Source organism: Pseudomonas sp. TYF_14 (genome assembly GCF_043105275.1).
GTDB classification, from domain to species: Bacteria; Pseudomonadota; Gammaproteobacteria; order Pseudomonadales; family Pseudomonadaceae; genus Aquipseudomonas; species Aquipseudomonas alloputida.
In genome coordinates, this window is record NZ_JBICLK010000007.1 from 1 (window position 1) to 57,095 (window position 57,095).

At 62.3% G+C, this 57,095-nt stretch carries 53 protein-coding genes and 1 pseudogene (1 of these 54 running past the window's edge); 32 read left to right on the forward strand and 22 right to left on the reverse strand.

Features of this window, described 5'->3' with window-relative positions:
* Positions 1-329 precede the first annotated feature (329 nt).
* The 7 genes from ACF8O8_RS02465 (at position 330) to ACF8O8_RS02495 (ending at position 5,240) form a co-directional block, all read left to right on the forward strand.
* Positions 330-1,709 carry a nucleobase:cation symporter-2 family protein gene (locus ACF8O8_RS02465; RefSeq protein WP_392509190.1) on the forward strand — a complete coding sequence of 460 codons (1,380 nt, stop codon included), beginning with the start codon at positions 330-332 and terminating at the stop codon, positions 1,707-1,709.
* A gap of 97 nt (positions 1,710-1,806) precedes the next feature.
* Positions 1,807-2,199, forward strand: a complete 393-nt coding sequence (tusD, locus tag ACF8O8_RS02470; RefSeq protein ID WP_003251188.1) for a sulfurtransferase complex subunit TusD — start codon at positions 1,807-1,809, stop codon at positions 2,197-2,199.
* Between the two features lies 1 nt (position 2,200).
* Positions 2,201-2,560, forward strand: a complete 360-nt coding sequence (gene tusC / locus ACF8O8_RS02475) for a sulfurtransferase complex subunit TusC (protein WP_010954803.1) — start codon at positions 2,201-2,203, stop codon at positions 2,558-2,560.
* Positions 2,560-2,856: a sulfurtransferase complex subunit TusB gene (gene tusB / locus ACF8O8_RS02480; RefSeq protein WP_003251193.1), complete on the forward strand. Its 297-nt coding sequence runs from the start codon at positions 2,560-2,562 to the stop codon at positions 2,854-2,856. Before tusC ends, tusB begins: the two co-directional genes overlap by 1 nt.
* A complete protein-coding gene (locus ACF8O8_RS02485; RefSeq protein WP_010954804.1) occupies positions 2,853-3,188 on the forward strand; it encodes a TusE/DsrC/DsvC family sulfur relay protein in 336 nt (111 codons plus the stop codon). Before tusB ends, ACF8O8_RS02485 begins: the two co-directional genes overlap by 4 nt.
* Positions 3,185-4,186: a glycosyl transferase family protein gene (locus ACF8O8_RS02490; protein WP_010954805.1), complete on the forward strand. Its 1,002-nt coding sequence runs from the start codon at positions 3,185-3,187 to the stop codon at positions 4,184-4,186. The genes ACF8O8_RS02485 and ACF8O8_RS02490 overlap by 4 nt, the downstream gene beginning before the upstream one ends.
* Before the next feature lie 94 nt (positions 4,187-4,280).
* Complete coding sequence (locus ACF8O8_RS02495) at positions 4,281-5,240, forward strand: glutathione S-transferase family protein (protein WP_049587789.1); 960 nt, start codon at positions 4,281-4,283, stop codon at positions 5,238-5,240.
* Positions 5,241-5,346: 106 nt separating this feature from the next.
* On the opposite strand, the gene cysG is transcribed toward ACF8O8_RS02495, so the two are convergent.
* From cysG to ACF8O8_RS02525, 6 genes are all read right to left on the reverse strand, one after another.
* Entirely contained in the window at positions 5,347-6,738 is a 1,392-nt protein-coding gene (gene cysG / locus ACF8O8_RS02500; protein ID WP_392509191.1) for a siroheme synthase CysG, read from the reverse strand.
* Positions 6,739-8,019, reverse strand: a complete 1,281-nt coding sequence (serS, locus tag ACF8O8_RS02505; RefSeq protein ID WP_010954808.1) for a serine--tRNA ligase — start codon at positions 8,017-8,019, stop codon at positions 6,739-6,741.
* A 30-nt stretch (positions 8,020-8,049) separates the two neighbouring features.
* Positions 8,050-8,424, reverse strand: a complete 375-nt coding sequence (crcB, locus tag ACF8O8_RS02510; RefSeq protein ID WP_003251205.1) for a fluoride efflux transporter CrcB — start codon at positions 8,422-8,424, stop codon at positions 8,050-8,052.
* Positions 8,421-9,746: a replication-associated recombination protein A gene (locus ACF8O8_RS02515; RefSeq protein WP_010954809.1), complete on the reverse strand. Its 1,326-nt coding sequence runs from the start codon at positions 9,744-9,746 to the stop codon at positions 8,421-8,423. The genes crcB and ACF8O8_RS02515 overlap by 4 nt, the downstream gene beginning before the upstream one ends.
* Before the next feature lie 12 nt (positions 9,747-9,758).
* Positions 9,759-10,382 carry an outer membrane lipoprotein chaperone LolA gene (lolA, locus tag ACF8O8_RS02520; RefSeq protein WP_003251209.1) on the reverse strand — a complete coding sequence of 208 codons (624 nt, stop codon included), beginning with the start codon at positions 10,380-10,382 and terminating at the stop codon, positions 9,759-9,761.
* A gap of 62 nt (positions 10,383-10,444) precedes the next feature.
* Positions 10,445-12,949, reverse strand: a complete 2,505-nt coding sequence (locus ACF8O8_RS02525) for a DNA translocase FtsK (protein WP_014590374.1) — start codon at positions 12,947-12,949, stop codon at positions 10,445-10,447.
* Between the two features lie 407 nt (positions 12,950-13,356).
* Between ACF8O8_RS02525 and aat the strand changes: the two genes are divergently transcribed.
* The 3 genes from aat to infA all read left to right on the forward strand — a co-directional run bounded on the left by aat (position 13,357) and on the right by infA (position 15,121).
* Entirely contained in the window at positions 13,357-14,037 is a 681-nt protein-coding gene (aat, locus tag ACF8O8_RS02530) for a leucyl/phenylalanyl-tRNA--protein transferase (protein ID WP_003251213.1), read from the forward strand.
* 56 nt (positions 14,038-14,093) lie between these two features.
* Positions 14,094-14,801 (forward strand): arginyltransferase, encoded by a 708-nt coding sequence (locus tag ACF8O8_RS02535; RefSeq protein ID WP_003251215.1) that lies wholly within the window; start codon positions 14,094-14,096, stop codon positions 14,799-14,801.
* Between the two features lie 101 nt (positions 14,802-14,902).
* Positions 14,903-15,121 carry a translation initiation factor IF-1 gene (gene infA / locus ACF8O8_RS02540; RefSeq protein ID WP_002553999.1) on the forward strand — a complete coding sequence of 73 codons (219 nt, stop codon included), beginning with the start codon at positions 14,903-14,905 and terminating at the stop codon, positions 15,119-15,121.
* An 85-nt stretch (positions 15,122-15,206) separates the two neighbouring features.
* Here the strand turns inward: infA and clpA are convergent, their stop codons facing one another.
* Positions 15,207-17,477, reverse strand: a complete 2,271-nt coding sequence (gene clpA / locus ACF8O8_RS02545; RefSeq protein WP_010954812.1) for an ATP-dependent Clp protease ATP-binding subunit ClpA — start codon at positions 17,475-17,477, stop codon at positions 15,207-15,209.
* Positions 17,478-17,507: 30 nt separating this feature from the next.
* Positions 17,508-17,870 (reverse strand): ATP-dependent Clp protease adapter ClpS, encoded by a 363-nt coding sequence (clpS, locus tag ACF8O8_RS02550; RefSeq protein ID WP_003251220.1) that lies wholly within the window; start codon positions 17,868-17,870, stop codon positions 17,508-17,510.
* 230 nt (positions 17,871-18,100) lie between these two features.
* On the opposite strand from clpS, the gene cspD reads away from it, so the two are divergent.
* A complete protein-coding gene (cspD, locus tag ACF8O8_RS02555) occupies positions 18,101-18,367 on the forward strand; it encodes a cold shock domain-containing protein CspD (protein WP_010954813.1) in 267 nt (88 codons plus the stop codon).
* A gap of 71 nt (positions 18,368-18,438) precedes the next feature.
* Here the strand turns inward: cspD and icd are convergent, their stop codons facing one another.
* Entirely contained in the window at positions 18,439-19,695 is a 1,257-nt protein-coding gene (gene icd, locus ACF8O8_RS02560) for an NADP-dependent isocitrate dehydrogenase (RefSeq protein WP_010954814.1), read from the reverse strand.
* Positions 19,696-20,109: 414 nt separating this feature from the next.
* Here icd and ACF8O8_RS02565 point away from each other — a divergent pair, with 414 nt between their 5' ends.
* The 14 genes and pseudogenes from ACF8O8_RS02565 to ACF8O8_RS02630 all read left to right on the forward strand — a co-directional run.
* Entirely contained in the window at positions 20,110-22,335 is a 2,226-nt protein-coding gene (locus ACF8O8_RS02565; RefSeq protein ID WP_010954815.1) for an NADP-dependent isocitrate dehydrogenase, read from the forward strand.
* Between the two features lie 192 nt (positions 22,336-22,527).
* A complete protein-coding gene (locus ACF8O8_RS02570; RefSeq protein ID WP_010954816.1) occupies positions 22,528-22,968 on the forward strand; it encodes an NUDIX hydrolase in 441 nt (146 codons plus the stop codon).
* A 59-nt stretch (positions 22,969-23,027) separates the two neighbouring features.
* On the forward strand, positions 23,028-24,152 hold the full coding sequence (gene mnmA, locus ACF8O8_RS02575) for a tRNA 2-thiouridine(34) synthase MnmA (protein WP_010954817.1): 1,125 nt from the start codon (positions 23,028-23,030) through the stop codon (positions 24,150-24,152).
* Positions 24,149-24,775 (forward strand): high frequency lysogenization protein HflD, encoded by a 627-nt coding sequence (hflD, locus tag ACF8O8_RS02580; RefSeq protein WP_010954818.1) that lies wholly within the window; start codon positions 24,149-24,151, stop codon positions 24,773-24,775. Before mnmA ends, hflD begins: the two co-directional genes overlap by 4 nt.
* Positions 24,776-24,912: 137 nt before the next feature.
* Positions 24,913-26,283 carry an adenylosuccinate lyase gene (purB, locus tag ACF8O8_RS02585; RefSeq protein ID WP_010954819.1) on the forward strand — a complete coding sequence of 457 codons (1,371 nt, stop codon included), beginning with the start codon at positions 24,913-24,915 and terminating at the stop codon, positions 26,281-26,283.
* 81 nt (positions 26,284-26,364) lie between these two features.
* Complete coding sequence (locus ACF8O8_RS02590) at positions 26,365-27,531, forward strand: cupin domain-containing protein (protein ID WP_350298077.1); 1,167 nt, start codon at positions 26,365-26,367, stop codon at positions 27,529-27,531.
* Complete coding sequence (locus ACF8O8_RS02595) at positions 27,524-27,952, forward strand: GNAT family N-acetyltransferase (RefSeq protein WP_003251237.1); 429 nt, start codon at positions 27,524-27,526, stop codon at positions 27,950-27,952. Before ACF8O8_RS02590 ends, ACF8O8_RS02595 begins: the two co-directional genes overlap by 8 nt.
* A 167-nt stretch (positions 27,953-28,119) precedes the next feature.
* The gene (locus tag ACF8O8_RS02600; protein ID WP_392509216.1) at positions 28,120-30,081 is read left to right on the forward strand and encodes a DNA topoisomerase III; all 1,962 of its coding nucleotides are present in this window, start codon (positions 28,120-28,122) and stop codon (positions 30,079-30,081) included.
* Positions 30,082-30,226: 145 nt separating this feature from the next.
* Positions 30,227-31,516: an FAD-binding oxidoreductase gene (locus tag ACF8O8_RS02605; RefSeq protein WP_010954822.1), complete on the forward strand. Its 1,290-nt coding sequence runs from the start codon at positions 30,227-30,229 to the stop codon at positions 31,514-31,516.
* 173 nt (positions 31,517-31,689) lie between these two features.
* Positions 31,690-32,520, forward strand: coding sequence for an alpha/beta fold hydrolase (locus ACF8O8_RS02610; protein ID WP_010954823.1), 831 nt, complete (start codon positions 31,690-31,692; stop codon positions 32,518-32,520).
* A 179-nt stretch (positions 32,521-32,699) separates the two neighbouring features.
* Entirely contained in the window at positions 32,700-33,431 is a 732-nt protein-coding gene (locus tag ACF8O8_RS02615) for an RHS repeat-associated core domain-containing protein (RefSeq protein ID WP_079732589.1), read from the forward strand.
* A 105-nt stretch (positions 33,432-33,536) separates the two neighbouring features.
* Complete coding sequence (locus ACF8O8_RS02620; RefSeq protein ID WP_060489072.1) at positions 33,537-34,316, forward strand: TSUP family transporter; 780 nt, start codon at positions 33,537-33,539, stop codon at positions 34,314-34,316.
* A gap of 110 nt (positions 34,317-34,426) precedes the next feature.
* Positions 34,427-35,200, forward strand: coding sequence for an RHS repeat-associated core domain-containing protein (locus ACF8O8_RS02625; RefSeq protein WP_010954825.1), 774 nt, complete (start codon positions 34,427-34,429; stop codon positions 35,198-35,200).
* A gap of 3 nt (positions 35,201-35,203) precedes the next feature.
* Positions 35,204-35,335, forward strand: a pseudogene (locus tag ACF8O8_RS02630) (hypothetical protein); the annotation flags it as partial.
* Between the two features lie 27 nt (positions 35,336-35,362).
* Here ACF8O8_RS02630 and nudC read toward each other — a convergent pair.
* Positions 35,363-36,193, reverse strand: a complete 831-nt coding sequence (gene nudC / locus ACF8O8_RS02635; RefSeq protein WP_392509192.1) for an NAD(+) diphosphatase — start codon at positions 36,191-36,193, stop codon at positions 35,363-35,365.
* Positions 36,194-36,229: 36 nt separating this feature from the next.
* The gene (locus tag ACF8O8_RS02640) at positions 36,230-37,042 is read right to left on the reverse strand and encodes a crotonase/enoyl-CoA hydratase family protein (protein ID WP_392509193.1); all 813 of its coding nucleotides are present in this window, start codon (positions 37,040-37,042) and stop codon (positions 36,230-36,232) included.
* Between the two features lie 150 nt (positions 37,043-37,192).
* Between ACF8O8_RS02640 and nhaB the strand changes: the two genes are divergently transcribed.
* The 3 genes from nhaB to ACF8O8_RS02655 all read left to right on the forward strand — a co-directional run bounded on the left by nhaB (position 37,193) and on the right by ACF8O8_RS02655 (position 40,710).
* A complete protein-coding gene (gene nhaB, locus ACF8O8_RS02645; RefSeq protein WP_003251254.1) occupies positions 37,193-38,695 on the forward strand; it encodes a sodium/proton antiporter NhaB in 1,503 nt (500 codons plus the stop codon).
* Between the two features lie 422 nt (positions 38,696-39,117).
* Positions 39,118-39,663: a lipocalin family protein gene (locus tag ACF8O8_RS02650; protein ID WP_010954830.1), complete on the forward strand. Its 546-nt coding sequence runs from the start codon at positions 39,118-39,120 to the stop codon at positions 39,661-39,663.
* 87 nt (positions 39,664-39,750) lie between these two features.
* The gene (locus tag ACF8O8_RS02655) at positions 39,751-40,710 is read left to right on the forward strand and encodes a ribonuclease Z (RefSeq protein ID WP_392509194.1); all 960 of its coding nucleotides are present in this window, start codon (positions 39,751-39,753) and stop codon (positions 40,708-40,710) included.
* On the opposite strand, the gene ACF8O8_RS02660 is transcribed toward ACF8O8_RS02655, so the two are convergent.
* Complete coding sequence (locus tag ACF8O8_RS02660) at positions 40,707-41,990, reverse strand: Zn-dependent hydrolase (RefSeq protein ID WP_392509195.1); 1,284 nt, start codon at positions 41,988-41,990, stop codon at positions 40,707-40,709. The two genes, ACF8O8_RS02655 and ACF8O8_RS02660, sit on opposite strands and share 4 nt — an antisense overlap.
* A gap of 49 nt (positions 41,991-42,039) precedes the next feature.
* Positions 42,040-43,530 carry an NCS1 family nucleobase:cation symporter-1 gene (locus ACF8O8_RS02665; protein WP_010954833.1) on the reverse strand — a complete coding sequence of 497 codons (1,491 nt, stop codon included), beginning with the start codon at positions 43,528-43,530 and terminating at the stop codon, positions 42,040-42,042.
* A gap of 343 nt (positions 43,531-43,873) precedes the next feature.
* On the opposite strand from ACF8O8_RS02665, the gene hydA reads away from it, so the two are divergent.
* The 3 genes from hydA to preA all read left to right on the forward strand — a co-directional run bounded on the left by hydA (position 43,874) and on the right by preA (position 48,091).
* Positions 43,874-45,313 carry a dihydropyrimidinase gene (hydA, locus tag ACF8O8_RS02670; RefSeq protein WP_049588266.1) on the forward strand — a complete coding sequence of 480 codons (1,440 nt, stop codon included), beginning with the start codon at positions 43,874-43,876 and terminating at the stop codon, positions 45,311-45,313.
* A 135-nt stretch (positions 45,314-45,448) separates the two neighbouring features.
* Complete coding sequence (locus ACF8O8_RS02675; RefSeq protein ID WP_010954834.1) at positions 45,449-46,816, forward strand: NAD(P)-dependent oxidoreductase; 1,368 nt, start codon at positions 45,449-45,451, stop codon at positions 46,814-46,816.
* Positions 46,817-48,091: an NAD-dependent dihydropyrimidine dehydrogenase subunit PreA gene (preA, locus tag ACF8O8_RS02680; protein ID WP_100774388.1), complete on the forward strand. Its 1,275-nt coding sequence runs from the start codon at positions 46,817-46,819 to the stop codon at positions 48,089-48,091.
* A 132-nt stretch (positions 48,092-48,223) separates the two neighbouring features.
* On the opposite strand, the gene ACF8O8_RS02685 is transcribed toward preA, so the two are convergent.
* The 5 genes from ACF8O8_RS02685 to gnd form a co-directional block, all read right to left on the reverse strand.
* Positions 48,224-48,844, reverse strand: a complete 621-nt coding sequence (locus tag ACF8O8_RS02685; RefSeq protein ID WP_274146539.1) for a TetR/AcrR family transcriptional regulator — start codon at positions 48,842-48,844, stop codon at positions 48,224-48,226.
* On the reverse strand, positions 48,844-49,200 hold the full coding sequence (locus tag ACF8O8_RS02690; protein WP_003251273.1) for a VOC family protein: 357 nt from the start codon (positions 49,198-49,200) through the stop codon (positions 48,844-48,846). Before ACF8O8_RS02690 ends, ACF8O8_RS02685 begins: the two co-directional genes overlap by 1 nt.
* 66 nt (positions 49,201-49,266) lie before the next feature.
* The gene (locus ACF8O8_RS02695) at positions 49,267-51,063 is read right to left on the reverse strand and encodes a glycoside hydrolase family 15 protein (RefSeq protein ID WP_392509196.1); all 1,797 of its coding nucleotides are present in this window, start codon (positions 51,061-51,063) and stop codon (positions 49,267-49,269) included.
* Between the two features lie 65 nt (positions 51,064-51,128).
* Complete coding sequence (gene zwf, locus ACF8O8_RS02700; protein ID WP_350298081.1) at positions 51,129-52,634, reverse strand: glucose-6-phosphate dehydrogenase; 1,506 nt, start codon at positions 52,632-52,634, stop codon at positions 51,129-51,131.
* A complete protein-coding gene (gnd, locus tag ACF8O8_RS02705; RefSeq protein WP_010954838.1) occupies positions 52,631-53,614 on the reverse strand; it encodes a phosphogluconate dehydrogenase (NAD(+)-dependent, decarboxylating) in 984 nt (327 codons plus the stop codon). Before gnd ends, zwf begins: the two co-directional genes overlap by 4 nt.
* A 202-nt stretch (positions 53,615-53,816) precedes the next feature.
* Here gnd and ACF8O8_RS02710 point away from each other — a divergent pair, with 202 nt between their 5' ends.
* Entirely contained in the window at positions 53,817-53,984 is a 168-nt protein-coding gene (locus ACF8O8_RS02710) for a DUF6026 family protein (protein WP_392509197.1), read from the forward strand.
* A 42-nt stretch (positions 53,985-54,026) separates the two neighbouring features.
* Here the strand turns inward: ACF8O8_RS02710 and ACF8O8_RS02715 are convergent, their stop codons facing one another.
* The 4 genes in view from ACF8O8_RS02715 to ACF8O8_RS02730 are tightly spaced (at most 54 nt apart) and all read right to left on the reverse strand, a layout consistent with a single transcriptional unit that may run on beyond the window.
* Positions 54,027-54,284, reverse strand: a complete 258-nt coding sequence (locus ACF8O8_RS02715) for a PAAR domain-containing protein (protein WP_049588262.1) — start codon at positions 54,282-54,284, stop codon at positions 54,027-54,029.
* A gap of 54 nt (positions 54,285-54,338) precedes the next feature.
* The gene (locus tag ACF8O8_RS02720) at positions 54,339-55,301 is read right to left on the reverse strand and encodes a PoNe immunity protein domain-containing protein (protein ID WP_392509198.1); all 963 of its coding nucleotides are present in this window, start codon (positions 55,299-55,301) and stop codon (positions 54,339-54,341) included.
* A gap of 15 nt (positions 55,302-55,316) precedes the next feature.
* Positions 55,317-56,273 carry a PoNi-like cognate immunity protein gene (locus tag ACF8O8_RS02725; protein WP_392509199.1) on the reverse strand — a complete coding sequence of 319 codons (957 nt, stop codon included), beginning with the start codon at positions 56,271-56,273 and terminating at the stop codon, positions 55,317-55,319.
* 9 nt (positions 56,274-56,282) lie between these two features.
* A protein-coding gene (locus tag ACF8O8_RS02730; protein WP_051122585.1) for a hypothetical protein crosses the window boundary here: on the reverse strand, positions 56,283-57,095 show its 3' portion. 591 nt of this gene lie beyond the right edge of the window; the window shows 813 of its 1,404 coding nt (coding positions 592-1,404); the start codon falls outside the window, past its right edge; its stop codon occupies positions 56,283-56,285.

Here is a 57,095-nt window from a genome sequence, read left to right on the forward strand (position 1 = left end):
AATAATTGGCCCGAAACAAATGTAGGAGCGAGCTTGCTCGCGATGCGCCGCGCGGGCGGCGCTCGATCTACGCAACACCACAAAAACCAAGGCAGGCGCCTTGCCGCCCTGACACAAACAAGCGTAGAACACCTCAGAAAAGCTTGACCGCCAACAGCGGACCTACATCAGTTTCAAGCCAATTATGCCTGTAACCGCAATAACTGACCAAAAAGTCAGATAATCAGGCAAATGGTCGCCGATCATGCTGACATCCTGCTTTTCTCTACCGCTATCCATCATCACCCCGTAGAATGCGCTCCTTTTTTCTTCCGGGGCGGCTTTCAGCAATGAGCTCACACGAACACAGCCCAGGCGCAGCGGCGCCTGCCAACGAACTGGTGCTTGGTCTGGAGGACAAGCCACGGCTGTTGATCGGCCTGCTGGCAGCCCTGCAGCACTTGCTGGCGATCATCGTACCTATCGTCACCCCTGGCCTGCTGATCTGCCAGGCGCTGGGCGTATCTGCACGTGATACCAATTTGATCGTTTCGATGTCGCTGGTGATCTCGGGTATCGCCACCTTCGTCCAGTGCAAACGCTTCGGCCCATTTGGCGCGGGGCTGCTGATCGTTCAGGGCACCAGCTTCAACTTCGTCGGCCCGCTGATTGCCGGCGGTGCGCTGATGGTCAAGCAAGGCACGCCGGTTGAAGGCGTAATGGCAGCCATTTTTGGCGTAGTAATCGCAGGCTCGTTCGTCGAGATGGGCGTGTCGCGCATCCTGCCCTTCGTCAAACGCCTGATCACCCCGCTGGTGACTGGCATCGTGGTGTTGATGATCGGCCTGACGCTGATCAAGGTCGGCTTGATCAGCATGGGCGGTGGCTTTGGTGCCATGGCCAATGGCACCTTTGCCAATGGCGAAAACCTGCTGATGTCGGGCGTGGTACTGGCGATCATCGTCGTTCTCAACCGTATCCCGGTGGTGTGGATGCGCAGCTGCGCGATCGTCATCGCCCTGGCGGTCGGCTATGCGCTGGCCGGATACCTGGGCCGCCTGGACTTTACCGGCATGCACGAGGCCGCGCTGTTCCAGGTGCCGACACCGCTGCACTTTGGCCTGGGCTTCTCGTGGGCGCTGTTCATTCCGATGCTGGTGATCTACCTGGTCACTTCGCTGGAAGCCATCGGTGACGTTACCGCCACCAGCAAGGTGTCGCGCCAGCCGGTCGAAGGGCCGATGTGGATGCAGCGGATCAAGGGGGGCGTGCTGGTCAACGGCGCCAACTCGCTGCTGGCCGGTCTGTTCAACACCTTCCCTAGCTCGATTTTTGCCCAGAACAACGGGGTGATTCAGCTGACCGGTATTGCCAGCCGTCATATCGGTATGTGGATTGCCGTGATGCTGGTGTTGCTGGGTCTGTTCCCGAGTGTTGCCGGGGTGATTCAGGCCGTGCCGGAGCCGGTGCTGGGCGGCGCGGCGATGGTCATGTTTGGTGCGGTTGCGGCGTCGGGGATCAATATTCTGGCCAGCACCCGGCTGGACCGTCGGGCGCTGCTGATTATTGCCGTGTCGTTGGCACTGGGCCTGGGTGTGGCGCAGGTGCCGGAGTTCCTGGCGCACATGCCGGCGGCGATTCGCAATGTGCTGGAGTCGGGTGTGGCTACCGGAGGGATTTGTGCGCTGGTGCTGAACTGGTTCTTGCCGGAGGGCAAGGAGCAGGCTTGAACCTTGAGACTGAATGAGAGTAGCCCGCGCCCGCTTGCACAAGCGGGCGCGGGCTTTTTTGCTTTATCATGGCACCATTCCTTTGCATGAGTTAGCCATGAAATTCGCTATCGCGGTGTTCTCCCCGGCCCATGCGCCCTCTTCGCGACGCGCCCTGCGCTTCGCCGAGGCGGTGCTGGCCGGCGGGCATGAGATTGCCCGACTGTTCTTCTATCAGGACGGGGTGCACAGTGCCTCGGCCAACGTCGTCGCCCCTCAGGACGAACTGGACGTGGCTGGCCAGTGGCGCACCTTCATACAGACCCATCAGCTGGACGCCGTGGTGTGTATCGCCGCCGCCCTGCGCCGTGGCGTGCTCGACGAAGCCGAGGCCAACCGCTACCAGCGCCCGGCCGTGAACCTGCCCAAGCCCTGGGAACTGTCGGGGCTGGGCCAACTGCACGAGGCCGCGCAAGTGGCCGACCGCCTTGTCTGCTTCGGAGGCGACTGATATGGCCAAGTCCTTGTTGATCATCAGCCGTCAGGCACCGTGGAATGGCCCCTCTGCCCGCGAGGCGCTGGACATCGCCCTGGCTGGCGGCGCGTTCGACCTGCCGTTGGGCATGCTGTTCCTCGACGATGGGGTGTTCCAGCTCGCGCCAGACCAGCAACCCGCCGCCGTGCAACAGAAGAACCTGGCCGCCAACCTGCAGGCGTTGCCGATGTTCGGTGTCGAAGAACTGTTCGCCTGCAACCACAGCCTGGCCCGCCGTGGCCTGGCAGCCGAAACCCTGGCGCTGCCGGTGCAAGTGCTCGATGACGCAGCGCTGACCGCCCTGATAGCCCGTTTCGACCAGGTGATAACGCTCTGATGAAGACCCTGCATGTAATTGCCCATTCCCCGTTTGGCGACGAGCGCCTGGCCAGTTGCCTGCGCCTGCTCGGTGCCGAAGATGCCCTGCTGCTGTGCGGCGATGCCGTGTATGCCCTGCGCAGCGGCAGCGAGCCGCATGGCCATCTGCAAGCCGCCGGCCTGGCCCAGCGCCTGTTCGCCCTGGACGAGGATGTACAGGCCCGCGCGGTCGGCAACGACCTGGCAAAGGCCGTGGACTACGCCGGGTTCGTCGAACTGTCGCTGCAATACGATAAGGTCAACAGCTGGCTATGAATACGCTCACCGTTGGCGATCAGGTGATCGCCCTGGACAAGGATGGCTTCCTGGTCGACCTGCAAGATTGGTCCCACGACGCCGCCGAGGCTTTGGCCAAGCGCGAGGGTATCCCGTTGACGGCGGACCATTGGGAAATCCTCGAACTGCTCCGTCAGTTCTACCAGGAATACCAGCTGTCTCCGGCCACCCGCCCGCTGATCAAGTACACGGCCCTCAAGCTGGGCCCTGAAAAGGGCAACAGCCCGCACCTTAACCGCCTGTTCAACGGCACCCCCGCCAAACTTGCCGCCAAGCTGGCGGGCCTGCCCAAGCCGACCAACTGCATATGACCGAACCTCGTCCGCTCACTCTGGAAACCCCCGCCGAACACCCGTTCGCCGAATTCGTGCGCATTCTCGGCAAAGGCAAGCGCGGCGCGCGTGGCCTGACCCGCGAGGAGGCCCGTGCAGCCATGACCTTGCTGCTGGAAGGCAAGGTCGAAGACACCCAGCTCGGTGCCTTCCTCATGCTGCTGCGGCACAAGGAAGAAAGCGCCGAAGAGCTGGCCGGCTTCACCGAGGCCTTGCGCGCCCACCTGCAGGCGCCACGCATCGCCGTTGACCTGGACTGGCCCACGTACGCCGGCAAGAAGCGTCACCTGCCCTGGTACCTGCTGGCCGCCAAGTGCCTGGCCAACAATGGCGTGCGCATTCTGATGCACGGCGGCGGCGCACACACTGCCGGGCGTATGTATACAGAGCAACTCCTCGACCTGCTGCAGATTCCGCTGTGCCGCGACTGGGCCGCCGTCGGCAACGCGCTGGACCAGCACCAGCTGGCATTCTTCCCGCTGCACGACTGGGCGCCGCAGCTGCAACGCATGATCGACCTGCGCAACACCCTGGGCCTGCGCTCGCCCATCCACTCGCTGGCTCGAGTACTCAACCCGCTGGGCGCTCGCTGTGGATTGCAGAGCATCTTTCACCCCGGTTACCAGGCCGTGCACCGCGAGGCCAGCCGCTTGCTGGGCGACCATGCCGTGGTGATCAAGGGTGATGGCGGCGAAATCGAGGTCAATCCCGATGTCATCAGCCATCTCTACGGCACCACGGCAGGTGAGGCGTGGGATGAAGAGTGGCCAGCGCTGAGCGAACGACGCCATGTCAAGCCGCCCAGCCTGCAGGCAGAGCACTTGCTGGCGTTCTGGCGTGGCGAAGTGGAAGACAGTTATGGCGAGAAGGCCCTGATTGCGACCATGGCGCTGGCCCTGCGTGGTTTGGGACAGCACCGCGAGCAGGCGTTCGTCACAGCGCAAGGCTACTGGGACACTCGAAATAGATCGATTTAGCCGATAATAGAACCCCGATCTTTGCGCTATTTCTTCGAACGATTTGGCCTAGACTGGGCTCCAACGACAAACAACTTTGTTTCAGGAGCTCACAATGGGCCTATTGATCGACGGCCGCTGGCACGACCAGTGGTATGAAAACGGCAAGGACGGCACGTTCAAGCGGGAGAATGCCCAGCGCCGTAATCAGCTGCCCGCCCCCGAGGCCGGCCGCTACCACCTGTATGTGTCGCTGGCCTGCCCATGGGCCCACCGCACCCTGATCTTTCGCGCGCTGAAAGGCCTGGAGCCGTTGATCGACGTGTCGGTGGTCAGCTGGCTGATGCAGGACCATGGCTGGACCTTCGATCAGCAGCAAGGCTCCAGCGGGGACCACCTCGACGCCCTGCAGTACCTGCACCAGCGCTACACCCAGGATGACCCGCACTACACTGGGCGCGTGACGGTGCCTGTGCTGTGGGACAAGAAAGAGAAGCGCATCGTCAACAATGAGTCGGCAGAAATCATCCGCATATTCAACAGCGCGTTCAACGAGCTGACCGGCAATACCCTGGACCTTTACCCCGCATCGCTGCGCCCGACCATCGAAGCACTGAACGAGCGCATCTACCCGGCGGTGAACAACGGTGTGTACCGCGCAGGCTTTGCTACCACGCAAGACGCTTACGAGGCTGCCTTTGAGGATGTGTTCAACGAGCTGGATTACCTGGAAGCCTTGCTAGGCCGCAATCGCTACCTGGCGGGTGAGTACCTGACCGAGGCTGATGTACGCCTGTTCACTACACTGGTGCGCTTCGATGCCGTGTACCACGGGCACTTCAAGTGCAACCTGCGCCGCCTGAGCGACTACCACAACCTGTCGAACTGGCTGCGTGAGCTGTACCAGTGGCCTGGGGTGGCGGGTACGGTGAACATGGAGCATATCCAGAAGCACTATTACATGAGCCACAAGACCATCAACCCGAACGGGATCGTGCCTAAAGGGCCTTTGCAGGACTTTGGCTTGCCGCATGATCGAGAGCGGTTGGCGGGCAAAGGGATTTGGCAGGCTTGAGAAAGCCGGGGCTGCTTTGCAGCCCATCGCAACACAAGGCCGCTCTTACAAGGACCTTGCAATGCCTGGGGCATATGCGATGGGCCGCAAAGCGGCCCCAACGATTTCAGCTGTTCTGCGAACCTTCGAACCAGGCCAGCTTGTCACGCAACTGCACCACTTCCCCCACAATCACCAGGGTCGGCGCATGCACCTCATGCTGGGCCACCAGGTCTGGCAAGTCCGCCAAGGTGCCGGTGAACACGCGCTGATTACGCGTGGTCCCCTGCTGCACCAACGCCGCCGGGGTACTCGCGGCGCGCCCGTGGCGAATCAGCTCGGCACAGATGGTCGGCAAGCCCACCAAGCCCATGTAGAACACCAAGGTCTGCGCCGGCGCCACCAGGTCATTCCAAGGCAGGTTGCTGGTGCCGTCCTTGAGGTGCCCGGTGACGAAGCGCACCGACTGGGCATAGTCGCGGTGAGTCAGCGGAATGCCGCCATACGCGGAGCAGCCGCTGGCCGCCGTAATGCCTGGCACCACCTGGAACGGAATGCAATGCTCGGCCAGCTCTTCGATCTCTTCGCCGCCCCGGCCGAAGATGAACGGGTCGCCACCCTTCAGGCGCAGCACCCGCTTACCCTGCCGAGCCAGATCGACCAACAGGCGGTTGATCTGGTCCTGCGGCACTGAATGGTCAGCACGCCGCTTGCCTACGTAGATACGCTCGGCATCACGGCGACACATATCGATGATGGCGGGTGCGACCAGGCGGTCGTACAGCACCACGTCGGCCTGCTGCATCAGGCGCAAGGCACGGAAGGTCAGCAAGTCCGGATCACCCGGGCCTGCACCAACCAAGTACACCTCACCACCCTGCTGCACCGGTGCGCCGTCCACCATCGCCTGCAACAGACGTTCGGCTTCAGCCCCCTGCCCGGCCAGCTGACGCTCGGCGATCGGCCCCTGGAACACGGTTTCCCAGAAGCCGCGACGCTGGTTGACGTCCGGGTACAGGGATTTGACCTTGTGCCGGAAGCGTGCAGCCAGCCCGGCCAGCTCACCATAGGCCGAAGGGATCCACGCCTCGAGCTTGGCTCGAATCAGGCGTGCCAGTACCGGGGCGTCACCGCCGCTGGAAACAGCGATTACCAGCGGCGAACGGTCCACGATCGCCGGGAAGATCACCGTACACAGGGCCGGCGCATCCACCACATTGACCGGCAGGCTAAGGGCCTGCGCATCGGCCGACACCTGGGCATTCAGCCCAGGGTCGTCAGTCGCCGCGATCACCAGCCGGCAACCGACCAGGTCGGCTGCCTGATAGCCACGCACCAGCACCTCACCGCCACCTTCCCGGGCCAACGCGGCCAACTGGCCGTCGACGTCCGGCGCCACCACGCGCAGCACGCCGCCGGCATCGGCCAGCAGGCGCGCCTTGCGCAAGGCGATCTCACCGCCACCGACGACCAGCACGCGGCCGCCCTGCAGCTTGTGGAACAGCGGCAGGTAATCCATTTAGCGGATGACCTCGACGCCGCCCATGTAAGGCTTCAGCACTTCCGGCACTAGGATCGAACCGTCGGCCTGCTGGTAGTTTTCCAGCACAGCAACCAGGGTACGGCCTACGGCCAGACCGGAGCCGTTGAGCGTGTGCACCAGCTCTGGCTTGCCGGTTTCCGGGTTGCGCCAGCGAGCCTGCATGCGGCGCGCCTGGAAGTCACCACAGTTGGAGCACGAGCTGATTTCGCGGTACTTGTCCTGGCTCGGCACCCACACTTCCAGATCGTAGGTTTTCACCGCACCAAAGCCCATGTCGCCAGTGCACAGGGCCAGCACGCGGTATGGCAGCTCCAGCAGCTGCAGCACGCGCTCGGCATTGGCAGTCAGGCCTTCCAGGGCTTCCATCGACTTGGACGGCTCTACCACCTGCACCATCTCGACTTTGTCGAATTGGTGCTGGCGGATCATGCCGCGGGTGTCACGGCCAGAAGCGCCGGCTTCGCTGCGGAAGCAAGGGGTGTGGGCAACCAGTTTGAGCGGCAGCTGCTTGGCGTCGAGGATTTCACCCGCCACCAGGTTGGTCAGCGACACTTCGGCGGTCGGGATCAGGTAGAAGTCAGCCTCGCCTTCGCGGGTGATCTTGAACAGGTCTTCCTCGAACTTCGGCAACTGGCCAGTGCCCTGCAGCGCGGGCGCCTGCACCATGTACGGGGTGTAGTGTTCCTCGTAGCCATGTTCGCCGGTGTGCAGGTTGATCATGAACTGCGCCAGGGCGCGGTGCAGACGGGCAACCGGACCACGCAGCACAGCAAAACGGGCACCGGACAGCTTGGCAGCCGCTTCGAAGTCCAGGCCACCGCTGATTTCACCGAGGGCCACATGGTCCTTGATTTCGAAGTCGAACGCCTTCGGCGTGCCCCAACGGCGCACTTCGACGTTGTCGTCTTCACTGGCGCCGACCGGCACGCTGGCGTCCGGCAGGTTGGGAATGGTCAGCAGGATGCCATCCAGCTCGGCCTGAATGGCGTCCAGCTCAGCCTTGCCGGCAGCCAGTTCGTTGGCCATGCGCTCGACGTCAGCCATCAGCGGGGCGATGTCTTCGCCCTTGGCCTTGGCCTGGCCGATGGACTTGGAACGGGCGTTACGCTCAGCCTGCAGTTGTTCGGTGCGGGTCTGCACCGCCTTGCGGCGCTCTTCCAGTGATTCGATGCGCGCGACATCCAGGCTGAAGCCACGGGAGGCCAGGCGGTCCGCCACTTCCTGAAGTTGGCCGCGTAACAGTTTGGAATCGAGCATATCGTTCTCTCGTTATATGTAGGTGTTGGTTCAGAATCGGGTCAGGGACAGGCCAGCCCAGGTTGCGAGCAGCCCGCCCACCACGCTGATACTGGTATAGCCCAAGGCAAGGGGCACTTGCCCGCTTTCCATCAGGCGCACGGTATCGAGCGAGAAGGAGGAAAAGGTCGTCAGGCCACCGAGAAAGCCGACAATCAGGCCGGCGCGCAATTCGACCGGCGCCAGCGGCTTGTGCAAGAACAAGCCATAGAGCAAGCCGATCAGCAGGCAGCCAACCAGGTTGACCGCCAGCGTACCGGCATAGAAGTGCCGTGGCCAGTGAGCCGCCACCCAGTTGGTGGTAGCAAAGCGCAACAAGGTACCAGCAATACCACCGGCGCTGACCGCGGCGATGAGTGCAATCATGGTTTTCTCCGCTGGCGGGGGCTGTTGCGGTCGAGGTCAGCCAGGTGGCGCAGCTTCTCGCCAATTTTCAGTTCCAGGCCACGGGGCACCGGCTGATAGTACTGGCGCGGCTCCAGTTCGTCGGGGAAGTAATCCTCACCGGCGGCGTAGGCGTCGGGTTCATCATGGGCATAACGGTACTCGTCGCCATAGCCCAACTGCTTCATCAGCTTGGTCGGGGCATTGCGCAGGTGCAACGGCACCTCCAGCGAACCGTGCTCGGCCGCTTCACGCAGGGCGGTCTTGAAACCCACGTACACCGCGTTGCTCTTGGGTGCGCAGGCCAGGTAGGTGATGGCCTGGGCCACCGCCAACTCGCCCTCGGGGCTGCCAAGGCGCTCCTGCACATCCCAGGCAGCCAGGCACAGGCTAAGCGCACGCGGGTCGGCATTGCCGATGTCCTCGCTGGCCATGCGCACCACGCGGCGGGCGATGTACAGCGGGTCACAGCCGCCGTCGAGCATCCGTGCAAACCAGTACAGGGCGCCATCGGGATTGGAGCCACGCACCGACTTGTGCAGCGCGGATATCTGGTCGTAGAACGCCTCGCCGCCTTTGTCGAAGCGGCGGCGACTGTCACCCAGCAGGCTCTGTAGCATCTCGACGTCGATCTCGCTGCCGTCTTCAGCCAGGTCCGAGGCGTTCTCGAGGAAGTTGAGCATGCGCCGGCCATCGCCGTCGGCTGCGGCCATCAGCATCTTGAAGGCGTCGTCGCCCACCCGCAGGTTGCGCTTGCCCAGGCCACGCTCTTCCGTCAGCGCACGGTTGACCAGCTTGCGCAGGGCGGCTTCGTCCAGGCTCTTGAGCACATACACCCGCGCCCGTGACAGCAGCGCGTTGTTCAGCTCGAACGACGGGTTTTCGGTGGTGGCACCGATGAACAGCAGGGTGCCGTCCTCGACATAGGGCAAAAAGGCGTCCTGCTGCGACTTGTTGAAGCGGTGCACCTCGTCAACGAACAGGATGGTGCGACGGCCATATTGGCCAGCCTGCTGTTTGGCCACCTCCACGGCCTGGCGGATCTCTTTCACCCCGGCCAGCACCGCCGACACCGTTTCGAAGTGCGCATCGCAGAACTGCGCCAGCAACCGCGCCAGCGTGGTCTTGCCGACCCCGGGCGGCCCCCAGAAGATCATCGAGTGCAGCGCACCTTGTTCCAGCGCTTCGCGCAGCGGTTTACCGCGCGCCAGCAGGTGCTCCTGGCCGACGTACTCATCCAGGCTGGACGGGCGCAGACGGGCGGCCAGGGGCTGGGCGACGGGTTCGCTTCGAAACAGGTCCATGGCGAGCTCTGGTTACTCCTTGATCACGTCCGCGCCCTTGGGGATGTCGAACTTGAACTTGCTGTCCGGCACCGCCTGGTTGGCCTTGACGCCATTGAACAGGATGTTGGTGCGCTGGCCGACGCTGTCGATCAGCTGCATGTCATTGATCAGGCCTTTGCGGAACGACACGCGCAGCGAGTCGAACAGGGTGTCCTTGGTCTTTGGCTTGAGGGTGAAGTCCATTACTTCGCCCTGCTCCTTGGACGCAATATCAAAGCTCTGGCTGATCTTCGACACGTCACCGGACAGCAACAAGGCCGGGGTCTGGTTCAGGCGCACGTCGAGCTTCTTGATGGTGGCCTGTTCCAGGTCCGGGTCCCACAGGGTGACGTTCTTGCCGTCCGACACCACCACCTGCTCCTGCGGTGCATCGGTGTGCCAGTAGAACAGGCCCGGGCGCTTGACCGTCATCTTGCCCGAGGTTTCCTGCAGGCTGGTGCCATCGGCGCCCAGGGTCAGCTGGGAGAAGTTGGCCTCGATGGTCTGCGACTTTTCCAGCAACTGGGTCAGGCGTTGTACGTCTTGCTCACCGGCATAAGCAGTAACCGAGCCCAGGGTCAGGGCAGAAACCAACAGCATGCGAATCGCGCGCATGGGAATCCTCATTGAGCGTTGAAAAGGCCTGGCGCCACCGTTGGCGCCAGGCAGGGTGTTCATCAGTCGCGCGGGCCGCCCGGGGCTATCACTTCCCGCGAGCCGTTGCTGTTCATCGGGGTGACAACGCCGGCCATCTCCATCGACTCGATCATGCGCGCGGCACGGTTGTAGCCGATCTTCAGCTTGCGTTGCACGGCAGAAATGGAGGCGCGACGGCTCTCGAGCACGAATTGCACCGCCTCATCATACAGGGCGTCGGTTTCGGCATCGTCACCCTCGCCACCGCCGCCGCCGCCGTCAAAGCCGCTACCGGCCTCTTCGACGCCGTTGAGGATGTCGTCGTTGTAGTCCGGGGCGCCACGCAGCTTCCACGCCTCGACCGTGCGGTGCACTTCGTCGTCGGACACGAATGCGCCGTGCACCCGGATCGGCAGGCTGGTGCCCGGCGGCATGTACAGCATGTCGCCATGGCCCAGCAGCTGTTCGGCACCGCCCTGGTCGATGATGGTACGCGAGTCGATCTTGCTCGACACCTGGAACGCCATACGAGTCGGGATGTTGGCCTTGATCAGGCCGGTGATCACGTCCACCGACGGGCGCTGGGTGGCGAGGATCAGGTGAATACCGGCCGCCCGTGCCTTCTGCGCGATACGGGCGATCAGCTCTTCGACCTTCTTGCCGACGATCATCATCATGTCGGCGAATTCGTCCACCACCACCACGATGGTCGGCAGGGTTTTCAGCGCAGGCGGCTCATCGTCCATGCTCTCACGGCGATACAGCGGGTCATGGATAATTTCGCCGGCTTCCTGGGCGTCCTTGATCTTGCGGTTGAAACCAGCCAGGTTACGCACGCCCATGGCCGCCATCAGTTTGTAGCGCCGCTCCATTTCGGCCACGCTCCAGCGCAGGGCATTGGCGGCGTCCTTCATGTCGGTGACCACCGGGCACAGCAGGTGCGGGATGCCTTCGTAGATCGACAGTTCAAGCATTTTCGGGTCGATCATGATCAGCCGCGCGTCTTCCGGGCTGGACTTGAACAGGATCGACAAAATCATCGCGTTCACACCCACCGACTTACCGGAGCCGGTAGTACCGGCCACCAACAGGTGCGGCATCTTGGCCAGGTCGGTGATCACCGGCTTGCCGCCAATGTCGTGGCCCAGCGCCAGCGTGACGGGCGATTTCTGCTCGTCGTACTGCGGCGTGGCCAGCACTTCGGAGAAGCGCACCATCTGGCGGTTTTCGTTGGGTATCTCGATACCTACCGTGGTCTTGCCAGGGATGACCTCGACCACTCGCACACTGGTCACGGCCAGCGAACGCGCCAGGTCCTTGGCCAGGTTGGCGATGCGGCTGACCTTCACACCGGCGGCCGGCTGGATTTCGTAACGGGTAATCACCGGGCCGGGGTGGATCGAATCCACCGCCACTTCCACACCGAACTCCTTGAGCTTGATTTCCAGCAGCTGGCCGACGCCGGCCAGGGATTCTGGCGAATACTCGATCTTCTTCTGTTCGGCCGGGTCGAGGATGGAAATCGAGGGCAAGGTGCCTTCCACGGCGCTGTCGACGAACAGCGGCGCCTGCTTTTCCTTCATCGCCCGCTTGCTCGGCTCCGGCGCTCTGCTGGCGGCTGACGGCGGCACAATGGTGGGCGCTGCGTGCTGCTGGCGGGGCACCACGGTTTCACGCGGCGCCAATGCCTCAGGCGCCGTTTCACGTGGCGGCACAATCGGTTCGCGCGCAAGGGTTGGCTCACGTGGCTCGACCGGCTGAGCGGGTGGCTCTTCACGCTTGAGGATGCGCTCGCGCAGTGACGGCTTGGCCGGCTCGCGCTTCTCGGCAGCCATCGGCGCGGCCTTGAACACCGGTTCGTCCTCGCGCAGCTGTGCCTCAAGGCGCTTGCGCTCGTTGCGCGCTTCCCACCAGCGGGTGGCAGCCCCTTGCACCAGTTCGAACAGGTCGAGGGTGATCTTGCCGGTCAGGTCCATCACCTTGAACCACGACAGGTCGGTGAAGACGGTCAGGCCGAACAGGAACAGGGCAATGAACATCAGCGTGCTGCCCTGCACGTTCAGCAGGTTGCGCGCCAGGTCGCCCAGGCTTTCGCCCAGTGCTCCACCGGCGGAGAACGGCAGGCTGGCGGGCGGGTGGAAGTGGATATGCGCCAGTGCCGCCCCCGACAACACCAGGAACACCAGGCCAATCAGCCGCCAGGAGAACAGCCAGCCGCTCCAGTCCCATGGCTGGTGGCGTTCGCGGAAAATCTGCCAGGTCTTGACCGCCAGCAGCAGCGGGAAAATATAGGCGAAGTAACCCAGCACCATGAACAGGATGTCGGCGAAGTAGGCACCGGCACGCCCGGCCGCATTCTGCACCTGGTCGACGTTGCTGGTGTGGCTGAAGCCCGGGTCCGACGTATCGTAGGTCAGCAGCGCCATCCACAGGTACAGGCACAGAGCGCCGACAGCGATCAACGCACCTTCCTTGAGGCGATAATGCAGCTGCTGCCGCCACAGTGGCACAGGCAATGGAGCTGGAGTTGCGGTGGATTTCTTCAAAACGCGTCTATTCCTGCGCGTGGTGCGCGTCCAATAGTGATCGGCCGCTGCGCGACCAACGAACCACTACTTTTAACATTACTGCCCGCCAGCCGCCATGGCGGCACGCCGTATGGGGGTTTGGCCGGGGGCGAATTCATATAGCTGCAATTTGAGCATGCATTTTCTTTCGTGACAAAGGCTTATGCTGTGTTTTTGCACAGGTGTGACAGCAAATGTAGCGGATGGTGCCTGCGGTTTGATGAATGTGTAGGAAATTGCCCTGAATTGCCGCAAAACTGCCTCACTTCCCTGTAGGGATAGCCTTGTGCAGGTTACCGCGCTGGCTTTGAAACCCCCAAAGAGATTGACCCCGCTTTTCACCCAAGCCATGCTGCCCTCTCCCCTCCCCCACCGCACGATAGACCATGCTCACCTGGCTGACCCGCGACTCGCTGACCTTCCCGCCCCTGGAAAAGGCGCTGCACGACCCCAACGGCCTACTGGCCGCCGGCGGCGACCTGAGCCCCGAGCGCCTGGTGCAGGCGTATCGCCATGGCTGCTTTCCGTGGTACCAGGACGGCCAACCGATCCTGTGGTGGTCACCCGACCCGCGCACGGTGTTGTTGCCTGACCAGTTGCATGTGTCACGCTCGCTGGCCAAGCTGATGCGCCAAGGCCGCTACCAGGTCAGCTTCGACACCGACTTCCCGGCCGTGATCGCCGCCTGCGCCGCGCCTCGCGACTACGCTGACGGCACCTGGATCACCGACACCATGCGCAACGCCTACTGCGAACTGCACCGCCGTGGCATCGCCCATTCGGTCGAAGTTCGCCAGGACGGCGAACTGGTCGGGGGCCTGTACGGTCTGGCCATGGGCCAGCTGTTCTTTGGCGAATCGATGTTCAGCCGCGCCGACAACGCCTCCAAGGTCGGTTTCGTGACCTTGGTCAACCACCTGCGAGACGCCGGCTTCGTGCTTATCGACTGCCAGATGCCGACCAACCACCTGCACAGCCTGGGCGCCCACGCCATCAGCCGTGCCGAGTTCGCCAGCTACCTGGCACGCCACCTTGACCAGCCCAACAGCGCTTCATGGGTTGCCTAGGCGAGTTCCCGTAGCTGGCTTACACTTAAAACAAAGTCTCACCGAAGGGGTTGATCATGACAGAGTTGGCGCGGTTGAAGTTCTATGCCACTCAGCCCCACTCCTGCAGCTACCTGCCGGAGGAGCAGGCGACCACGCTGTTCCTCGACCCCAGCCAGCCGATGGACGTGCACGTGTACGCCGATTTGTCGGAAATGGGCTTTCGCCGCAGTGGCGACCACCTGTACCGCCCACACTGCCAGAACTGCAACGCCTGCGTGCCGGCGCGCATCCCGGCGGCGCGCTTCATCCCCAACCGCCAGCAGCGTCGCATACTCAAACGTAACGCCGACCTGACCGTAACCGCAGCGCGCCCGGCGTTCAAGGAAGAGTACTTCGAGCTGTACCGGCGCTATATCGAAACGCGCCACGCCGATGGCGACATGTACCCGCCCAGCCGCGATCAGTTTTCCACCTTCCTGGTACGCGACCTGCCGTTCTGCTGGTTCTACGAGTTTCGCCTGGAAGGCCGGTTGATGGCGGTGGCAGTGTGCGACCTGCTGCCCAATGGCCTGTCGGCGGTGTACACCTTCTACGAACCGGACGAGGAGCGCCGCAGCCTTGGCCGTTTCGCCATTCTCTGGCAGATCACCGAAGCGCTGCGCCAGAACCTGGAGGCGGTTTACCTGGGCTACTGGATCAAGAACTGCAAGAAGATGAACTACAAGACGCAGTACCGACCTATCGAGCTGCTGATAAACCAGCGCTGGGTCACCCTCAACTGAAAGCATTGGCTTGACACGCAGTTTTCCGGCATAATCCACGCCACTTTTTTGCCCGGTGCGGATATGCGTCGGGCTAACATTGGATCCGAGGGCTCAACTGCATGTCGAAAGAAGACAGCTTCGAAATGGAAGGTACTGTCGTCGACACCCTGCCCAACACCATGTTCCGCGTGGAGTTGGAAAACGGGCACGTCGTAACCGCGCACATCTCCGGAAAGATGCGCAAGAACTACATCCGCATTCTCACTGGCGACAAGGTCCGCGTCGAACTGACGCCGTACGACCTGAGCAAGGGCCGCATCACCTACCGTGCGCGCTAAGCTCAAGCCATGAAAAAGCCCGGCCAGGTGCCGGGCTTTTTTGTGCCTCAAGAAATTGCAGGGGCTGCAAGGCAGCCCCTGCACATCACGCGACCTCAGCCGTGGTTTCGAAGTCGAACACCAGTTCGCCATCGCGCAGGTCGACATGCACCACGCCACCATGCTCGGCCAGCTCGCCAAACAGGATCTCCTCGGCCAGCGGCCGCTTGATCTTGTCCTGGATCAGCCGCGCCATTGGCCGCGCGCCCATCTGCACGTCATAGCCCGAAACCGCCAGCCAACCGCGTGCTTCATCGCTGACTTCCAGCAGCACACGCTTGTCTTCCAGCTGCGCCTGCAATTCGATAAGGAACTTGTCGACGATGCTTTTGATGGTCTCCGTGCTCAGGCGGCCAAACTGGATGATGGTATCCAGACGGTTGCGGAACTCTGGCGTGAAGCTCTTGCGGATCACTTCCATGGCATCGGACGCGTGGTCCTGATGAGTAAAGCCGATCGACGCCCGCGCCGCAGTTTCTGCACCGGCGTTGGTGGTCATGATCAGGATCACGTTACGGAAGTCGGCCTTGCGCCCGTTGTTGTCGGTCAGGGTACCGTGGTCCATCACCTGCAGCAGCAGATTGAAGACTTCCGGGTGGGCCTTCTCGATTTCGTCGAGCAACAATACGCAGTGCGGCTGTTTGGTGATTGCCTCGGTCAACAAGCCACCCTGGTCGAAACCGACATAACCCGGCGGCGCACCAATCAAACGCGACACGGTGTGGCGCTCCATGTACTCAGACATGTCGAAACGCACCAACTCCACACCCAGCGCCTTGGCCAATTGCCGCGCCGCTTCGGTCTTGCCGACGCCGGTAGGGCCGGCGAACAGGAACGAACCCACCGGCTTGTCTGGCGACTTGAGGCCGGCACGGGACAACTTGATCGCGGTGGCCAGCGAGTCGATTGCCTGGTCCTGGCCAAACACGGTCAGTTTCAGGTCGCGCTCAAGGTTGCGCAGCAGCTCCTTGTCGGAACTGGTGACGTGCTTCGGCGGAATTCGCGCAATCTTGGCGACGATGTCCTCTACTTGCGGCACATCGATGCGCTTGACGCGACTGGCCTCTGGCTGCAGGCGCTGGTAGGCGCCAGCCTCGTCGATCACATCGATGGCCTTGTCAGGCATGTGCCGGTCATTGATGTAGCGCGAAGCCAGTTCGGCAGCGGCGCGCAGGGCCTCGTCGCTGTACTCGATGTTGTGGTGGCTTTCGAAACGCCCTTTCAGGCCGCGCAGAATGCCCACGGTGTCTTCGACCGATGGCTCGCTGACATCCACCTTCTGGAAGCGACGCGCCAGGGCACGATCCTTCTCGAAGATGCCGCGAAACTCCTGGAACGTAGTCGAACCGATGCAGCGGATTTCACCCGACGACAGCAGCGGCTTGAGCAGGTTGGAGGCATCCATCACCCCGCCCGACGCCGCACCGGCGCCGATGATGGTGTGAATTTCGTCGATGAACAGGATGGCCTGCGGACGCTTGCGCAGCTCACCGAGCAGCGCCTTGAAGCGCTTCTCGAAGTCACCACGGTATTTGGTACCGGCCAGCAAGGCGCCCAGATCAAGGGAGTACACCACGCTCTGCGCCAGCAGGTCAGGCACCTGACCATCGACGATGCGCTTGGCCAGGCCTTCGGCGATGGCCGTCTTGCCCACGCCTGCCTCACCCACCAACAGCGGGTTGTTCTTGCGCCGACGAGCGAGGATTTGCGCCACACGCTCCACTTCCTGCTCGCGACCTACCAGCGGATCGATACGGCCGGCACGGGCCAGCTCGTTCAGGTTGCTGGCGTAGGCGTCCAGCGGGTTGCTCGAAGAGGAGGTTTCGCCCCCCTCATCGTCCTGCATGTCCTGCTCGCTTTCAGACTGTGCGCCATGCCCTGGCACCTTGGAGATGCCATGGGCGATGTAGTTGACCACGTCGATACGGGCCACGCTCTGCTGCTTGAGCAGGAACACGGCCTGGCTTTCCTGTTCGCTGAAGATCGCCACCAGCACGTTGGCGCCGGTCACTTCGCGCTTGCCAGAGCTTTGCACGTGGAACACGGCACGCTGCAGCACGCGCTGGAAGCCCAGGGTCGGCTGGGTTTCACGGTCTTCGTCGTTGACAGGGATCAACGGCGTGGTGGAGTCGATGAACTCTTGCAGGTCATGCTTGAGCTTGTCGAGATTGGCGCCACAGGCGCGCAGAACGGTCGCGGCAGCCTCATTGTCAAGGAGTGCCAGCAGCAAATGCTCGACGGTCATGAACTCATGACGCTTCGAACGGGCCTCCTTGAAGGCAAGATTGAGGGTGACTTCGAGCTCGCGGTTTAACATAGCTTCACCTCATACCCAAGTGGTCGGCGATTAACCGTCCTTCTCGATTTCACAGAGTAGCGGATGCTGGCTTTCCCTGGCGTATTGGTTGACCTGCATGGCCTTTGTTTCGGCGATGTCACGGGTAAACAATCCGCACACTGCCCGCCCCTCGGTATGGACGGTCAGCATGATCTTGGTCGCCAGCTCGCGGTTCAGACTGAAGAACGTCTCGAGCACTTCGACGACGAAATCCATTGGTGTGTAGTCATCGTTGAACAAAACCACCTTGTACATCGGTGGCGCCTGCAGGATCGGCTTGGCTTCCTGAACTGCAAGACCTGAGCCGTCGTCCTCATTCGATTGCGGGCGATCCTGATTGAATGTTAGTCGAATCTCACTAGGTGCATGCATGGAAAGAATTTCATCATGAGCGTCAGGTTAAGGTTGCGGGTTGACTGCACAGGCCACCGCCAGCGCAAGCGCCGCGTGACCTTGACTATCGGCAAAACGGTGTTACAACCAATAAGAACCCACCGTGGTCGATAAAGATCCGCGCAGTCAACCAGATTTTTCGCAAGGTTCGTATGCGGATGAAGTGGATGATACTCCAGTGATGGAGTCCTTTGCAGAGGGACATAGGGATGGCAAGCGGTAAAGTCAAGTGGTTCAACAATGCCAAGGGCTATGGATTCATCAATGAGGAAGGTAAATCCGATGACCTGTTCGCCCATTATTCCGCCATCCAAATGGACGGATACAAGACCCTGAAGGCTGGCCAGGCCGTGGTATTCAACATCGTCCAGGGCCCCAAGGGCTTGCACGCCGTTGAAATCAAAGATGCCGCGGCCGCTGCGGCAGAGGCTGCCAGAGCCTTGGGCGAGCCGCAAAGCGAAACTGCAAAAGCCTGACTGCCTGCGCTGTGCCGATAGACGAAAAAACCGGCCGCTTCTTTAAGGGAGGCGACCGGTTTTCTGTTGCCTTACATGTGTTTAATCATTTCATCGCCAAAGCCTGAGCTGCTTACCAGCTTGGCGCCCTCCATCAACCGCTCGAAATCGTAGGTCACGGTCTTGGCCGCAATGGCGCCATTGGTGCCCTTGATGATCAGGTCGGCGGCCTCGGTCCACCCCATGTGGCGCAGCATCATCTCTGCCGAGAGGATCACCGAGCCCGGGTTGACCTTGTCCTGCCCGGCATACTTGGGTGCCGTGCCGTGAGTGGCCTCGAACATGGCCACGGTGTCGGACAGGTTGGCGCCCGGGGCAATGCCGATACCACCCACTTCCGCCGCCAGGGCATCGGACAGGTAGTCACCGTTGAGGTTGAGGGTGGCGATCACGTCGTACTCGGCCGGGCGTAGCAGGATCTGCTGCAGCATGGCGTCGGCGATGGCGTCCTTGACGATGACCTCGCGACCGGTCTTGGGGTTCTTGAACTTCATCCAAGGGCCGCCATCAAGCAGTTCAGCGCCGAACTCGTCACGCGCCACCTCGTACCCCCAGTCCTTGAAGGCACCCTCGGTGAACTTCATGATGTTGCCCTTGTGCACCAGGGTCAGTGATTCGCGGTCGTTATCCACCACATACTGCAGGGCCTTGCGCACCAGACGCTTGGTACCCTCCTTCGACACCGGCTTGACGCCGATACCACAGTCCTGGTCGAAGCGGATCTTGGTGACCCCCATTTCCTCCTTGAGAAACTTGATCACCTTGTTCGCTTCAGGCGACCCGGCCTTCCACTCGATGCCGGCATAGATGTCTTCGGAGTTCTCGCGGAAGATCACCATGTCGACGTCGCCCGGCTTTTTCACCGGGCTCGGTACACCCTGGAACCACAGCACCGGCCGCAGGCACACATACAAGTCCAGTTGCTGGCGCAGGGCCACGTTGAGCGAGCGGATGCCGCCACCGACCGGGGTGGTCAGCGGGCCCTTGATCGATACCACGTAATCACGCACGGCATCGAGGGTTTCCTGCGGTAGCCAGGTATCCTGGTCATACACCTGGGTGGCTTTCTCGCCAGCGTACACCTCCATCCAGGCAATCTTGCGCTTGCCGCCGTAGGCCTTCTGCACGGCGGCATCGACCACCTTGATCATTACCGGCGAAACATCGACGCCGATCCCGTCGCCTTCGATGTAAGGAATGATCGGATGATCAGGCACGTTAAGCGAATGGTCTGCATTGACGGTAATTTTGGTGCCGTCGGTCGGAACCTTGATTTTCTGGTATCCCATGCTTGCACTACTCCGCTGTCGGGTGTGGTTTGGACATTGTGCGATCCACTGAGCCTAAACCACATCTGCCGACCTGCAAGGCATGCGACAACCCGCCGCATTGCCGCTTAGTCTTTGGTCTTATAAATGGGCCGATATCACTTGGCCTTGCTGATTAGCCCAAATGGTTTGGTATACTCCGCCGCGACCGAAGGGTCATCGGGGCGAATCCCAGGAAAATGCGGACCGCCCTAGGCCATGAATGGCCATAAAGCCTGGGTTGTTACCGCAGCTCAGCACTTGACGCTCGACTGATGCATCCACCATCACCGCTCGCAGCCTCTCGACTTTCCGCTCATGGTGCTACCAGGGCGATGCGCCTACCCTGCGCACCACGAGACTCGAGCACGCTCAGCACACAGAGAGTTAACCCGCATGCCCACCCGTTCCAAGATCATCTATACCTTCACCGACGAAGCCCCCGCCCTCGCCACTTACTCGCTGCTGCCGATCATCGAAGCGTTCACCGCTTCGGCTGACATCGCTGTCGAAACTCGCGACATTTCCCTGGCTGGCCGTATCCTTGCCGCCTTCCCGGAGCAACTGGGCGCAGAGAAGCAAGTAGGCGATCACCTGGCGGAACTGGGCCAGCTGGCTACCACCCCTGAAGCCAACATCATCAAGCTGCCGAACATCAGCGCCTCGGTACCGCAGCTCAAAGCCGCGATCAAGGAACTGCAAGGCAAGGGCTTCAACATCCCTGACTACGCCGACGAGCCGGCCACCGCGGAAGAAAAAGAATCCCGCGCCCGCTACGACCGCATCAAGGGCTCCGCCGTGAACCCGGTGCTGCGCGAAGGCAACTCCGACCGCCGCGCGCCGCTGTCGGTCAAGAACTACGCCCGCAAGCACCCACACAAGATGGGCGCCTGGGCCGCTGACTCCAAGTCGCACGTTGCCCACATGACCCAGGGCGACTTCTACGGCAGCGAAAAAGCCGCACTGATCGAAGCTGACGACAGCCTGCGCATCGAGCTGGTCGGCAAAGACGGCAGCACCACCGTGCTGAAAGAAAAGACCGCCGTCAAAGCCGCCGAAGTCATCGACTGCGCCACCATGAGCCGCAAGGCCCTGAAAGCCTTCATCGCCGAGCAGATCGCCGATGCCAAGGCCGCTGGCGTGCTGCTGTCGGTGCACCTGAAAGCCACCATGATGAAGGTCTCCGACCCGATCATGTTCGGCGTCATCGTCGAAGAATTCTACAACGACGTGCTGACCAAGCACGCCGCTGCCCTGGCCGAAGTAGGCTTCAACGCCAACAACGGTATCGGCGACCTGTACGCCCGCATCAAGGACCTGCCAGCCGACAAGCAGGCCGAGATCGAAGCCGACATCCAGGCCCTGTACGCAGAGCGCCCAGCCCTGGCCATGGTCAACTCCGACAAAGGCATCACCAACCTGCACGTGCCGAGCGACGTGATCGTCGACGCCTCGATGCCGGCCATGATCCGTGACTCGGGCAAGATGTGGAACGCCGCAGGCGAACTGCAAGACGCCAAGGCCGTGATCCCGGACCGCTGCTACGCCGGCATCTACCAGGCCACCATCGAAGACTGCAAGGTCAACGGTGCCTTCGACCCGACCACCATGGGCAGCGTGCCGAACGTTGGCCTGATGGCGCAGAAAGCCGAAGAGTATGGCTCCCACGACAAGACCTTCCAGATCAAGGCTGACGGCGTGGTTCGCGTAGTCGATGGCAAGGGCAACGTCGTGCTGGAGCAGAACGTCGAAGCCGGTGACATCTTCCGCATGTGCCAGACCAAGGACGCGCCGATCCAGGATTGGGTCAAGCTGGCCGTCAACCGTGCCCGCCTGAGCAACACCCCGGCGGTGTTCTGGCTGGACCCGGCTCGTGCCCACGACGGCGTCATGATCGAGAAGGTGCAGAAGTACCTGAAAGATCACGACACCACCGGCCTGGACATCCGTATCCTGGCACCGGTCGACGCCATCAAGTTCTCCCTGGCCCGCATCCGCGAAGGCAAGGACACCATCTCGGTGACCGGCAACGTGCTGCGCGACTACCTGACCGACCTGTTCCCGATCATGGAACTGGGCACAAGCGCCAAGATGCTGTCGATCGTGCCGCTGATGAACGGCGGTGGCCTGTTCGAAACCGGCGCCGGCGGTTCGGCTCCGAAGCACGTGCAACAGCTGGTTGAAGAGAACTTCCTGCGTTGGGACTCGCTGGGTGAATTCCTGGCCCTGGCCGCTTCCCTGGAGCACCTGGGCAACACCTACGACAACCCGCGCGCCAAGGTTCTGGCCAACACCCTGGACCAGGCTACCGGCAAGTTCCTCGACACCAACAAGTCGCCATCGCGCAAAGTCGGCGGTATCGACAACCGCGGTAGCCACTTCTACCTGACCCTGTACTGGGCCGAGGCCCTGGCCGCTCAGACGGACGACGCTGCCCTGCAGGCACGCTTCGCACCACTGGCTAAAACCCTGGCCGAGAACGAAGCGACCATCGTCGCCGAGCTCAACGCCGTTCAGGGCAAGCCAGCCGACATCGGCGGCTACTACGCCCCGGATGCCGAGCTGACCGCCAAGGTGATGCGCCCAAGCCAGACCCTGAACAGCGCCATCGCTGCCCTGTAAGGTTCGCTTGAAGTAACAGCACAAACCCCGGCCACGCACCGGGGTTTGTGCTTTCTGGATAAATGATATCTGGCGGCCTGCATCGGCCTTTGTAGGAGCGGGTTTACCCGCGAATGCGTCATTTGCCTCACCATCGCATTCGCGGGTGAACCCGCTCCTACAGGGGTCATGCACGCCTTCAAGGAGCTGTTCATGACCTGGCAACCCCACATCACCGTCGCCACCATCGTCGAGCACGAAGGCAAGTTCCTCTTCGTCGAGGAATTCAAAGCCAACCAGCACGTCTTCAACCAGCCTGCCGGCCACCTCGAACCCAACGAGACCCTGCCCCAGGCCGCCCTGCGCGAAACCCTGGAGGAAACCGCCTGGGAAGTCGAGCTGACCGGCGTGGTCGGCATCTACCTGTACACCGCCCCCAGCAACGGCGTGACCTACCAGCGCGTCTGCTTCGCCGCCCGCCCCGTGCGCCATCACGCCGACCTGGCACTGGACAGCGACATCGTCCGCGCCGTGTGGCTGACCCGCGACGAACTGCTGGCCGACCCCACTCGCTGGCGCAGCGAGCTGGTGCCGCGCTGCCTGGATGACTACCTCAAAGGCCCGCTGCACAGCCTCGACCTGCTACGCGACTGACGCGGCGCCGCGGGTTTGATAGAATCGGCGTTTTTCCCCCTTGATACACACCGGTACCCATGACCAGCCCAGCACTTAAAGACCCCGCCAAGACCCGCGTCATCGTCGGCATGTCCGGCGGCGTGGACTCTTCCGTCTCAGCCCTTCTGCTCATCGAGCAGGGCTACCAGGTGGAAGGGCTGTTCATGAAGAACTGGGAAGAGGACGACGGCACCGAATACTGCACCGCCCGTGAAGACCTGGCCGACGCCCAGGCCGTGTGCGACCGTATCGGCATCAAGCTGCACACCGCCAACTTCGCCGCCGAATACTGGGACAACGTGTTCGAGCACTTCCTTGAGGAGTACAAGGCCGGCCGCACACCCAACCCCGACATCCTCTGCAACCGCGAAATCAAGTTCAAGGCGTTCCTCGACTACGCCCTGTCGCTGGGTGCCGACCTGATCGCCACCGGCCACTATGTGCGCCGCCGCGATACTGGCGCGCTCACCGAACTGCTCAAGGGCCTGGACCCGAACAAGGACCAGAGCTACTTCCTGCACGCCGTCGGCGGCCAGGAAATCGCCCGCACACTGTTCCCGGTCGGCGAACTGGAAAAGCCCGAAGTACGCGCCATCGCCGAAAAGCACGGCCTGGCCACCGCCAAGAAGAAAGATTCCACCGGCATCTGCTTCATTGGCGAGCGCCGCTTCAGCGACTTCCTCAAGCAGTACCTGCCGGCCCAGCCGGGCGACATCGAAACCACCGAAGGTGAAGTGATCGGCCGCCACCATGGCCTGATGTACCACACCATCGGTCAGCGCCAGGGCCTGGGCATTGGCGGCCTGAAGGATGCCAGTGACGAGCCGTGGTACGTGCTGCACAAGGACCTGGCCCGCAACGTGCTGGTGGTCGGCCAGGGCAACGAGCACCCATGGCTGTTCTCCCGCGCCCTGCTGGCCTCGGAAATTTTCTGGGTCAACCCGGTCGACCTCGGCAGCCCACGGCAGTTGACTGCCAAGGTGCGCTACCGCCAGAGCGACCAGCGATGCACCCTGGAACGCACCGCCAGCGGCTACCGCGCCGTGTTCGACGAGCCTCAGCGCGCCGTGACGCCGGGCCAGTCGGTGGTGTTCTACGACGGCGAAGTGTGCCTGGGCGGCGGCGTGATCGAGGCTGCCGAGCCGTGGAGCCCGCGCGCATGAGCAACCTGCAGGAGCAGCTGATCGCGTTGGGTGGTGTGTTCCAGGCCGCCGTGCTCGTCGACCGCATCGCCCGCACCGGCCAGGCCAGTGAAGCCAATATCGGCTGCATGCTGGGCAGCCTGCTGGTGCGCGACCCCAAGGACACCCTGGAGGTGTTCGGCGGTGACGACCTGAACCTGCGCGACGGCTACCGAGCGCTGATCGGCGCCCTCGAGCGCGACCCCAACAGCCTGCAACGCGAGCCGCTGCGCTACGCCCTGTCGATGCTGGGCCTGGAGCGCCAGCTGAACAAGCGTGGTGACCTGCTGGACACCATCGGCAACCGCCTGCCGCAAATCCAGTCGCAGGCCGAGCATTTCGGCCTGGTTCACGAAAACGTCATCGCTTCCAGTGGAGCCTTGTACCAGGACACCCTGAGCACCTTGCGCCAGCGCATCCAGGTGCACGGCGACATGCGCTTCCTGCAGCAGCCCAACAATGCCTCGAAGATCCGTGCCCTGCTGCTGGCCGGCATCCGCGCCGCGCGACTGTGGCGGCAGCTGGGCGGGCACCGTTGGCAGCTGGTGTTCAGCCGGCGCAAGTTGCTGAACGAACTGTACGACATGATGCGCAGCCCCAACTGACGGGCTGGGCAGCCCGCTTCCACAGGGTCTGCCACCAGATCCAAATTGGGCCGACCTTTGGTCAGCCACCCGACCCAGGCGCATTTTTCATGTATGATATGCGCCCTTCCAAAAGCCTGACTGTCCGAGAACACCCCATGCAGCTTTCTTCGCTCACTGCGGTTTCCCCTGTAGACGGCCGTTATGCCGGCAAAACCCAGGCCTTGCGCCCCATTTTCAGCGAATTCGGCCTGATCCGTTTCCGCGCCCTGGTCGAAGTGCGCTGGCTGCAGCGCCTGGCCGCCCACCCGCAAATCGGCGAAGTGCCGGCGTTCTCCGCCGAAGCCAACGCCCTGCTGGACAGCCTGGCCACCGATTTCAAGCTGGAGCACGCCGAGCGCGTCAAGGAAATCGAGCGCACCACCAACCACGACGTCAAGGCCATTGAATACCTCCTCAAGGAGCAGGCCGCCAAGCTGCCTGAGCTGGCCAAGGTCAGCGAGTTCATCCACTTCGCCTGCACCAGCGAGGACATCAACAACCTGTCCCACGCCCTGATGCTGCGCGCCGGCCGTGACGAAGTGCTGCTGCCGCTGATGCGCCAGGTCGCCGACGCCATCCGCGCCCTGGCCCACGCCCACGCCGAAGTGCCAATGCTGTCGCGCACCCACGGCCAGCCGGCTTCGCCGACCACCCTGGGTAAAGAGCTGGCCAACGTCGTGTACCGCCTGGAGCGCCAGATCGCCCAGGTTGCCGCCGTGCCGCTGCTGGGCAAGATCAACGGCGCCGTGGGCAACTACAACGCCCACCTGTCGGCCTACTCGCAGATCGACTGGGAAGAGAACGCCCGCGCCTTCATCGAAGACGAGCTGGGCCTGCAGTTCAACCCGTACACCACCCAGATCGAGCCGCACGACTACATCGCCGAGCTGTTCGACGCCATCGCCCGCTTCAACACCATCCTGATCGACTTCGACCGTGATGTGTGGGGCTACATTTCGCTGGGTTACTTCAAGCAGAAGACCGTCGCCGGCGAAATCGGCTCGTCGACCATGCCGCACAAGGTCAACCCGATCGACTTCGAAAACTCCGAAGGCAACCTGGGTATCGCCAACGCGCTGTTCCAGCACCTGGCCAGCAAGCTGCCGATCTCGCGCTGGCAGCGTGACCTGACCGACTCCACCGTGCTGCGCAATCTGGGCGTGGGCTTTGCCCACAGCGTCATCGCCTTCGAGGCCAGCCTGAAAGGCATCGGCAAGCTGGAAGTCAACGAAGCTCGCATCGCCGCCGACCTGGACGCCTGCTGGGAAGTGCTGGCCGAGCCGATCCAGACCGTGATGCGCCGCTTCAACATCGAAAACCCCTACGAGAAGCTCAAAGAGCTGACCCGTGGCAAGGGCATCACCCCAGAAGCGCTGCTGACCTTCATCGACGGCCTGGACATGCCAGCCGAAGCCAAGGCCGAGCTCAAGCAGCTGACCCCCGCTACCTACATCGGTAACGCGGCAGCCCAGGCCAAACGCATCTAAGCTGAGCGTCGCGTACAACGCCCGGCCTGGCCGGGCGTTTTTATTCCCGTACGAAAATTACGTTTTTTCAATAGGTTGAACATGAATCCTGATACTCCACTGCAGCTGCTCGGCGGCATCTCGGCCCGCGAATTCATGCGCGACTACTGGCAGAAGAAGCCGCTGCTGGTACGCCAGGCCTTCCCGGACTTCATCAGCCCGATCGACCCCGACGAGCTCGCCGGCCTGGCCCTGGAAGACGAAGTCGAGTCGCGTATCGTGCTGGAGCACGGCGCACACCCGTGGGAGCTGCGCCGCGGCCCGTTCAACGAAGACACCTTCGCAGAGCTGCCGGAAAAAGACTGGACCCTGCTGGTGCAGGCCGTTGACCAGTTCGTTCCGGAAGTGGCCGAACTGCTGGAAAACTTCCGCTTCCTGCCCAGCTGGCGTATCGATGACGTGATGATCAGCTTCGCCGCCCCGGGTGGCAGCGTCGGCCCGCACTTCGACAACTACGATGTGTTCCTGCTGCAAGGCCACGGCCAGCGCAACTGGAAGATCGGCCAGATGTGCAGCAGTGACAGTCCGCTGCTGGAGCACGCCGACCTGCGTATCCTGGCCGAGTTCGAGCAGAGCGGCGAGTGGACCCTGGAGCCCGGCGACATGCTCTACCTGCCACCGCGCCTGGCCCACTACGGCGTGGCCGTGGATAACTGCCTGACCTACTCGGTCGGCTTCCGCGCACCGAGCGCTGCCGAGGTGCTGACCCACTTCACCGACTTCCTCGGCCAGTTCCTGCCCGACGAAGAGCGCTACAGCGACGCCGACGCCCAGCCGGTCAGCGACCCGCACCAGATCCAGCACGATGCCCTCGACCGCCTCAAGGCGCTGCTCGACAAACACATGGGCGACAAGGACCTGCTGCTGACCTGGTTCGGCCAGTTCATGACCGAGCCGCGCTACCCCGAGCAGATCGTTGGCGAAGAGCTGAGCGAGGAAGAGCTGATCAATGCCCTTGAGCAAGGCGCCATCCTGATCCGCAACCCCAGCGCACGCCTGGCCTGGTCCGAGTTCGAAGACGACCTGCTGCTGTTCGCCAGCGGCCGTAGTTGCCCACTGCCTGGCAAACTGCGAGAGCTGCTGAAGCTGGTATGTGCGGCCGACGCCCTGCACATCGATAACCTGGCCGAGTGGCTGCAGGATGAGGATGGCCTGATGCTGGTACAGCAGCTGGTCAAGCAAGGGAGCCTGGGATTCGCCAATGAATAAGATCAGCGTTCGCCTCGCCGATTGGCACAAAGACAACGCCGACATCCGCCGTATCCGTGAAGCCGTGTTCGTCGCCGAGCAGCACATTCCGCCAGAGCTGGAGTTCGATTCGGAAGACCAGGACGCCCTGCACTTCCTGGCCCTGGAAGGCGACTATCCGATCGGTACTGCGCGCCTGCTGGCCGACGGCACCATCGGGCGCATCTCGGTGCTCAAGGACTGGCGTGGCTTGAAGGTGGGCGATGCGTTGGTCAATGCGGTCATCGTCGAAGCGCAGAACCGCGACCTGAAACAGCAGATGCTCAGCGCCCAGGTGCACGCCACGCCGTTCTATGAGCGGCTGGGCTTTCGCGTAGTCAGCGAGGAATTCCTCGAAGCTGGCATCCCGCATGTCGACATGGTGCGCGACTCGCGCGCCTGATCCATCACCTGCACTGGCCTCTTCGCGGGTTTACCCGCGAAGAGGCCGGCTCAGGCGATATACATCCCCGCTGACAAAAAACCTGTACATCCATCCAGATAAAACTTGCCTCTGCGCCCCCGCTTGCGCATCCTATGGCCCACCACCCCGATGAAGCGTCCCCGGCCATGCGCCTGTTTCTCTGCGAAAAACCCTCCCAGGCAAAAGACATCGCCAAAGTGCTCGGCGCCAACCGCAAAGGCGACGGCTGCTGGCAAGGCACCGACATCTGCGTAACCTGGTGCATCGGCCACCTGCTGGAAACCGCCCCGCCCGACAGCTACGACGAACGTTACAAGCGCTGGAACCTGGCCGACCTGCCGATCATTCCAGACAAGTGGAAGATGCTGGTAAAGCCCAAGACTGCCAGCCAGTTCAAGGCGGTCAAGCGCCTGCTCGGTGAAGCGCGGGAGCTGGTGATTGCCACCGACGCCGACCGCGAAGGCGAAATGATTGCCCGCGAGCTGGTCGAGCATTGCCGCTACCGGGGCCCGGTGCAGCGCCTGTGGCTGTCGGCACTGGACGACGCCTCCATCCGCAAGGCCCTGGCACGCCTGCTGCCAGGCCACGAGACGTTCAACCTGTACCACTCGGCGCTGGGCCGCTCGCGCGCCGACTGGCTGATCGGCATGAACATGAGCCGGCTGTTCACCTTGCTGGGCCGCCAATCCGGCTACCAGGGCGTGCTGCCGGTAGGCCGCGTGCAAACGCCGACCTTGCGCCTGGTGGTCGACCGCGACCGCAGCATCGCCAACTTCGTGCCGGTGCCGTTCTGGGCCATCGACGTACAACTGGAACACGCCGGCCAACACTTCAATGCCCAATGGCGCGCCCCCGAAGACGCCTGCGATGACCAAGGCCGCTGCCTGAAGCAAGACCTGGCACAGCGGGCCGCCACCGACATCGGCCATGCCGGCACTGCCCGAGCGGTAAAGGTAGCGACCGAGCGTGTGCGCGAAGCAGCACCGCTGCCCTTCGACCTTGGCACCCTGCAGGAGCTGTGCTCGAAAAAGTTCGGCCTTGGCGCCCAGGAAACCCTCGACATTGCCCAGGCACTGTACGAAACACACAAGCTGATCACCTACCCGCGCAGCGATTGCGGCTATTTGCCACAAAGCCAGCACGCCGAGGCACCCGCCATCCTCGCCGCCCTGCAACGGGCCGATGCCAGCCTGGCGCCGCTGCAGCCCTACCTGGAGCCGCAACGCCGCTCGCGGGCGTGGAACGACGCCAAAGTCAGCGCTCACCATGGCATCATCCCCACCGCCGCCGCCAGCGACCCCTCACGCCTGCCGGCCAAGCACAAGGCCGTGTATACCCTGATCCGCGCCCGCTATCTGGCGCAGTTCCTGCCCAACCATGAGTACGACCGCACCCAGGCCGACTTCGACTGCGCCGGTCATGCGCTGCGTGCTGTAGGCAAGCAGATCGTCGAGCCGGGCTGGCGCCGCGCCTTGCCCGAGGCGCTCACCCCGGCCAAAGGCCGCGAGGCACCACCGGCCCAGGTGCTGCCGGCGCTTCGCGAAGGCCAGGACTGCAACGTACACGGCCTGCAACTGAAAGACCTGTGGACCCAGCCACCCAAACCTTTTACCGAAGGCGACCTGATCAAGGCGATGAAAAACGTGGCCAAGCTGGTGGATGACCCTCGGCTGAAGCAGAAACTCAAGGAAACCACCGGCATCGGCACCGAGGCCACCCGCGCCAGCATTATCCAGGGTCTGCTCGACCGCGGTTACCTGGTGAAGAACGGCAAGGCGCTGTCGGCCACACCTGCGGCCTTCAGCCTGATCGACGCCGTTCCCCGCGCCATTGCTGATCCCGGCACCACGGCGATCTGGGAGCAGGCGCTGGACATGGTGCAAAGCGGCGAGATGCCCCTGGAAGAGTTCGTTGCCCGGCAGTCGGCGTGGATGGGCAAGCTGGTGGAGCGTTGCAGCGGCATGCGCATGACCATCAGCGGGCCAGCGGCCGGGGCGGCCCCGCTCTGGAAAAAGAAACGTCGCGGTGGCGGGAAGAGCAAAGCGACTGGAAGCAAGGCGACCCCAAGCAAGCCACGGCAGGCGCGAAAAAAGCGAGCCCCCCTGTAGGAGCGGGTTCACCCGCGAAGAGGCCAGCCCAGGCAGCACATTAACAATAGGCAAACCACAAACCCCGACCAACACATTGGCAACGTGAAATTTAACTGCTAACTTTTCATGAAAATAAACATAATAATTTTCACGGAAATCCCGCATGTTCAAACAATCCGCCCAGCACGTCGCCAGTTACTACGCCCAGACCTACCCCACCAACATCCCATTACGCCCTACCCTGCAAGGCACCCAGGACGCCGATGTGCTGATCATCGGCGCCGGTTTCAGCGGCCTGCACACTGCCCTGCGGCTGACCCAGGCCGGCAAGCGCGTAACGCTGCTGGAAGCCAGCCGGGTTGCCTGGGCGGCTTCCGGACGCAACGGTGGCCAGGCGCTGTTGGGCTGGTCGTGCGACATGCCGCCGCTGGAGCAGGCCCTTGGCATCGAACGCACCCAACGGCTATGGGCCAGCATGTGCTGGGCCGCCGAAGAGATGCGCGAACTGCCCCAACGCCACGGCTTCGACATCGACTACCGGCAGGGCAGCCTGTGGACTGCGGTATTGCCGCGCCGGGTGAAAATGCTCGAAGAGGCCCTGCATGATGCCGAGCATAAATGGGGTTACGACGCCCTGCGCCTGATCGGCCGTGACGAGTTGCCGCAATGGATCGACAGCCCGCGCTACCAGGCCGCGCTGTACGACGCCAAAGGTGCCCACCTCAACCCGCTGAAACTGGCACAGGGCCTGGCCAGTACCATCGAGGCTGCCGGCGGGCAAATCTACGAACAGAGCCAGGTGCTCAGCTACCAGCAGGCTCGCGACGGCTATGTCGCCCGTACCGACCGTGGCGAAGTTCGCTGCCAGGTATTGGTGCTGGCCTGCAACGCCTACATCGATCGCCTTGACCGCGGCCTGTCGCGCCGCCTGTTGCCCGTCGGTTCCTACCAGGTCGCCACTGCGCCTCTGGATGCCGACTTCGCCCATTCGTTACTACCTCGCAACAGTTGCGTGATCGACAACCAGTTCGTACCCGACTACTTCCGCCTGACCCCAGACCACCGCCTGCTGTTCGGCGGTGGCTGCACTTACCTGGGCGGCATCCCCAAGGACGTCGCCAGCGCCACCCGCCCGTACCTGGAGCGGGTGTTCCCTCAACTGGCCGGGGTGGCCATCGACTATGCCTGGGGCGGCCACATCGATTGCAGCATCAAGCGCACCCCGGACGTCGGCCGCGAGGGCCAGCGCTACTGGCTGCAGGGTTTCTCCGGCCATGGCGTTCTGCCGACCCTGGCGGCGGCGCGTGCGGTCAGCGATGCCATTCTCGGCGATGAAGACCTGTTGGCGCTGTACCAAGGCATCGACAACGGCCGCTTCCCCGGCGGCGACCTGCTGGCTGCGCCTTTGGAAGCTGCGGCAAAGGCCTGGTACCGCATGCGCGACCGTGTCTGAAGGGCATCAGTGTTGCCTGTGCGGGCCTCTTCGCGGGTGAAAGGGACCTCACAGTGTAGGAGCGGGTTCACCCGCGAAGAGGCCCACACAGGCAACACAACTTCCTGATACCCGCCAAAATCCCTCCTATTCTCAATAGCTCCCTTCGCTTCCTGCACCCAGGAGACACGACCATGAGCTATGTAACCACGAAGGACGGCGTACAGATCTTCTACAAGGACTGGGGCCCGCGCGATGCACCGGTGATCCACTTCCACCACGGCTGGCCGCTCAGTGCCGATGACTGGGACGCGCAGATGCTGTTCTTCCTCGCTGAAGGCTACCGCGTGGTCGCCCACGACCGGCGGGGCCATGGCCGCTCCAGCCAGGTATGGAACGGCCACGACATGGACCACTATGCCGACGACGTAGCCGCCGTGGTCGCCCACCTGGGCACCCAGGGTGCCGTGCATGTCGGCCACTCGACCGGCGGCGGCGAGGTGGTGCGCTACATGGCCCGGTACCCTGAAGACAAGGTGGCCAAGGCCGTGTTGATCGCGGCCGTCCCCCCCTTGATGGTACAAACCCCCGGCAACCCCGGTGGCCTGCCCAAGTCGGTATTCGACGGTTTCCAGGCCCAGGTTGCCAGCAACCGGGCGCAGTTCTACCGGGATGTGCCAACAGGGCCGTTCTACGGCTACAACCGCCCTGGGGTCGATGCCAGCGAAGGCATCATCGGCAACTGGTGGCGCCAAGGCATGATCGGCAGTGCAAAGGCCCATTACGATGGCATCGTGGCGTTTTCCCAGACCGATTTCACGGAGGACCTGAAGGGCATCCAGCAGCCGGTGCTGGTGATGCACGGCGACGATGACCAGATCGTGCCCTATGAAAACTCCGGGGTACTGTCAGCCAAGCTGCTGCCCAATGGCACGCTGAAAACCTACGAAGGCTACCCGCATGGCATGCCCACCACCCATGCCGATGTGATCAATGCGGATTTGCTCGCCTTCATCCAAAGCTGATGTGAACGCCTGCACGGGTCTTTTTGCAGTCACTAAGTCCTGTTGAGAGACCCGCTCCCCCATGAGCCACTTGGTGGCTTGCACTGCACTTAGGGGTTTGAAACTAGCATTTCTACCAGTTGCTCATCCGGGCAAAATACGATGAGATCACTCAACTCATCCTGAACGTGTTGACAGCCATGCTCACATTCAAACAAACACCTGACTCAGCCGCCTCCCTGACTAATGCCCTTCGTCACTTCGCTTACTCATGCTACGGCTATAAACCACAGGCCCAGTTTTTGCTCGCTACGGGTTTCAACGGCCAGTACATTGACCTTTTTTCAGGCCACTACCAGCTTGGAAGTTACCGTACCTACAACACCGGCCTCATGAGATTCCACTCGCCTGACAGCGATAGCCCTTTCGACGGGGGTGGGCTCAACGCTTATGCATATTGCTCAGGAGACCCCATTAACTACCATGACCCTTCAGGTCATGGTCCAGTTTTGTCCAAAAAATCTTTTTTACCAAAAAAGAAAACGATCATGCAGCGACGCGAGGCGGCGCTTAAAGCAATCAATGAGAACCCTGTGCTCGAAGCGTTCCAAGGCATTGCCGAGAACAGTGTTATTAAAAAAGAACTGAAAACCCTTTCTGACACAGGTAAAGCCCTGAACCAATTCACCGACTTAATGGAGAACAAACTTATCAGCATAGACAAACAGGGACAACTGAAGTACAAGCTAATGGACGACTTTGAGAGCTTACGATTTCAAATCCTGGAGGACGAAGTGATGAAAAATGACAAGACATTGAACAGTCTTTTGTCAGCATACCCTCGAGCCAACGAACCTGAACCAAGTCTATCATCAGCTTCATTATCACCCGCTACAAAAAACAAATTAACCAGAACGCAAAAGGGAAACTGAAGCACGCAATCGGGCATATCGGACACTGACAGTGGCTGCTTGATGGCATTACCATAGCCGCTAACTGTAGCGTTTGTGCTGCCGACCAACTGCCTGAAGCCTCCCATGCCCTTCGAACTCACCGTAGAACCCCTTACCCTCCTCATCCTGGCGCTGGTCGCCTTCGTCGCTGGATTCATCGACGCCATCGCCGGTGGCGGCGGCCTGCTCACCACTCCGGCCCTGCTCACTGCCGGCATGCCGCCGCACCTGGTACTGGGCACCAACAAGCTCAGTTCCACCTTCGGCTCGGCCACTGCAGGTTTCACCTACTACAAACGCAAACTGTTCCATCCGGCGCAGTGGCGCCCGGCATTGTTCGCCACCCTGACCGGGGCGTCGCTCGGCGCCGTCATCGCCCACTACATGCCAGCCGAATGGCTGAACAAGATGCTGCCAGTGATCGTCTTCGCCTGTGGCATCTACCTGTTGTTCGGCGGCACGCCCAAGGCGCCGCTGGATGCCGATGCACCGATCAAGAAAAAGTGGCAAGTCCCGCAAGGCTTCACCCTGGGCTTCTACGACGGCGTAGCCGGCCCGGGTACCGGGGCGTTCTGGACGGTCAGTACCCTGCTGCTGTACCCCATCGACCTGGTACGCGCCAGCGGCGTGGCGCGCAGCATGAACTTCGTCAGCAACATCGCGGCGCTGACGGTTTTCATCATTTCCGGGCAGGTGGACTATATCGTTGGCCTGTGCATGGGCCTGTCGGTGATGGTCGGCGCCTTTTTCGGCGCACGCACGGCGATCAGTGGCGGCAGCAAGTTCATCCGCCCGGTGTTCATCACCGTGGTGCTGGCGTTGACCGTGCGCTTAGCGTGGCAACACTGGTTCGGGCAGGCCTGACCCTTTGTACCCGATCATGAGGCCCATCAGCCGTACTATCATTTATGCCAGTTGAGGGGTGCGCAAGGAACTGTAAACATATAACACCTCTTATCAACGGAAATATCTAAATGCAAAGCAACGTTATTTCCTTACAATATACCTGTTATGGCGCCTCAGCTATGCCAGGGAATATTTACGCACTGGGTTTCACGGGCGCACCTCGCGACATATGGACAGGCTGCTACCTACTGGGAAACGGCAAGCGTACTTATAACCCGAATTTGATGAGATTCCTCTCGCCCGATAGCCTAAGCCCTTTCAGCAAAGGAGGCATAAACGCCTACTCCTATTGCTCTGCCGACCCAATAAACAGGCTAGATCATTCAGGCCAGAGTTGGATCAAGAAACTGTTCAGTCGCCCCGAACCTGCTTATAAGATGACAGAGATAATAGCCGCTCACGACCATCCAGAACTGCAAAAGTACTCGGGGTGGCGTTTCAGCAGCAAGGCAACTGGCTGGGATGTTAAAATGGCAAAAAAGCTACCAAAACGACTGGCAGAAAAGGCTCAGCTTGAGCGTGACATACCAGAAGCAGCACAACTTCTGTCGCATAACATCCTCCCAAAGCTGGTAAAGCGATTACAGTATCTCACCGCTAAGATCGAAGCCACTGTCAGCAGGCTTACAGAACTACAGTCTGGATTGACACTCCACGAATTAGCCGCTGTTCTGGCACAAAATCCAGGCCTTCCACCACCGCCGTATTCCGAAACTAGCCCAGAGAGCTTAGGTCTCCCCAACCCTTTTTTTCGGGCAATGAATACCATACGCAGGGCAGGGAGCTCCCCCCAAGCGACACCAGATCGAGCATATACCAGTAATCAGAATAACGATTCCTGAATACCCATCGACCCGGTTCGCGCCAGCGACGTGGCGCGCAGCATGAACTTCGTCAGCAACATCGCGGTGCTGACGGTGTTCATCATTTCCGGGCAGGTGGACTACATCGCCGGCCTGTGCATGGGCCTGTCGGTGAGGGGCGATGAACACTTCTCACTGCAGCTAGGACGGGAAAGCCGGGATATCACAGCCCAGCCGCCGCGCAACATACAGATCGATCAGATAACGGGCAATGGACCGCCCGGCCGGCAGCGGCGGCAAGTCGTGGACGCTGAACCACTTGGCGTCCTCGATCTCGTCCGGCTGCATGACAATCTCGCCCCCGGCATACTCGGCATGGAAACCCAACATCATCGAATGCGGAAACGGCCAGCACTGGCTGCCGACGTACTGAATGTTCTTCACCTCCACCGCCACTTCTTCGCGCACTTCGCGCACCAGGCAGTCTTCGGCCGATTCACCCGGTTCGGCAAAACCTGCCAAGGTGCTGTACACCCCGGTGACGAAACGCGGCGAACGCGCCAGCAGGATTTCATCGCCGCGGGTCACCAGCACGATCATGCTGGGTGAAATTCGCGGATAGCTGCGCAGGTCGCAGGGTTGGCAATACATCGCCCGCTCCCAGCGAATTTGCGTCATCGCCTGGCCGCAACTGCCGCAGAAGCGATGCTCGCGGGCCCAGGTGCCGATCTGTGCGGCATAGCCCAGCACCTTGTAGGTGTCGAAGTCGCCTTCGAGCATGAACGCACGCAGGCCGCGCCAGCTGCAGCCAGGCACATCAGTGGCGCTGCGCAGTTCCAGCAGGAACACCGGCTGGCCGTAAAAGTGGCCGATGCCATGCTCGCACAGCACGTCGAGGTCCTGGCGCTTTAGCCAGTCGCGGGGGAACAGCGCGCCGTTGGCGTCCACCAGAAACCCTTCAGGGCTGCGGGCCACGGCTAGCCCCCCGGTCATCTGTGGGTCGAGTACTGCAGTAGTCCAGCGTGCTGACATGTCGGGGGTTCCTTTACTGCGCGTCCCCCGGCCCGATCAGTCGGCGAACGTCGGTTTCTGTTTGCTCATGTGCGCCGCCACAGCCACACGCAGGTCTTCGGACTGCAGCATTGCGGCGTTCCAGGTGGCAATGTAGTCCAGGCCATCGTCGATGCGATGGTCACGCATGTAGCTGAGCATTTCCTTGGTGCCGGCCACGGCGATCGGCGATTTTGCGGCAATCTCGCGGGCGATGGCAAAGACGCCGTCCATCAGTGCAGCCTGATCATCATAGACTCGGTTGACCAGGCCGATGCGCAGCGCCTCGTCGGCCTCGACATTGCGCCCGGTAAACGCCAGCTCCCGCATGATGCCGTCGCCAATGATGCGTGGCAAACGTTGCAATGTGCCGACATCGGCCGCCATGCCCATGTCGATTTCCTTGATCGAGAACTGCGCGTCACTGCTGCAGTAGCGCATGTCGCACGCCGAGATGAGGTCGATGGCGCCGCCGATGCAGTAGCCCTGCACGGCCGCCAGTACGGGTTTGCGGCACGTGTCCACAGCGGTGAACGAGGCCTGCAGCCGCTGGATGGTCTTGCGCAGGAAGCGTGCATTGCGGCCCACGTCCTTGCCCATCTGCCCGGCCAGCGAGGCCAGCATCATCAGGTCGATACCGGCGGAGAAATGCTTGCCGGCACCGCTGATCACCACAGCACGCACGGCATCGGTGTCGTCGATCCACTGGAAGATGTCGATGATCTCTTCCCAGAAAGCCGCGTTCATCGCGTTGACCTTCTCCGGGCGATTGATCTGAACGTGGGCGATGCTGTCGATCAGTTCGACCTTGAATGCACTGTACTCGGTCACGGGCGGCACTCCTGTGGGTGAAAGGCTCATGGCAGCGATGGTAACCCAGCCCAATGGCCGTACTTGTGCCAAAAACGGGACTGTGCGCCTTGCCTAAGACGCGCAGATCCGGCACCGTGCGCCATCGCTGAATCATAAGGATACATATTCATGTCGCGCTCCCTGACCGGCGCCCTCGCTCACGGTTTCCTGGGCCAGTCGCCGCTTTGGTACAAAGCGGTCATCTGCCTGTTCCTGGTGCTCAATCCGCTTCTACTGGCAACCATTGGCCCGGCTGCAGCCGGGTGGGCGCTGGTAATCGAGTTCATCTTCACGCTGGGCATGGCGCTGAAGTGCTACCCGCTGATGCCCGGCGGATTGTTGCTGATCGAAGCCCTGCTGTTGCAGATGACCACGCCGCAGGCACTGTACGAAGAACTGCAGCACAACTTCCCGGTAATCCTGCTGCTGATGTTCATGGTCGCCGGTATCCATTTCATGAAGGAACTGCTGCTGTTCCTGTTCTCGCGCATTCTGCTGGGTGTGCGTTCAAAAGCCATGCTGTCGCTACTGTTCTGCGTCCTGTCGGCATTCCTTTCGGCGTTTCTCGATGCGCTGACGGTGACGGCCGTGATCATCAGCGCCGCGGTCGGCTTTTATGCGGTCTACCATCGCGTGGCGTCCGGCGCCAACCCGCGTGAAGACAGCGCACTGGACAGCGACCAGCAAGTGGCGCAGTTACACCGTGACGACCTGAACCAGTTCCGCGCGTTCCTGCGCAGCTTGCTGATGCACGGCGCAGTGGGTACCGCCCTGGGTGGCGTGTGCACGCTGGTGGGCGAGCCGCAGAACCTGCTGATCGGCCACGAGATGGGCTGGCACTTCGCTGACTTCTTCCTCAAGGTGGCGCCCGTGTCGATACCGGTGCTGGGTGCCGGCCTGCTGACCTGCGTGTTGCTGGAGAAGCTGCGCCTGTTCGGCTACGGCACGCTGATGCCTGAGACAGTGCGCCAGGTACTGGCTGCCTATGCCGCCGAGGACGATGCCGCACGTACCCAGGCCCAGCGCATCGCGCTGTGGGTACAAGGGCTTGCTGCCCTGATCCTGATCATCTGCCTGGGGTTGCATGTGGCCGAGGTCGGCCTGATCGGCCTGATGGTGATCGTACTGATCACGGCCTTCACCGGCATCACCGACGAGCACCGCCTGGGCCGTGCCTTCCAGGACGCCATGCCATTCACTTCGCTGTTGGTGGTGTTCTTTGCCGTGGTCGCGGTAATTCATCAGCAACAATTGTTCAGCCCATTGATCAGCTGGGTGCTGACGCTGCCGGCCGAACAGCAACCGGGCATGCTGTATCTGGCCAACGGTTTGCTGTCGGCGATCAGCGACAATGTGTTCGTTGCCACCATCTACATCACCGAAGTGAAGCAGGCATTTCTCAACGGCAGCATGAGCCGCGAGCATTTCGAAACACTGGCGGTGGCGATCAACACCGGCACCAACCTGCCAAGCGTGGCGACGCCGAACGGGCAGGCGGCGTTCCTGTTCCTGCTGACCTCGGCCATTGCGCCGCTGATCCGGCTGTCGTATGGGCGGATGGTGTGGATGGCGCTGCCCTATACCGTGGTGATGGGCGGGTTGGGATGGTGGGCGGTGACGTACTGGCTGTGAGGTGCTCTGTTTGGCGCGGGTGCATCAGGTCTGAAGGTGCATGGCTTTAGGGTGATGCCGTTTGTGAGATCGAGCGCCGCCCGCGCGGCGCATCGCGAGCAAGCTCGCTCGTACATCTGTTTCGGGCCAGTTATTCCTGAGGCAGAGGCGCGCGCCCCTTGGTGCCCACCTCGATATTGTGTGGAACAAACAAGGCGGTCGCCCGCGCTGGCGCAGGCGATACTGGCCCGAAAAAATGTAGGAGCGAGCTTGCTCGCGATGCGCCGCGCGGGCGGCGCTCGATCGTACGGGCGAAATAACCCTTGAGACATGCGCCCTGCAGCCATAATGCAATTTAAAGACATGCCCCACTCCCATACAACTTTTGCCCCGCGAACGCATCAAACCCCAGGTACGCCCTATCCGCTCCAAGGAGGTCACCCATGGCGCTGCGCACAACACTGTTGCTTTCCTGCATGACCCTGGCCCTGCTCGGCTGCGCCGGCAACGATCACCCGGCACCGCCGCGTACCCAGCAGGTGGACCTGCAACGCTATCAGGGTACCTGGTACGAACTGGCACGCCTGCCGATGTTCTTCCAGCGTAACTGCGTGAAGTCCGAGGCGCGCTACGGCTTGCGCGAGGACGGCCGTATCGATGTAACCAACCGCTGCCAGGAAAAGGACGGCCAATGGAATGAAGCCAAGGGCATCGCCGAGGCTCAGCAACCGGGCAGCACCGACAAGCTGTGGGTGCGCTTCGACAACTGGTTCAGCCGCCTGGCACCGGGCCTGACCAAGGGCGAGTACTGGGTGCTGTACCACGACAAGGACTACCGCGTGGCACTGGTCGGCCACCCTAACCGCGAGTACCTGTGGCTGCTTTCGCGCACGCCAGCGGTCACCGACCAGCAGCGCGAGCAACTGCTGACAATCGCCCGAGACCAAGGGTATGACACCAGCAAGCTCATCTGGCGACAGGATAACTAGCGGGCGGTCGACGGCGGGTGGCAATCCGGCTAAGGTGTGCGCCCCGTATCACCTTGGCCGCTTCTGGCCTGAAACAGGAGCCTGAGCATGGACCTGCTGTTCCTCGGCACCTCCGCCGGGGTGCCCACCAAGGCACGCAATGTCAGCGCCACAGCCGTGATCGAAGCCAGCGGCAGCCACTGGTATCTGGTCGATTGCGGCGAAGGCACCCAGCACCGCCTGCTGCACACCCCGCTTTCGATCCGCGACCTGCGCGCGATCTTCATCACCCACGTGCATGGTGACCATTGCTTCGGCCTGCCCGGCCTGCTGGCCAGCGCGGGCATGAGCGGGCGCACCCAGCCGCTGGAAGTGATCCTGCCCGCCGTACTGCACGACTGGGTACGCCAGGGCCTGGTTGCCAGCGACACCTTCCTGCCGTTCGAGCTGCGCCTGTTGCCCGTGGAAGAGCTGATCGCATGGCGCAGCGAGACCCTGCAGGTGACCACCGTGCAACTGTCGCACCGGGTGCCCAGCGTGGGTTTCGTATTCACCGAAATCAACCCTGAGCCACGCCTGGACATCCAGCGCCTGGACGCCGAGGGCATAACGCGTGGTCCGCTGTGGGGCGAGCTGGCCAAGGGGTTGACCGTGACGTACGACGGGCAACTGCTGAACGGCAACGACTACCTGCGCCCTTCGCGTCCGCCCCGGCGGGTGATCGTGTGCGGGGACAACGACAAGCCAGAACTGCTGGCAGCCGTCGCCAGGGGTGCGGATGTACTGGTGCACGAAGCCACCTTCACCCAGGCGGTGGTCGAACGCACCGGGGGCACGTTCGGCCACAGCACCGCCGCTGAGGTGGCACGCTTTGCCGAGGCCGCTGGCGTGCGCAACCTGGTACTGACGCATTTCAGCGCCCGCTACCAGAACGACCCACGGCGCAGCTCGCACATCGACAACGTGCGCGACGAGGCCCTCGCCCATTACAGCGGGCAGTTGACCCTGGCGCAGGACCTGCAGCGCTATCACCTTGGCCGTAACGGCCTTCTTGAGGCCAGTGCCTAGGCCGCCAGGCGCCCATTGGCAATTGCCTCCGACGCCGCCAGCATCGCCCGCAACAACACCGCGCAGCCCGCCGCCAAGTCATCGGGCGTGGCGTTCTCGATCTCGTTATGGCTGATGCCGTTTTCGCACGGCACGAAAATCATCCCCGCCGGCCCCAGCTCGGCCAGGAAGATCGCGTCATGCCCCGCGCCACTGACGATGTCCATGTGCGGCAGGCCCAGCGCCTTGGCCGACTCGCGCACGGCGTCGACACAGCCTTTGTCGAAGTAAAGCGCCGGGAAGTCGGCCGTGGGCACCAACTCATGGCTCAGGCCATGCTTGGCACAGGTCGCCTCGATCACCCCGCGCACCTCGGCAATCATCGCATTCAACTGCTCGCCCTCCAGGTGGCGGAAGTCGAGGGTCATGCGCACTTCGCCCGGGATCACGTTACGCGAGCCCGGGTACGCCTGAAGGCAACCCACCGTGCCACAGGCGTGGGGCTGGTGGGCAAGCGCCGTGCGGTTGACCGCCTCTACCACAGCGGCTGCCCCCACCAGGGCGTCCTTGCGCAGGTGCATCGGCGTAGGGCCGGCATGGGCTTCAACACCGCGCAGGGTCAGGTCGAACCACTTCTGGCCCAGGGCGCCGAGGACCACGCCGATGGTCTTGGCCTGGTCCTCAAGGATCGGCCCCTGCTCGATATGCGCTTCGAAATACGCCCCCACCGGGTGCCCCGACACAGCACGCGGACCGGCGTAGCCAATGGAGTTCAACGCTTCGCCAACGCTGACACCCTGGGCATCGCGCTTGGCCAGGGTGTCTTCCAGGGTGAACTTGCCGGCGAATACCCCAGACCCCATCATGCATGGCGCAAAACGCGAACCTTCTTCGTTGGTCCACACCACCACTTCGAGCGGCGCTTCGGTTTCCACGCCCAGGTCGTTGAGGGTGCGGATCACCTCCAGCCCGGCCATCACCCCGAAGCAGCCATCGAACTTGCCGCCGGTGGGCTGGGTGTCGATATGGCTACCGGTCATCACCGGCGGCAGCTTGGGGTTACGGCCCGGGCGGCGGGCGAATATGTTGCCGACGGCGTCGATGCTGACCGAGCAACCGGCCGCCTCGCACCACTGCACGAACAGATCGCGGGCCTGGCGGTCGAGGTCGGTCAAGGCCAGGCGGCAGACACCGCCCTTGGCAGTGGCGCCGAGCCGGGCCAGGTCCATCAGCGACTGCCACAGGCGGGTGCTGTCGACGTGACGGGCGTTGGTCTTCAGGATCTCTTTGACGGGGGTCACGGGCTTCTCCTTCAGGCTTCTTATTGTTTGTACGGGCCTCTTCGAGGCCTCAAGGCAAGGGTTTGGCCAACCGCACCGGGTTGCGTGCCGCCAAACCGCCAAGCGCGGCGTACAGTGCACCGCCCAGCAACGAGCCGGTGAACCAGCCATAGTCGTAGAACCAGCTGAAACTGCTGTTGCCAATCGCCATTACCGTCAGCCCTACTGGCAAGGCGAAGGCGGCAAAACCGGCCCAGTTCCAAGCGGGATACACGTCGTCGCGGTATAGCCCGGCCAGGTCCAGCTTCTGCCGCCGGATCAGGAAGTAGTCCACCACCATGATGCCGGCAATAGGCCCCAACAAGCTGGAATAGCCCAGCAGCCAGTTGGAATACACGCTCTCCAGGCTAAGGTCGGAGACAATCAGGCCCAGTTTCTTCAGCAGTTCATGCCCCATCAGCGCCAGGCCGATAAAGCCGGTCAGCCATACCGCGCGGCTTCGGCCGATCAGGCGTGGGGCAATGTTCTGGAAGTCATTGGTAGGCGACACGATGTTCGCCGCGGTGTTGGTCGACAGCGTGGCGATCACGATCAGCGCCATGGCCAGGGCCACCCAGAACGGGCTTTGAATCTTGCCGATCAGGCTGACCGGGTCGGACACCGTCTCGCCCACCAGCGACGCCGAAGCGGCGGTCAGCACCACACCCAGCGCAGCGAACAGGAACATGGTCAGCGGCAGGCCGAAGATCTGCCCGAGAATCTGATCCTTCTGGCTGCGGGCGTAGCGGCTGAAGTCGGGAATGTTCAGCGACAGTGTGGCCCAGAAGCCCACCATGGCCGTAAGCCCGGCGCAGAAGTAACTGACCACGCTCGCCCCTTCCGGACGCTTGGGCGGCTGCGCCAACAGTTCGGTCATCGACATGTGCGGCAAGGCCCAGAACAGCAGACCGACGCCCACTGCCACCAGCAGCGGTGCCGACAGCGTTTCCAGCCACTTGATCGACTCGGCGCCGCGCAGCACCACCCACAGGTTCAGGCACCAGAAGATCATGAAGCCAATCACCTCGCCTGTCCCGCCCAGCGCCTTCCAGCCGTCGAACACCGAACCCAGGAACAGGTGAATGGCCAGCCCGCCAAACATGGTCTGGATACCGAACCAACCACAGGCCACCACCGCGCGGATCAGGCACGGTACGTTGGAGCCGAGGATGCCGAACGACGAACGCAGCAGCACCGGAAACGGGATGCCGTACTTGGTGCCGGGAAAGGCATTGAGGGTAAGCGGTATCAGCACGATTACGTTGGCCAGCAAAATCGCCAGCAGCGCTTCGCCAACGCTGAGGCCGAAGTAGGCGGTGAGCACGCCGCCGAGGGTGTAGGTGGGTACGCAGATGGACATGCCCACCCACAGGGCGGTGATGTGCCATTTGTTCCAGGTGCGCTGGTGCACCTTGGTCGGTGCTATGTCGGGGTTGTAGCGCGGGCTGTCGAGGACATCGCTGCCCTCGGACAGCTCGAACAGGCCATCTTGCTCGACCACTTCCGATCTGCTCTGTTGCATAGGCCCTTCTCCAGTTTTTCTTCTATTTTTTCGCTCATCAGGCTGATTCGATGACCGGAGTTCGCACGCGGAATTGTGCTTAGAAATCTCGACCAGATTTTCATCTTGTCAAGTTAGTCAAATACCAGGAAAACCCCGGCGCCCATTCGCGCGTTAATTTTTTCCTATTGATATCAACAACTTAAAAACCACAAATTTAATGGGAAAATTTTCTTGCTGAATCCAGAATCAGCATCTAGCCTCGAATCTTGTCAGGACTGACAGGATTGACCGCCCTGCCCGCCCTGCATCCATGACAATGCAAAGAACCGGCCAAGACCGGTCAGCCTGCGAGGAAAACGGCATGTCCCTGTTGATCCGTGGCGCCACCGTGGTTACCCACGAAGAGAGTTACCCCGCCGATGTCCTGTGTGCCGATGGCCTGATCCGTGCCATCGGGCAAAACCTCGAACCGCCCACCGACTGCGAGATCCTCGACGGCAGCGGCCAGTACCTGATGCCTGGGGGCATCGATCCGCACACCCACATGCAGTTGCCGTTCATGGGCACGGTGGCCAGCGAGGACTTCTTCAGCGGCACCGCTGCGGGCCTGGCTGGCGGCACCACCTCGATCATCGACTTCGTCATTCCCAACCCGCAGCAGTCGTTGCTGGAGGCCTTCCACACCTGGCGTGGCTGGGCGCAGAAAAGCGCCAGCGACTATGGCTTCCACGTCGCCATTACCTGGTGGAGCGAGCAGGTGGCCGAAGAGATGGGCGAGCTGGTGGCCAAGCACGGGGTGAACAGCTTCAAGCATTTCATGGCCTACAAGAATGCGATCATGGCCGCGGACGATACCCTGGTGGCCAGCTTCGAGCGTTGCCTGCAACTGGGCGCGGTGCCCACCGTGCATGCCGAAAACGGCGAGCTGGTGTACCACCTGCAGAAAAAGCTGCTCGCCCAGGGCATGACCGGGCCGGAAGCCCACCCGCTGTCGCGCCCCTCGCAGGTTGAAGGCGAAGCGGCCAGCCGCGCCATCCGCATTGCTGAAACCCTCGGCACGCCGTTGTACCTGGTGCACATTTCCAGCCGCGAGGCACTGGATGAAATCGCCTATGCCCGAGGCAAGGGCCAGCCGGTGTATGGCGAGGTGCTGCCCGGACATCTGCTGCTGGACGACAGTGTCTACCGTGACCCGGACTGGACCACCGCCGCCGGTTATGTGATGAGCCCGCCGTTCCGCCCACGCGAACACCAGGAGGCGCTGTGGCGCGGCTTGCAGTCGGGCAACCTGCACACCACCGCCACCGACCACTGCTGCTTCTGCGCCGAGCAGAAAGCCATGGGCCGCGACGACTTCAGCCGCATCCCCAACGGCACCGCCGGCATCGAAGACCGCATGGCAGTACTGTGGGATGCCGGGGTCAACAGCGGGCGTTTGTCGATGCACGAATTCGTCGCGCTGACCTCTACCAACACGGCGAAAATCTTCAACCTGTTCCCGCGCAAGGGCGCTATCCGCGTGGGTGCCGATGCCGACCTGGTACTGTGGGACCCGCAGGGCACCCGCACCATCTCCGCCAAAACCCACCACCAGCAGGTGGACTTCAACATTTTCGAAGGCCGCACCGTGCGCGGCATCCCAAGCCACACCATCAGCCAGGGCAAGGTGCTCTGGGCCGATGGCGACCTGCGCGCCGAGCCGGGCGCGGGGCGCTATGTGGAACGGCCGGCGTACCCGGCGGTGTATGAGGTGCTGGGGCGCCGGGCCGAGCATCAGCGGCCGATGCCTGTTCCGCGCTGAAGTCATTGGGGCTGCTGTGCAGCCCATCGCGACGCAAGGCCGCTCCCACAAGGACCGCGATCGCCTGTGGGAGCGGCCCCAGAATCGACCGCAATACCTGTCGCCTGCACCAAAAAAAATAGAGAGGCTACAACCGTGACGAACGCCCTGAACCATTTGCCGCGCCCCCGGGCCGGCGCCGACCAGTTGGCCGAGCGCTTCAGCGACCTGGCCCCACCCCTCACCGCGCGTCAGGCCGCCCTGGAAAGTGCACGCTGCCTGTACTGCTACGACGCCCCCTGCGTCAACGCTTGCCCCAGCGAAATCGATATCCCCTCGTTCATACACCGCATCAGTGACGAAAACCTGCAAGGCGCCGCCGAGCGCATTCTTTCGGCCAACATTCTGGGCGGTAGTTGCGCCCGCGTGTGCCCCACCGAAATCCTCTGCCAGCAAGCCTGCGTGCGCAACAACGCCCAGGAATGCGCGCCGGTGCTGATCGGCCAGCTGCAGCGTTACGCCCTGGACAACGCCCAGTTCAGCGCACACCCGTTCAAGCGCTCGGCAGCCACCGGCAAGCGTATCGCCGTGGTGGGCGCCGGCCCGGCAGGGCTGTCCTGCGCCCATCGCCTGGCCATGCACGGGCATGACGTGGTGGTGTTCGAGGCCTGCGACAAAGCCGGTGGCCTCAACGAGTACGGCATCGCCCGCTACAAGCTGGTAGACGACTATGCCCAGCGTGAAGTGGATTTCTTGTTGGGCATTGGCGGTATCGAAGTCCGCCATGGCCAGCGCCTGGGTGGCAACCTCAGCCTGGGCGAACTGCGCGATCAGTACGACGCGGTGTTCCTGGGCCTCGGCCTGAATGCCGTGCGCCAGCTAGGGCTGCCCGACGAGGAAGCCCCCGGTGTGGTCGCCGCCACCGAATACATCCGCGAGCTACGCCAGGCCGATGACCTGAGCCAGCTCCCGTTGGCCGACCGCTGCCTGGTGATCGGTGCTGGCAACACGGCCATCGACATGGCTGTGCAGATGAGCCGTCTGGGTGCCCGCGACGTCAACCTGGTGTACCGCCGTGGCCACGCCGACATGGGCGCTACCGGCCACGAGCAGGACATTGCCAAGGCCAACCAGGTACGCCTGCACACCTGGGCCCGCCCTGATGCCGTGCTGCTGGATGACGCCGGCAAGGTCCGCGGCATGCGCTTTGCCCGCACCGAGCTGGCGGAAGGCCGCCTGCGCGATACCGGCGAAACCTTCGAGCTGGCTGCGGACGCCATTTTCAAGGCCATTGGCCAACGCTTTGACGATGCCAGCCTCGGCGACCCGGTGGCTGCGCAACTGGCCCGCGAGGGTGAGCGCATCCGCGTTGACGAAAACCTGCAGACCAGCCTGCCGGGCGTGTACGCAGGCGGCGACTGCACCGCGCTGGGGCAGGACCTTACCGTGCAGGCCGTGCAACACGGCAAGCTGGCCGCCGAAGCCATCCATGCCCAACTCATGCTCAACGTGGAGGCAGCGTAAATGGCCGACTTGTCTATCGTATTTGCCGGCATCAAGGCACCCAACCCCTTCTGGCTGGCCTCCGCACCGCCAACCGACAAGGCCTACAACGTGGTCCGCGCCTTCGAGGCCGGCTGGGGCGGCGTGGTCTGGAAGACCCTGGGCGAAGACCCTGCGGCGGTCAACGTGTCGTCGCGCTACTCGGCGCACTATGGCCCCAACCGTCAGGTACAGGGGATCAACAATATCGAGTTGATCACCGACCGCTCTCTGGAAATCAACCTGCGTGAAATCACCCAGGTGAAGAAGGACTGGCCCGACCGCGCACTGATCGTGTCGCTGATGGTGCCGTGCATAGAGGAATCGTGGAAGTTCATCCTGCCGCTGGTGGAAGCCACGGGGGCCGATGGCATCGAGCTGAACTTCGGTTGCCCGCACGGTATGCCGGAGCGCGGCATGGGGGCAGCCGTCGGCCAGGTGCCGGAATATGTGGAAATGGTCACCCGCTGGTGCAAGACGTACTGCGCGCTGCCGGTGATCGTGAAGCTTACGCCGAACATCACCGATATCCGCCAGTCGGCCCGCGCCGCGCACCGGGGCGGGGCCGATGCCGTGTCGTTGATCAACACCATCAACTCCATCACCAGCGTCGACCTGGACCGCATGGTGGCCCACCCGATTGTCGGAGACCAGAGCACCCATGGCGGTTACTGCGGTTCGGCAGTGAAGCCGATTGCCTTGAACATGGTGGCGGAAATCGCCCGTGACCCGGAAACGCGGGGCTTGCCGATTTGTGGCATTGGCGGCATCGGCAACTGGCGTGACGCCGCCGAGTTCATGGCCCTGGGCAGTGGCGCCGTGCAGGTGTGCACAGCGGCGATGCTGCATGGCTTCCGTATCGTCGAGGACATGCAGGACGGCCTGGCACGCTGGATGGACCAGCATGGGCATCCCACTATCGAAGCGTTCCGCGGGCAGGCGGTGGGGCATACCACCGACTGGAAATACCTGGACATCAACTACAAGTCGGTCGCGCACATTGACCAGGAGGCGTGCATTGGTTGCGGGCGCTGCCACATTGCGTGCGAGGACACCTCGCACCAGGCGATTGCCAGCACGCTGAAGGCTGACGGCACGCATGCCTACAGTGTGATCGAAGAGGAATGCGTAGGCTGTAACCTGTGCCAGATCACCTGCCCGGTGGAAAACTGCATCGAAATGGAGGCACAGGATACCGGCAAGCCGTACCTGAACTGGACGCAGGATCCGCGTAATCCGTACCGCGAGGCCAGTTGAAGCAATGGGGCTGCCATGCAGCCCTTCGCGGGCTTGCCCGCTCCCACAGGTTCTGCGCTGTCCTCAGAAATGGCGCAGTCCTGCGGGAGCGGGCAAGCCCGCGAATGCCGCGCAGCGGCCTTCATCGCCGGTTCACGGCTCCAGCCCGATCCCCCGCAAGATCACGCTGGTCACGGTTTGCACGGCACTCTCGAACGCCATGTCCGACAGCACCTCGCCGCCGTTGAGCAACTGAACCTGGTAACCAAAGTCAGCATAGTGCTGGGTAGACGCCCAGATCATATACAGCAACGCCGAAGGCTCTACCGGCAGAATACGCCCCTCTTCCACCCAGCAGCGGATCTTGGCTTCTTTCATCTTCGCCCAGGGCACCAGGCTTTCGTCGAGGTTAACCCCCAGCACCGGCGCCCCGTGCAGCATCTCTTCGGCCCAGATCTTCGAGCCCAGCGGCCGCGAGCGCGAATGGCCCATCTTCGCCCGGATGTAGCTGGTCAGCACCACACGCGGGTCGTCGAAGTTCTCGAAGCACAGGGCGTCCTGCTTCCACACATCCAGCAGGTCCTGCAGCACCGCGCGGAACAGCTCGTCCTTGGTGCTGAAGTAATAATGCAGGTTGGAGCGTGGCAGCTCAGCCTGCTCGGCGATATCGCCCATGGAGGTGGCGCCGTAGCCCTTCTCGGCAAACACCTTTTCCGCCGCTTGCAGGATTTTTTCGATATTGCGTCGGCGGATTTCGATCTTGTGATTGGCCATCAGGCTTGGGCCGTCCACACCGCCAGCTCATAACCGTCAGGGTCGATGAAATGAAAGCGCCGCCCGCCGGGGAAGGCAAAGGTCGCCCGGCTGATTTTCGCCCCGGCAGCTTCGATCCGCTGCTGCGTGGCCTCCAGGTCGTCAGCGTACAGGATGACCAGCGGCCCGCCCGGGCGCACCGGCTCACCCGTGGTGAAGCCACCCGTCAACCGGCCATCGCTGAACTCGGTGTAGGTCGGCCCGTAGTCGGTGAACGCCCAGCCGAATACACTGCCATAGAAGGCCTTGCTCCGTGAGATGTCGCTGACATTGAACTCGATGTTGTCGATCTGCCGGTCAGTACCGCGAATGCCCATGTATGCTCCGTGCCGAAAGGGTTTGGCCTAGTCTACTCCGGTCAAGGCAGTCGCCCTACTCATTCGCTACCCACAACGCGCCCGGTCGCGCGCCGGGCACTGTGCGCGGTGCAGATTCAGCGCGGTGTTGATGATGCCTATCTGGCTGAAGGCCTGGGGGAAGTTGCCGAGCATGCGCTGGCCGGCCGGGTCGTACTGTTCGGCCAGCAGGCCGAGGTCGTTGCACAGGCCGGTCAGGTGTTGGTACAGCGCTTCGGCTTTGGCCTGGCGCCCCAGTAACACATAAACGTCAGCCAGCCAGAACGAACACACCAGGAAGGTGCCCTCTCCCGGCGTCAGGCCGTCGCTGCAGCTGTCACTGTCATAGCGCAGCAGCAGGCCGTTCTTCATCAGACGCTGTTCGATCTGTTCGAGGGTGCGCATGAAGCGTGGGTCATCCGCCGGCAGGAAGCCGGTCAGGGCGATCTGCAACAGGCTGGCGTCCATTTCGGTAGAACCATAGGCCTGGACGAAGAACCGGCCGCTGGGGTCGAGGCCGTGCTCGCACACGTCGCGGTGAATCTCGTCAGCCACCTGGCGATAATGCTGCCCACGCTCGCGGCCTTCTTCCGTGGTGTCGGCCAGCCCTGCGGCGCGGTCGAAGGCGACCCAGGCCATCACCTTGGAGTGCACGAACTGCTGCCGGCCGCCACGCACTTCCCAGATGCCTTCGTCCGGCTCGCGCCAGATACGTTCGACATAAGGCAATATCAAGCGCGAAATGGCGGCGCTGCGCGGGTGGCGGGGCAACCCGCCCTTGATCGCCTGGGTCATCGCATCGGCCAGTTCGCCATAGATGTCCAGTTGCCTCTGCGCCGAGGCGGCGTTACCCACCCGCACAGGCTGAGAATGCTCATAACCGGCCAGCCACGGCAAGGTGTACTCCTGCAGGTCGCGCTCGCCAGCCAGGCCATACATGATCTGCATCTGCTCAGGGTTACCGGCCACCGAGCGCAGCAGCCACTCGCGCCAGGCCTGGGCCTCGTCGAAGTAGCCAAGGTTCATGAAGGCCAGCAGGGTCATGGTCGCGTCGCGCAGCCAGCAGAAGCGGTAGTCCCAGTTGCGCTCGCCGCCCACACGCTCGGGCAGCGACGTGGTGACGGCAGCGACAATACCGCCGGTGGGAGCGTAGGTCATGGCCTTGAGGGTGAGCAGCGAGCGGCGCACCAGGGCGGTATACGGTCCTACCTGCGGGCAGCGGTCGGCGAAGGCCTGCCATTGCTCGCAACTGTTTGCCAGGGCTTGGTCGATGTTGCAGTCAGGCTGCACCGGCAAGTGCGAGGGCTGGTGACGCAGGCTGAAGACCTGGCGCTGGCCCGTGCTGACGCGAAAGCGGCAGCCAATATGGTGGTCGCGGGCTTGCGGGGGCACGGTGCTGCACAGGATCAGCCGGTCAGGGCCGGCGACGGCACTGAGGGTCAGTGGGTCGAGCCGTTCCACCCAGGGCACGCTGCGGCCGTAGTCGAAGCGCATGACCAGATCCATTTCGAAATGGGTTTCGCCAGACAAGCCTTCGACGATGCGCACCACCGAATTGACTTCGCCCAGGGGCATGAAGTCGAGCACCCGGGCACGACCGCTGGCGGTGACCCAAGTGGTTTCCAGCACCAGGGTGTCGCCCAGGTATTGGCGGCTGCTGTGCGTTACCGGGTCGCAAGGGGCCAGGCGCCAGCGGCCATTTTCTTCGTTGCCCAGCAGGGCCGCGAACACCGCGGGGGCGTCGAAGCGTGGCAGGCACAGCCAGTCCAGCGCGCCATCGCGGCTGACCAGCGCCGCACTGCGGCAGTTGCCCAGCAGGGCGTAGTCTTCGATTTGGGCAGGCATCGAGTCTCCTTTGTGTGGTTGCCTGTGCTTGCCCGCGAAAGGGCCGGTACAGGCTTGCAAACCTCTCACCCCAACCGGTGCCACTCCCGCTTGTCGCGGGTCAGCAATTCATTGCCGGCCTCAGGCCCATCTTCGCCAGCCGAGTACTCATGCACTTCGCCGCCCTGGGCCCAGGCATCGAGAAACGGCTGCACCGCTCGCCAGCCGTTTTCGATGTTGTCAGCCCGCTGGAACAGGGTCTGGTCACCGGTCAGGCAGTCATAGATCAGCGTCTCGTAGCCAGTGGCCGGGGTCATCTTGAAGAAGTCCTTGTAGGCAAAACCCAACTCGACATTCTCCATCACCAGCTCTGGCCCGGGCCGTTTGGCTTGCAGGTCGAACCACATGCCTTCATTGGGCTGGATCTGGATTTTCAGGTAGTTGGGTTTGGGCCGTTCCAGCTCCGACTCGCGAAACTGCGCATACGGTGCGGGCTTGAAGCAGATGGCAATCTCGGTGTCACGCACGCTCATGCGCTTGCCGGTGCGCAGGTAGAACGGCACGCCGGCCCAGCGCCAGTTGTCGATCATCACCTTCAGCGCCACGTAGGTCTCGGTCTGGCTATCCGGCGCGACGTTGGGCTCCTGCCGGTAGCCTGGCAACGGCTTGCGCCCCTGCTTGCCGGCGCTGTACTGGCCTCGTACGGAATTCTTCAGGGCCATTTTTGCCGACCATGGGCGAATAGCGCCGACCACCTTGGCCTTTTCACCGCGCACCGCATCGGCGCCGAACGCGGCCGGCGGCTCCATGGCCACCATCGCCAGCAACTGGAACAGGTGGTTGGGCACCATGTCGCGCAGGGCGCCGGTGCTGTCATAGAACGCACCACGGGTCTCGACACCGACGGTTTCCGCTGCGGTGATCTGCACGTGGTCGATGTAGTGATTGTTCCAGAACGATTCGAACAAGCCGTTGGAAAAGCGGCTGACCAGAATATTCTGCACCGTCTCTTTGCCCAGGTAATGGTCGATGCGGTAGATCTGCCGCTCGCCCATCACCTTCAGCAGGCAGGCGTTGAGCGCCTCGGCGCTGGCCAGGTCGGTGCCGAACGGTTTTTCAACCACCACCCGGCGAAAGCCGCCGGCAGACTCGTCCAGCAAGCCGGCCTGCCCCAGGCGCTGCGCCACCTCGGGGAAGAAGCGCGGCGACGTGGCCAGATAGAAAATGGCATTGCCGTGGCGGGTCTTGTCGATGCGCCTGGCCAGGGCCTGGTAGGTGGCCGGATCGAGAAAGTCGCCCGTCTGGTAATCCAGGCGCTTGGCCAGGCGGGCCCATAGCTTCTCGTCCAGGCACTTGGCGCTGCCCTCGCCGCCTTTGTCACGCTCGACCATGAACGCGTGCAGGCGCGCGGCGAAATCCTCGGCGCTGGCCGGGTTATGGTCAACGCCGACGATGCGCAGGTTACGGTCCAGCAAACCGTCACGGCTGAGGTTGTACAGCGCGGGCATCAGCAGGCGCTTGACCAGGTCGCCATTGGCGCCGAACAGGAACAGGGTACAAGGGGGGGCGGCCGCAAGGGTCTGTTTAGTCATTCGCCTTTCTTCTCGACGTGGCCACCGAAGCCCAGGCGCATGGCCGAGAGGATCTTGTCACCGTAGGTGCCCTGTTGCTGGCGCGAACGGAAGCGCGCGAACAGTGCGCTGGACAACACCGGCACCGGCACCGCCTGCTCGACGGCGGCGTCGATGGTCCAGCGGCCTTCGCCACTGTCGGACACCGAGCCACTGAATTGCGACAGCTGAGGGTCGGCCACCAGCGCATCGGCGGTGAGGTCGAGCAGCCACGAGGTCACCACGCTGCCGCGTCGCCACACTTCGGCAATTTCGGCTACGTTCAGGTCGAAGCGCTGGTCTTCGGGCAACTCGTTGCCGCCTTTGCTGCGCAGCAGGTCGAAGCCTTCGGCATAGGCCTGCATCAGGCCGTACTCGATGCCGTTATGCACCATTTTCACGTAGTGCCCGGCGCCCGGTGGGCCGGCATGGATGTAGCCGTGCTCGGCACGCTGGTGCTCGCCGCTGCGGCCATGGGTACGCGGGATGTCGCCCACGCCCGGCGCCAGCGCCTTGAACAGCGGTTCCAGGCGCTCGAACACGTCCTTTTCGCCGCCGATCATCATGCAGTAGCCGCGGTCCAGGCCCCACACGCCGCCGGAAGTCCCGACGTCCAGATAATGCAGGCCGCGCTTGGCCAGTTCTGCAGCGCGGCGCATGTCGTCCTTGTAGAAGGTGTTGCCGCCGTCGATGATCGCATCGCCCGGCTCCAGCATTTCGGCCAGCTGGGCGATGGTCTGCTCGGTGGCGTCACCAGCCGGCAGCATCACCCATACCGCGCGCGGCGCTTTCAGCTTTTGTACCAGTGCACCGAGGTCATGCGCACCCTGGGCGCCTTCGCCCTCCAGGCCGGTGATGGCATCACGGTTGCGGTCGTGCACCACGGTGCGGTGACCGGCGCGCATCAGGCGCCTTGCGATATTGCCGCCCATACGGCCCAGCCCGATGATTCCCAGTTGCATGAGCCAATGCTCCCTTTTCGAAATGGATGACGACAGTCCAGCTTTTCAGATTAGTCCAGCATGCCGCCCGAGGGTTCAGCGACGAACGGCAAGACCACAATAAACAAAAAAGTTCCCAAGCCCGGTGAAAGAATTCAGAATGCGCCCCGCGTGAAGCGTCTACGCTTTGACTTGTCACCAGCCAAAACCGCGAGGTGTGCTCATGGGTACATTGATGCCAGCAACCCCACCCCAGACCCTCTATGTCTCCGTGCGCCGTGATGAGCTGCGTAAACTTAAAGACGAACGTGACCAGCTGCGTCAGCAGGTCGCCCAGTTGAACCTGCTGTTGGCGCAAGCGCGCACCGATGGCAAGGCTGTCAGCATCTGATCTTGCCCATTCCCTGTGGGGGCTGAACCGCTCCCACTTCGCTTAATCGAGCAACCAACTGTTATCGCCATTTTCCAGGACGCCGCCATGACTGGTAGCATCGCCAACCCTGGCAAGCGGCTGTCCTTCATCCATCATCAGCGCCGAGCCGCTGGTGATCGCCGCCCCACAGCCGAGCCTGTCGCCAACCCTGGCGGCCGCCCTGCCGTTGACGAAGAACAGGCTGGAGCCGCTGCTGACGCTGGTGGGGCCGCACAATGGGCAATGGTGAGGGTGACCAAGCAGAACGATGGCAGGCATTGTCGCCACTCCTGAATCATGTAAAGCGCCACGCACTCATGCCGGCAGCGCCAATCAGAATGTCCTCGACAGCCGCCAGTGAACCACCTGGCCATCGATCTTGGGGAAGGGTGTCTGGTGCATGAACACCTGTTCACCCACACTGCGCTCGACGCAGGTGTAATGACCGGGCCATGGGCAAGGGGTGCCAGAAGGCCAGCCAGGAGCGTCCTCGCGCCTGGCGGTTTCCGGGTCGCGGAACTGTTTGCCCAGTCGTCGGTAATGCGCCCTTGCGATGAGTGCCTTTGGAAAAAAATGTGGGGCGCTCTCCAGAGCATCCCCTGGCACAGACCATAAAAACGCTACCAGCGCCGCTTCGAGTGCCCAGTAGCCCAAGTGGTCACCCCGTGCCCGGGCATGGCGATCGTGCCAATAGCAGCCATGCGCCTTGGCATACCACTGTTCGAGATAGCGCAAGAGCGCTTCATGCTGCGCTTGGCCACGCAGGTCGAGGCTCTCCAGCAAGGCGGCGTAGGTCTCGGGGTGAAGCAGCGAGGTCCCCGGGTATGCCTTGCTCAGCCGCAGGAACAGGCGATGCAGCAGCAGGTCGGGGCTGCGCTCGTCGTCCTGGTTCAGCCAGCCCAGCACCTGGTCGACACGATCGGGGTAACCGCACAGCACGGCCAACGACAGCAGCCACAAAGCAACCCGGTATTCGTCCGCCACCCAGGGGCGCAGTTGCTCGCAGGTTGTCGGGTACGCTGAAAAATGCCGGGTGAACTGGGCGAACGCGTAATCAACATAGGCCTCCACCAGTTCCAACGGCTCGCCACCCGAGTAGCGCTGGATGGCCAGCTCCAGTGCCATGTGCGCCCAGTCGCGGCTAAGGCCACGGTAATGATGCTTGCGCTCGGCGGGCCCAGCCAGCAAGGCCTGGAGGTCAGGGTTGGCGAACTCCTGCTCTTTTTCACAGGTCGAGGCGTGGTAATGCTGCTCGACCATCCACGGGTCGCGCTTGATGCTGTCGAACGGGTCCATAGGCCCTCCCGCACGCTATAAGCCTTTCACCAAGCGCCAAACCACGGAGCGCCCATTTTCGCTCGGCATTTCTACGCCTTGCATGAATGTCTGAGGCCCTACAGCCCATTCATCACATACCCACACACCCGTGCGCGGGCAAATTTCACCCGACTTGGCAAGTGCATCCGAATATGGCGCGCTTTGCAGGTGTTCAGGGAAGCTTTTGATCACTTGACGCTTGCGAGCATCGTCTACCAAATCCTTCGGGTAAAAAGGAAGGTCTCTGTAGGGTGCATCGTCGACGCCCCACAGCACAGTGACCAATCCTGCCTCAAATGCCCAGTAGCCAAAGAAACCCGCATCGCTTCGTGCTTTGTGCCGATCATGCCAATAACAGTTGCGCATGCCTCGATACCACTGCTTCAGGTAACTACGCACTGCCTGTTGCTGCTCATCCTTCTCAGTATTTAAAGCATTGAGCAATTCATGATAAGGGCGCTCATGAATCAACGTGCTCCCGGGGACAGTCACCCCAACACGAGAAAACAGTTGTCGCATCAGGATATCTTCACCGTCATCAGGGGCTTCACTCAAATAGCCTGCGACTTGCGTGATGCGCCCGGGTTTGTTGAACAGCACTGCAAACGAGAGAAGCCAGAGTGTGAATTGATACGCATCAGGCTCCCACAGCTTCAAGCTAAAACCCGGATAGGCTTTCTTGTGACGTTGAAATTGGGAAAACAGGTGATCTACATAAAACTCAAGTGAGTCAACGGGCTTACCTCCCGAATAAAGAGCAATGAGTAACTCCATGGACTGAAAGCACCATCTCCAGCTCAACATCTCAACATTTACATATTCGGGACGCTCAACTTCAAGAATAGACTCGGCTCGGCGCTCAACATAGTTCTCCTTCCAAAAAGCAACACTATCAAGATAGGCTGCCTCCTGCAAAAAAGGCTCACGTTTGACCTGTTCAAATTCTGCCATTACACACCCCTAATGAATTACATTACCGACAAATTTTGCATGTTCGTCGAGCTTGACTATTTTCGTTACCACACCACTTTCATCCACGATCATTAACCAACGCTCATACCCGGAGAATGCAATTTCTTCCGCCTGTTTTTTCCCAAGATCTAAGTCAAGCCTAGGTTCAATCCACGCATCACTCATCTGCCTGGCACTCGGAAACCCCTTACTCCCCTTCGTAACCGGCAAACTACCCGGCGAAAACGTGCCCCCCGTTCGATACTTGGTCTCGGTAATAATAAACGGCGGTGGCGGATGGGCATTACGATAGACGCCATCCAGCCCACGCCCGGTGGGTTTCATTTCCAGGCTGCGAGGCCCACGCGCAGCGGACAACAGGTTTTCATGGCCTTTGCCGAGCATGTACTGATCACTGACCACCTCCCCATAAATACCCTTCTGCGCCCGGGTCGCCGTCGCGTGATCGAACACGTGCACATTGGCGCCATGCGCAGCGATTGTCGGCGACGTGGGCACGGGCGGGCCGAGCGCACCCTCGGACCGCTCAAGGTAACGTGGGCGCATGCCGATGCCAGAGGTCACCCGCCCAGCACTCATGGCCATGGGCTCCGGCTTTTGCGCATGCACCCCGGCCTGCGCAACCTGCGCGGGCAGGTCGCTGGCCTGCTCCAGCACCTTGGCCAGCCTGGCATCGAGCTGCATCAGCGCATGCGGGATTTCCCGCAAGGCATGCACCTGCACGGCGTAGAACTGCGCTTCCATGGCCTGCAACCGCACCAACAGGTGCGAGGCCGCCTGGTTGAACGGCCAGTTGCCCAG

Coding starts and splice junctions, on each gene's coding strand:
- ACF8O8_RS02665 (WP_010954833.1), bottom strand. CDS start 43,530: ATGCAACAGAGCAGATCGGAAGTGGTCGAGCAAGATGGCCTGTTCGAG.
- aat (WP_003251213.1), top strand. CDS start 13,357: ATGCTCACCTGGCTGACCCGCGACTCGCTGACCTTCCCGCCCCTGGAA.
- preA (WP_100774388.1), top strand. CDS start 46,817: ATGGCCGACTTGTCTATCGTATTTGCCGGCATCAAGGCACCCAACCCC.
- ACF8O8_RS02715 (WP_049588262.1), bottom strand. CDS start 54,284: ATGCCTGCCATCGTTCTGCTTGGTCACCCTCACCATTGCCCATTGTGC.
- hydA (WP_049588266.1), top strand. CDS start 43,874: ATGTCCCTGTTGATCCGTGGCGCCACCGTGGTTACCCACGAAGAGAGT.
- mnmA (WP_010954817.1), top strand. CDS start 23,028: ATGACCAGCCCAGCACTTAAAGACCCCGCCAAGACCCGCGTCATCGTC.
- tusD (WP_003251188.1), top strand. CDS start 1,807: ATGAAATTCGCTATCGCGGTGTTCTCCCCGGCCCATGCGCCCTCTTCG.
- ACF8O8_RS02695 (WP_392509196.1), bottom strand. CDS start 51,063: ATGCCTGCCCAAATCGAAGACTACGCCCTGCTGGGCAACTGCCGCAGT.
- ACF8O8_RS02720 (WP_392509198.1), bottom strand. CDS start 55,301: ATGGACCCGTTCGACAGCATCAAGCGCGACCCGTGGATGGTCGAGCAG.
- ACF8O8_RS02495 (WP_049587789.1), top strand. CDS start 4,281: ATGGGCCTATTGATCGACGGCCGCTGGCACGACCAGTGGTATGAAAAC.
- ACF8O8_RS02615 (WP_079732589.1), top strand. CDS start 32,700: ATGCTCACATTCAAACAAACACCTGACTCAGCCGCCTCCCTGACTAAT.
- ACF8O8_RS02710 (WP_392509197.1), top strand. CDS start 53,817: ATGGGTACATTGATGCCAGCAACCCCACCCCAGACCCTCTATGTCTCC.
- gnd (WP_010954838.1), bottom strand. CDS start 53,614: ATGCAACTGGGAATCATCGGGCTGGGCCGTATGGGCGGCAATATCGCA.
- cspD (WP_010954813.1), top strand. CDS start 18,101: ATGGCAAGCGGTAAAGTCAAGTGGTTCAACAATGCCAAGGGCTATGGA.
- ACF8O8_RS02515 (WP_010954809.1), bottom strand. CDS start 9,746: ATGGACCTGTTTCGAAGCGAACCCGTCGCCCAGCCCCTGGCCGCCCGT.
- ACF8O8_RS02620 (WP_060489072.1), top strand. CDS start 33,537: ATGCCCTTCGAACTCACCGTAGAACCCCTTACCCTCCTCATCCTGGCG.
- ACF8O8_RS02485 (WP_010954804.1), top strand. CDS start 2,853: ATGAATACGCTCACCGTTGGCGATCAGGTGATCGCCCTGGACAAGGAT.
- clpS (WP_003251220.1), bottom strand. CDS start 17,870: ATGCATGCACCTAGTGAGATTCGACTAACATTCAATCAGGATCGCCCG.
- ACF8O8_RS02570 (WP_010954816.1), top strand. CDS start 22,528: ATGACCTGGCAACCCCACATCACCGTCGCCACCATCGTCGAGCACGAA.
- nudC (WP_392509192.1), bottom strand. CDS start 36,193: ATGTCAGCACGCTGGACTACTGCAGTACTCGACCCACAGATGACCGGG.
- lolA (WP_003251209.1), bottom strand. CDS start 10,382: ATGCGCGCGATTCGCATGCTGTTGGTTTCTGCCCTGACCCTGGGCTCG.
- ACF8O8_RS02605 (WP_010954822.1), top strand. CDS start 30,227: ATGTTCAAACAATCCGCCCAGCACGTCGCCAGTTACTACGCCCAGACC.
- ACF8O8_RS02490 (WP_010954805.1), top strand. CDS start 3,185: ATGACCGAACCTCGTCCGCTCACTCTGGAAACCCCCGCCGAACACCCG.
- icd (WP_010954814.1), bottom strand. CDS start 19,695: ATGGGATACCAGAAAATCAAGGTTCCGACCGACGGCACCAAAATTACC.
- ACF8O8_RS02610 (WP_010954823.1), top strand. CDS start 31,690: ATGAGCTATGTAACCACGAAGGACGGCGTACAGATCTTCTACAAGGAC.
- ACF8O8_RS02655 (WP_392509194.1), top strand. CDS start 39,751: ATGGACCTGCTGTTCCTCGGCACCTCCGCCGGGGTGCCCACCAAGGCA.
- ACF8O8_RS02690 (WP_003251273.1), bottom strand. CDS start 49,200: ATGGGCATTCGCGGTACTGACCGGCAGATCGACAACATCGAGTTCAAT.
- serS (WP_010954808.1), bottom strand. CDS start 8,019: ATGCTCGATTCCAAACTGTTACGCGGCCAACTTCAGGAAGTGGCGGAC.
- tusB (WP_003251193.1), top strand. CDS start 2,560: ATGAAGACCCTGCATGTAATTGCCCATTCCCCGTTTGGCGACGAGCGC.
- nhaB (WP_003251254.1), top strand. CDS start 37,193: ATGTCGCGCTCCCTGACCGGCGCCCTCGCTCACGGTTTCCTGGGCCAG.
- ACF8O8_RS02590 (WP_350298077.1), top strand. CDS start 26,365: ATGAATCCTGATACTCCACTGCAGCTGCTCGGCGGCATCTCGGCCCGC.
- ACF8O8_RS02595 (WP_003251237.1), top strand. CDS start 27,524: ATGAATAAGATCAGCGTTCGCCTCGCCGATTGGCACAAAGACAACGCC.
- crcB (WP_003251205.1), bottom strand. CDS start 8,424: ATGATTGCACTCATCGCCGCGGTCAGCGCCGGTGGTATTGCTGGTACC.
- hflD (WP_010954818.1), top strand. CDS start 24,149: ATGAGCAACCTGCAGGAGCAGCTGATCGCGTTGGGTGGTGTGTTCCAG.
- ACF8O8_RS02625 (WP_010954825.1), top strand. CDS start 34,427: ATGCAAAGCAACGTTATTTCCTTACAATATACCTGTTATGGCGCCTCA.
- purB (WP_010954819.1), top strand. CDS start 24,913: ATGCAGCTTTCTTCGCTCACTGCGGTTTCCCCTGTAGACGGCCGTTAT.
- zwf (WP_350298081.1), bottom strand. CDS start 52,634: ATGACTAAACAGACCCTTGCGGCCGCCCCCCCTTGTACCCTGTTCCTG.
- tusC (WP_010954803.1), top strand. CDS start 2,201: ATGGCCAAGTCCTTGTTGATCATCAGCCGTCAGGCACCGTGGAATGGC.
- ACF8O8_RS02725 (WP_392509199.1), bottom strand. CDS start 56,273: ATGGCAGAATTTGAACAGGTCAAACGTGAGCCTTTTTTGCAGGAGGCA.
- ACF8O8_RS02465 (WP_392509190.1), top strand. CDS start 330: ATGAGCTCACACGAACACAGCCCAGGCGCAGCGGCGCCTGCCAACGAA.
- ACF8O8_RS02565 (WP_010954815.1), top strand. CDS start 20,110: ATGCCCACCCGTTCCAAGATCATCTATACCTTCACCGACGAAGCCCCC.
- infA (WP_002553999.1), top strand. CDS start 14,903: ATGTCGAAAGAAGACAGCTTCGAAATGGAAGGTACTGTCGTCGACACC.
- ACF8O8_RS02685 (WP_274146539.1), bottom strand. CDS start 48,844: ATGGCCAATCACAAGATCGAAATCCGCCGACGCAATATCGAAAAAATC.
- ACF8O8_RS02535 (WP_003251215.1), top strand. CDS start 14,094: ATGACAGAGTTGGCGCGGTTGAAGTTCTATGCCACTCAGCCCCACTCC.
- clpA (WP_010954812.1), bottom strand. CDS start 17,477: ATGTTAAACCGCGAGCTCGAAGTCACCCTCAATCTTGCCTTCAAGGAG.
- ACF8O8_RS02600 (WP_392509216.1), top strand. CDS start 28,120: ATGCGCCTGTTTCTCTGCGAAAAACCCTCCCAGGCAAAAGACATCGCC.
- cysG (WP_392509191.1), bottom strand. CDS start 6,738: ATGGATTACCTGCCGCTGTTCCACAAGCTGCAGGGCGGCCGCGTGCTG.
- ACF8O8_RS02650 (WP_010954830.1), top strand. CDS start 39,118: ATGGCGCTGCGCACAACACTGTTGCTTTCCTGCATGACCCTGGCCCTG.